This window comes from Pseudoalteromonas sp. SG43-5 (genome assembly GCF_014164345.1).
GTDB classification, from domain to species: Bacteria; Pseudomonadota; Gammaproteobacteria; order Enterobacterales; family Alteromonadaceae; genus Pseudoalteromonas; species Pseudoalteromonas distincta.
Genome location: NZ_JACJFA010000022.1, coordinates 1 through 52,772 on the forward strand (window position 1 = coordinate 1; position 52,772 = coordinate 52,772).

Annotated in this window: 48 protein-coding genes, 2 tRNA genes and 1 pseudogene; 25 read left to right on the forward strand and 26 right to left on the reverse strand. The window is 39.2% G+C overall.

The window, feature by feature from the left end:
* Positions 1-182 precede the first annotated feature (182 nt).
* The 4 genes from H5161_RS17390 to H5161_RS17405 form a co-directional block, all read right to left on the reverse strand.
* Complete coding sequence (locus H5161_RS17390) at positions 183-1,430, reverse strand: amidohydrolase family protein (protein ID WP_182694075.1); 1,248 nt, start codon at positions 1,428-1,430, stop codon at positions 183-185.
* Between the two features lie 12 nt (positions 1,431-1,442).
* Entirely contained in the window at positions 1,443-2,825 is a 1,383-nt protein-coding gene (locus H5161_RS17395; protein WP_002962503.1) for an amidohydrolase, read from the reverse strand.
* 100 nt (positions 2,826-2,925) lie between these two features.
* Positions 2,926-3,711 (reverse strand): hypothetical protein, encoded by a 786-nt coding sequence (locus H5161_RS17400; protein WP_002962505.1) that lies wholly within the window; start codon positions 3,709-3,711, stop codon positions 2,926-2,928.
* A 226-nt stretch (positions 3,712-3,937) separates the two neighbouring features.
* A complete protein-coding gene (locus H5161_RS17405; protein ID WP_024603971.1) occupies positions 3,938-4,630 on the reverse strand; it encodes a hypothetical protein in 693 nt (230 codons plus the stop codon).
* Positions 4,631-4,754: 124 nt separating this feature from the next.
* Here H5161_RS17405 and H5161_RS17410 point away from each other — a divergent pair, with 124 nt between their 5' ends.
* Both H5161_RS17410 and H5161_RS17415 read left to right on the forward strand, forming a co-directional pair.
* Positions 4,755-5,627 (forward strand): fructosamine kinase family protein, encoded by an 873-nt coding sequence (locus tag H5161_RS17410; protein WP_182734016.1) that lies wholly within the window; start codon positions 4,755-4,757, stop codon positions 5,625-5,627.
* Positions 5,628-5,730: 103 nt separating this feature from the next.
* Entirely contained in the window at positions 5,731-5,934 is a 204-nt protein-coding gene (locus H5161_RS17415; protein WP_002962509.1) for a CPXCG motif-containing cysteine-rich protein, read from the forward strand.
* A 1-nt stretch (position 5,935) separates the two neighbouring features.
* Here the strand turns inward: H5161_RS17415 and H5161_RS17420 are convergent, their stop codons facing one another.
* Positions 5,936-6,562, reverse strand: coding sequence for a riboflavin synthase subunit alpha (locus tag H5161_RS17420; RefSeq protein ID WP_182673399.1), 627 nt, complete (start codon positions 6,560-6,562; stop codon positions 5,936-5,938).
* A gap of 128 nt (positions 6,563-6,690) precedes the next feature.
* Here H5161_RS17420 and H5161_RS17425 point away from each other — a divergent pair, with 128 nt between their 5' ends.
* The 4 genes from H5161_RS17425 (at position 6,691) to H5161_RS17440 (ending at position 9,568) form a co-directional block, all read left to right on the forward strand.
* Positions 6,691-8,061 (forward strand): MATE family efflux transporter, encoded by a 1,371-nt coding sequence (locus tag H5161_RS17425; protein ID WP_182769749.1) that lies wholly within the window; start codon positions 6,691-6,693, stop codon positions 8,059-8,061.
* A complete protein-coding gene (locus tag H5161_RS17430) occupies positions 8,024-9,088 on the forward strand; it encodes a DUF3080 family protein (protein ID WP_182769750.1) in 1,065 nt (354 codons plus the stop codon). The genes H5161_RS17425 and H5161_RS17430 overlap by 38 nt, the downstream gene beginning before the upstream one ends.
* A 113-nt stretch (positions 9,089-9,201) precedes the next feature.
* Positions 9,202-9,278 (forward strand) — tRNA-Val (locus H5161_RS17435).
* A gap of 213 nt (positions 9,279-9,491) precedes the next feature.
* Positions 9,492-9,568 (forward strand) — tRNA-Val (locus tag H5161_RS17440).
* A gap of 613 nt (positions 9,569-10,181) precedes the next feature.
* On the opposite strand, the gene H5161_RS17445 is transcribed toward H5161_RS17440, so the two are convergent.
* Positions 10,182-10,685: a MarR family winged helix-turn-helix transcriptional regulator gene (locus H5161_RS17445; RefSeq protein WP_220486909.1), complete on the reverse strand. Its 504-nt coding sequence runs from the start codon at positions 10,683-10,685 to the stop codon at positions 10,182-10,184.
* Positions 10,686-10,875: 190 nt separating this feature from the next.
* Here H5161_RS17445 and H5161_RS17450 point away from each other — a divergent pair, with 190 nt between their 5' ends.
* The 3 genes from H5161_RS17450 to H5161_RS17460 all read left to right on the forward strand — a co-directional run bounded on the left by H5161_RS17450 (position 10,876) and on the right by H5161_RS17460 (position 14,511).
* Positions 10,876-11,823, forward strand: a complete 948-nt coding sequence (locus H5161_RS17450; protein ID WP_182769751.1) for a PDR/VanB family oxidoreductase — start codon at positions 10,876-10,878, stop codon at positions 11,821-11,823.
* Between the two features lie 36 nt (positions 11,824-11,859).
* Positions 11,860-12,912 (forward strand): aromatic ring-hydroxylating dioxygenase subunit alpha, encoded by a 1,053-nt coding sequence (locus H5161_RS17455; protein ID WP_058429815.1) that lies wholly within the window; start codon positions 11,860-11,862, stop codon positions 12,910-12,912.
* Between the two features lie 246 nt (positions 12,913-13,158).
* Positions 13,159-14,511: an MFS transporter gene (locus tag H5161_RS17460; RefSeq protein WP_404936168.1), complete on the forward strand. Its 1,353-nt coding sequence runs from the start codon at positions 13,159-13,161 to the stop codon at positions 14,509-14,511.
* Positions 14,512-14,580: 69 nt separating this feature from the next.
* Here H5161_RS17460 and H5161_RS17465 read toward each other — a convergent pair whose 3' ends face one another.
* Together H5161_RS17465 and H5161_RS17470 are read right to left on the reverse strand one after the other, a co-directional pair.
* Positions 14,581-15,537, reverse strand: coding sequence for a PDR/VanB family oxidoreductase (locus tag H5161_RS17465; protein ID WP_182769752.1), 957 nt, complete (start codon positions 15,535-15,537; stop codon positions 14,581-14,583).
* A 14-nt stretch (positions 15,538-15,551) separates the two neighbouring features.
* A complete protein-coding gene (locus H5161_RS17470; RefSeq protein ID WP_058429818.1) occupies positions 15,552-16,643 on the reverse strand; it encodes an aromatic ring-hydroxylating dioxygenase subunit alpha in 1,092 nt (363 codons plus the stop codon).
* A gap of 214 nt (positions 16,644-16,857) precedes the next feature.
* On the opposite strand from H5161_RS17470, the gene H5161_RS17475 reads away from it, so the two are divergent.
* On the forward strand, positions 16,858-17,574 hold the full coding sequence (locus tag H5161_RS17475) for a GntR family transcriptional regulator (protein WP_182695750.1): 717 nt from the start codon (positions 16,858-16,860) through the stop codon (positions 17,572-17,574).
* A gap of 99 nt (positions 17,575-17,673) precedes the next feature.
* Here H5161_RS17475 and H5161_RS17480 read toward each other — a convergent pair whose 3' ends face one another.
* The 3 genes from H5161_RS17480 to H5161_RS17490 are packed head-to-tail and all read right to left on the reverse strand — an operon-like array spanning position 17,674 to position 20,251.
* The gene (locus H5161_RS17480) at positions 17,674-18,864 is read right to left on the reverse strand and encodes an acetyl-CoA C-acetyltransferase (RefSeq protein WP_182716395.1); all 1,191 of its coding nucleotides are present in this window, start codon (positions 18,862-18,864) and stop codon (positions 17,674-17,676) included.
* A complete protein-coding gene (locus H5161_RS17485; protein ID WP_182769753.1) occupies positions 18,861-19,532 on the reverse strand; it encodes a 3-oxoacid CoA-transferase subunit B in 672 nt (223 codons plus the stop codon). Before H5161_RS17485 ends, H5161_RS17480 begins: the two co-directional genes overlap by 4 nt.
* Before the next feature lie 2 nt (positions 19,533-19,534).
* A complete protein-coding gene (locus tag H5161_RS17490) occupies positions 19,535-20,251 on the reverse strand; it encodes a CoA transferase subunit A (protein WP_182769754.1) in 717 nt (238 codons plus the stop codon).
* 98 nt (positions 20,252-20,349) lie between these two features.
* Here H5161_RS17490 and H5161_RS17495 point away from each other — a divergent pair, with 98 nt between their 5' ends.
* A complete protein-coding gene (locus H5161_RS17495; RefSeq protein WP_182769755.1) occupies positions 20,350-21,243 on the forward strand; it encodes a LysR family transcriptional regulator in 894 nt (297 codons plus the stop codon).
* Between the two features lie 19 nt (positions 21,244-21,262).
* On the opposite strand, the gene H5161_RS17500 is transcribed toward H5161_RS17495, so the two are convergent.
* The gene (locus H5161_RS17500; protein WP_182769756.1) at positions 21,263-22,465 is read right to left on the reverse strand and encodes an MFS transporter; all 1,203 of its coding nucleotides are present in this window, start codon (positions 22,463-22,465) and stop codon (positions 21,263-21,265) included.
* Between the two features lie 361 nt (positions 22,466-22,826).
* Between H5161_RS17500 and H5161_RS17505 the strand changes: the two genes are divergently transcribed.
* Positions 22,827-25,343 carry a TonB-dependent receptor gene (locus tag H5161_RS17505; RefSeq protein ID WP_154902994.1) on the forward strand — a complete coding sequence of 839 codons (2,517 nt, stop codon included), beginning with the start codon at positions 22,827-22,829 and terminating at the stop codon, positions 25,341-25,343.
* Positions 25,344-25,356: 13 nt separating this feature from the next.
* Positions 25,357-26,346 (forward strand): MBL fold metallo-hydrolase, encoded by a 990-nt coding sequence (locus H5161_RS17510; protein WP_182695754.1) that lies wholly within the window; start codon positions 25,357-25,359, stop codon positions 26,344-26,346.
* Positions 26,347-26,389: 43 nt separating this feature from the next.
* On the opposite strand, the gene H5161_RS17515 is transcribed toward H5161_RS17510, so the two are convergent.
* Positions 26,390-27,298 carry a LysR family transcriptional regulator gene (locus tag H5161_RS17515; RefSeq protein WP_154902992.1) on the reverse strand — a complete coding sequence of 303 codons (909 nt, stop codon included), beginning with the start codon at positions 27,296-27,298 and terminating at the stop codon, positions 26,390-26,392.
* Positions 27,299-27,447: 149 nt separating this feature from the next.
* Here H5161_RS17515 and H5161_RS17520 point away from each other — a divergent pair, with 149 nt between their 5' ends.
* The 6 genes from H5161_RS17520 to H5161_RS17545 are packed head-to-tail and all read left to right on the forward strand — an operon-like array spanning position 27,448 to position 32,851.
* Complete coding sequence (locus tag H5161_RS17520) at positions 27,448-28,437, forward strand: fumarylacetoacetate hydrolase family protein (RefSeq protein WP_154902991.1); 990 nt, start codon at positions 27,448-27,450, stop codon at positions 28,435-28,437.
* On the forward strand, positions 28,430-29,218 hold the full coding sequence (locus H5161_RS17525) for a cyclase family protein (protein ID WP_154902990.1): 789 nt from the start codon (positions 28,430-28,432) through the stop codon (positions 29,216-29,218). Before H5161_RS17520 ends, H5161_RS17525 begins: the two co-directional genes overlap by 8 nt.
* A gap of 35 nt (positions 29,219-29,253) precedes the next feature.
* Positions 29,254-30,414, forward strand: coding sequence for a S9 family peptidase (locus tag H5161_RS17530; protein WP_154902989.1), 1,161 nt, complete (start codon positions 29,254-29,256; stop codon positions 30,412-30,414).
* Between the two features lie 10 nt (positions 30,415-30,424).
* Positions 30,425-31,360 carry a VOC family protein gene (locus tag H5161_RS17535; RefSeq protein WP_154902988.1) on the forward strand — a complete coding sequence of 312 codons (936 nt, stop codon included), beginning with the start codon at positions 30,425-30,427 and terminating at the stop codon, positions 31,358-31,360.
* A 2-nt stretch (positions 31,361-31,362) separates the two neighbouring features.
* Complete coding sequence (locus H5161_RS17540; RefSeq protein WP_182695759.1) at positions 31,363-31,719, forward strand: Rieske (2Fe-2S) protein; 357 nt, start codon at positions 31,363-31,365, stop codon at positions 31,717-31,719.
* Position 31,720: 1 nt separating this feature from the next.
* On the forward strand, positions 31,721-32,851 hold the full coding sequence (locus tag H5161_RS17545; protein WP_182681167.1) for an FAD-dependent oxidoreductase: 1,131 nt from the start codon (positions 31,721-31,723) through the stop codon (positions 32,849-32,851).
* Positions 32,852-32,938: 87 nt separating this feature from the next.
* Here H5161_RS17545 and H5161_RS17550 read toward each other — a convergent pair whose 3' ends face one another.
* From H5161_RS17550 to H5161_RS17590, 9 genes are read right to left on the reverse strand one after another with little or no spacing between them, the layout of a single operon-like run.
* The gene (locus H5161_RS17550; RefSeq protein ID WP_182769757.1) at positions 32,939-33,697 is read right to left on the reverse strand and encodes a sulfite exporter TauE/SafE family protein; all 759 of its coding nucleotides are present in this window, start codon (positions 33,695-33,697) and stop codon (positions 32,939-32,941) included.
* A gap of 24 nt (positions 33,698-33,721) precedes the next feature.
* Complete coding sequence (locus H5161_RS17555; protein ID WP_182769758.1) at positions 33,722-34,708, reverse strand: aldo/keto reductase; 987 nt, start codon at positions 34,706-34,708, stop codon at positions 33,722-33,724.
* Between the two features lie 20 nt (positions 34,709-34,728).
* Entirely contained in the window at positions 34,729-35,673 is a 945-nt protein-coding gene (locus H5161_RS17560; RefSeq protein WP_182681164.1) for a Gfo/Idh/MocA family oxidoreductase, read from the reverse strand.
* 14 nt (positions 35,674-35,687) lie between these two features.
* Entirely contained in the window at positions 35,688-36,527 is an 840-nt protein-coding gene (locus H5161_RS17565) for a class III extradiol dioxygenase subunit beta (RefSeq protein ID WP_182769759.1), read from the reverse strand.
* A gap of 2 nt (positions 36,528-36,529) precedes the next feature.
* Complete coding sequence (ligA, locus tag H5161_RS17570) at positions 36,530-36,919, reverse strand: protocatechuate 4,5-dioxygenase subunit alpha (RefSeq protein WP_058429838.1); 390 nt, start codon at positions 36,917-36,919, stop codon at positions 36,530-36,532.
* A gap of 9 nt (positions 36,920-36,928) precedes the next feature.
* Entirely contained in the window at positions 36,929-37,822 is an 894-nt protein-coding gene (locus H5161_RS17575) for an amidohydrolase family protein (RefSeq protein ID WP_182769760.1), read from the reverse strand.
* Positions 37,819-38,838 (reverse strand): amidohydrolase family protein, encoded by a 1,020-nt coding sequence (locus tag H5161_RS17580; RefSeq protein ID WP_182769761.1) that lies wholly within the window; start codon positions 38,836-38,838, stop codon positions 37,819-37,821. The genes H5161_RS17575 and H5161_RS17580 overlap by 4 nt, the downstream gene beginning before the upstream one ends.
* 49 nt (positions 38,839-38,887) lie before the next feature.
* Positions 38,888-39,961 carry a 4-oxalomesaconate tautomerase gene (locus tag H5161_RS17585; RefSeq protein WP_182769762.1) on the reverse strand — a complete coding sequence of 358 codons (1,074 nt, stop codon included), beginning with the start codon at positions 39,959-39,961 and terminating at the stop codon, positions 38,888-38,890.
* Positions 39,962-40,651, reverse strand: coding sequence for a 4-carboxy-4-hydroxy-2-oxoadipate aldolase/oxaloacetate decarboxylase (locus H5161_RS17590; protein WP_182769763.1), 690 nt, complete (start codon positions 40,649-40,651; stop codon positions 39,962-39,964).
* A 197-nt stretch (positions 40,652-40,848) separates the two neighbouring features.
* On the opposite strand from H5161_RS17590, the gene H5161_RS17595 reads away from it, so the two are divergent.
* Positions 40,849-41,988, forward strand: coding sequence for a LysR family transcriptional regulator (locus H5161_RS17595; protein ID WP_259395096.1), 1,140 nt, complete (start codon positions 40,849-40,851; stop codon positions 41,986-41,988).
* Positions 41,989-41,993: 5 nt separating this feature from the next.
* On the opposite strand, the gene H5161_RS17600 is transcribed toward H5161_RS17595, so the two are convergent.
* Entirely contained in the window at positions 41,994-42,866 is an 873-nt protein-coding gene (locus H5161_RS17600; RefSeq protein WP_182711652.1) for a helix-turn-helix domain-containing protein, read from the reverse strand.
* A gap of 121 nt (positions 42,867-42,987) precedes the next feature.
* Between H5161_RS17600 and pobA the strand changes: the two genes are divergently transcribed.
* Positions 42,988-44,196 (forward strand): 4-hydroxybenzoate 3-monooxygenase, encoded by a 1,209-nt coding sequence (gene pobA / locus H5161_RS17605; RefSeq protein ID WP_182724886.1) that lies wholly within the window; start codon positions 42,988-42,990, stop codon positions 44,194-44,196.
* 762 nt (positions 44,197-44,958) lie between these two features.
* Here the strand turns inward: pobA and H5161_RS17610 are convergent.
* A complete protein-coding gene (locus H5161_RS17610) occupies positions 44,959-46,608 on the reverse strand; it encodes a carboxylesterase/lipase family protein (protein ID WP_182769764.1) in 1,650 nt (549 codons plus the stop codon).
* A gap of 317 nt (positions 46,609-46,925) precedes the next feature.
* Between H5161_RS17610 and H5161_RS17615 the strand changes: the two genes are divergently transcribed.
* Positions 46,926-47,162 (forward strand): MFS transporter, encoded by a 237-nt coding sequence (locus H5161_RS17615; RefSeq protein ID WP_404936169.1) that lies wholly within the window; start codon positions 46,926-46,928, stop codon positions 47,160-47,162.
* Positions 47,163-47,209: 47 nt separating this feature from the next.
* Here H5161_RS17615 and H5161_RS17620 read toward each other — a convergent pair whose 3' ends face one another.
* Positions 47,210-47,878 carry a response regulator gene (locus H5161_RS17620; RefSeq protein WP_154903778.1) on the reverse strand — a complete coding sequence of 223 codons (669 nt, stop codon included), beginning with the start codon at positions 47,876-47,878 and terminating at the stop codon, positions 47,210-47,212.
* Complete coding sequence (locus tag H5161_RS17625) at positions 47,871-49,175, reverse strand: DUF4118 domain-containing protein (RefSeq protein WP_182738662.1); 1,305 nt, start codon at positions 49,173-49,175, stop codon at positions 47,871-47,873. The genes H5161_RS17620 and H5161_RS17625 overlap by 8 nt, the downstream gene beginning before the upstream one ends.
* Before the next feature lie 182 nt (positions 49,176-49,357).
* On the opposite strand from H5161_RS17625, the gene H5161_RS17630 reads away from it, so the two are divergent.
* From H5161_RS17630 to xylA, 3 genes and pseudogenes are all read left to right on the forward strand, one after another.
* On the forward strand, positions 49,358-50,017 hold the full coding sequence (locus H5161_RS17630) for a TrkA family potassium uptake protein (RefSeq protein WP_024596486.1): 660 nt from the start codon (positions 49,358-49,360) through the stop codon (positions 50,015-50,017).
* Entirely contained in the window at positions 50,014-51,381 is a 1,368-nt protein-coding gene (locus H5161_RS17635; protein ID WP_101163049.1) for a TrkH family potassium uptake protein, read from the forward strand. Before H5161_RS17630 ends, H5161_RS17635 begins: the two co-directional genes overlap by 4 nt.
* Positions 51,382-51,663: 282 nt before the next feature.
* Positions 51,664-52,680, forward strand: a pseudogene (xylA, locus tag H5161_RS17640) (xylose isomerase); the annotation flags it as partial.
* Positions 52,681-52,772: the final 92 nt, after the last annotated feature.

The following is a 52,772-nucleotide window of genomic DNA, read 5'->3' on the forward strand; positions in this document are numbered from 1 at the left end:
ATTATTTAATTATTTAATTATTTAATTATTTAGTATCATACCAATTCGCTTAATTAAGTGATCAACTTTGAGGCAAGAAAATCTTGTCGATAACAAGGCAAAAATTTCGTTATTTAGTTGCTCTATATCAGAAATTTTTAACGCAGTTACCGTCAGATTTAATCCCTCAAATTGATTAAGTATTATTGCGGGTTGGTATAAGCACGTGGCATTTTTGAATCTGTCGTATAGCGGTCACGCAGTTTATCTTGACGAGATTGTGTAGATACCTCAACGCCATTTATAAACATTTTGCTTACATGGCTGCTTAACTCAAACGGGTCATTACTCCATATTACTACATCAGCAGCTTTGCCAACTTCAAGGCTACCTGCATTAATGCCAAATACATCAGCAACGTTTGATGTTAGCGCTTTTAACGCACCTTCTTGGCTCATACCATAAGACACAGCATTACCAGCATCAAAACGCAGCTGATAAATATTGTGACTTGCATCGCCACCTACCGTTAATAATACTTTAACGCCTGCTTTTTCAAGCACACTAGCATTATCTAAACTCGCATGAAGCGAATCAAAGCTTCCTGGTAAGCTATCCATTGCACTAATAATCACTGGAATATTTGCTTTAGCAACGCGCTCTTTTACTACAACAGCATCTTGCGCACCGTTAAGTACTAGGTTAATACCAAATTGCTCTTTTACTTTAATTAGCTCAATAATATCCGCCGCACGCGAAACGCCAACCACTAATGGCATTTCACCACTGAGTACTTTAGCCATTACTTTATCTTCAGTACTTGGCTTGTCGTCATCTTTTTTCGCTTTTTTACCAGCTTTATTTTTGTGCTCATCAAGCTTATTAATAAGTGTTTGCAAAGTAAAAGCACGTGAGCCTTTACTACGCTCACCTAAGTAAACAATTAAAGCCGCTTGTTTTTGCATGTCACTGTCAAAACTACCACTTAAATCAACAACACTCGCAAGGCCTGAAAAAATGCTATCGCCGCCATGAGGAGTAATTACATCGCGTGTTACGCCGCCTTTACGAGCGTAAGGAATTAAGCTTGAATGTGCGTTGTAAGCAAGGCTTACATCAAAATCAATACCGGCTTTTTCCTCACCTGCATCGCGAGAGCCTGCAACTGCACTTACTTCAACTAAACCAAGTTGATTAATACTTGCTATAAAGCCAGGAGTTACAATTTGCCCTTTTGCATCAATAATTTGATCTACTTTAATTTCAGTTGGGTTAATCGCTGTGATTTTACCATCTGTCATTACTATGCTTGCCGCTTCTAATACACCTTGATCAGAAGACGTATGCAATGTTGCATTAATAATTGCTAGCGATTGTGCGCTTACAGCACCAGATGCTAATAATCCTGCAGCAACCAGAGAAAGCGAAAACGAACGTGATAAATTTTTCATTCTGGGTGCTCCTTATTGTTGACCTAACATAAAATCACTTGTTGCTTGGTACGCGCTGTCGTTTCTATCGTAAACCTTTGCACCATCAACAAACACTTGTTCAGCTTTAGCATAGACACTAAATGGGCTTTGATTCCAAATAACAACATCGCCCTGCTTACCCGCTTCTAGTGAACCTGTTTTGTCATCAATACCTAGCGATTTAGCAGCGTTAGACGTGATCCATTTAATAGCGTGTTGCTCAGAAATATCAAAACCATTTTCGTTAGCTCGGTACATCACCTTGCCCGCTTCTTGGTTTAAACGCTGAATAGTAGTATCTGAATCTGAGTGAACAACTGCACACGAGTTTTTAACCGCATCAACAATAGCTACGTTTTCTTGAACCATGTCGTAGGCTTCCATTTTAAAGCCCCACCAGTCTGGCCAAAGTGCAGCACACGAACCATTTTGCGCAAGTAAGTCAGCAATTTTATATGCTTCTACACCGTGATGAAAAGTACCTGCGTGGTAACCAAATTCTTTTGACAGGTCAATCATCATTGCCATTTCTTCAGCTTTATAACAATGATTATGAATACGTACTTCGCCTTCAAGCACACCGCGAAGCGTATCGTGTTTAATATCACGTACTGGCGCTTCTGGGTTTAAACCGGCTTCATAATCGGCATCGTATTTATCCCATGCACGTTTGTACTCAGCGGCTTCAGCCCATGCCATACGGTAACCAGCCATATTACCCATACGGGTTGAAGGCAATACACCTTGACGACCATAAACACGTTTAGGGTTTTCACCACACGCCATTTTTAAACCATACGGCGCCTCTGGAAATTTCATCCCTTGCATAGTGTGCGCTGGTACGTTTTTAAGCGTAACGCCGCGTCCACCAAATAAGTTAGCTGAGCCTGGTAAAATTTGTAGAGAAGTAATGCCGCCTTCGCGTGCACGATTAAAGCCTGGATCTTGTGGCCAAACAGAATGCTCGACCCACACTTCTGCAGTGTTAGGGCTGGTCATTTCGTTACCATCTTGATGCGACTCGACCGACGGACTTGGGTATGCGCCTAAATGTGAATGTACATCAATAATACCCGGTGTTACCCATTTTCCTTGTGCATCAATTGTAATATCAGCAGTGGCTGTTAAGTCTTTACCGACTTGTTGTACTTTACCATCAACAAGTAATACATCAGCCTCATCTAAACGCTCACCAGTACCGGTAAGTACTGTTGCATTTGTAATAAGAGTGCTTGATGTAGAAAGTGGCTGATAAGTACTTGGGTAAGGATTTTTGTTAATTGTTATTTTATCGTCTTGTGGGCCGTTTTCTTGGCAGCCTACAAGTGCAGCAGCTAAGCCAACCGCTAATAAAGAAGGTGCAAATTTTTGCATGTTGTTTGGATCTCCTGTTTTTTTGCTACTTTAGCGAAAGCTAAGGAATAAAGCCAAAAAAACAGGTGAAAACGCAGTTAATTAAGATGAATTTCTGTAATTATTTCTTTATATAATTGTTATATAGCTTTTCAAGCGCACCTTCGGTGGTAAGCGAAGGATCTTTACTAATAAAGTGCTTAACCGTACGCGTTACAAAATCAGAGTTTTGCTTATGTAGCTTAGAAAAATCTTTAATAAGTGTATTACCATCTTTAGCCGCAGTTACTTTGTCATGACGATGACGATACTGGCTCAATGCTTTATTAAAATCGCCTTGATAGTCTTCAACCAAAATTTTATAAAAGTCGCTTTTTTGAACATTTAAATCGTTAATGCAGTAATTTAACGCCTCTTTAAAGTCGGTAAATATCATGCCTTCTACATCAAACTCTTTTGTTTTTTCGCGCACTGCTACTTTGGCATCTTCTGTGGCATAGCTAAAACCCGTAAAGGCTAAACGCTCAGCGGCTTCTTTTCCTAATTTCATACCCGCTTGAATACTATGGGCAAACTCGTCGCTCATGTCGCCAAGTTCGCTTTCTTCCCACATGTTATAAACGCGCAGTGGTTTAGCATATTTATTTGAGAGCTTTTTTTTAAGCTTGGTAAAGCGCTCATCAATCGTCATCAGTCTTTCGTTATGTAAAAGTGCGTGGCACTCATAACACGCAGGGATAGAGATAAAGTCAGCCTCTTCACCTAAATCAACGATACTTTGTAGCATATGTAGTGGCGGACAATGATCGCGCTCTGTCGCTTCACAGCCACAATAAAAACACTGATTAAAATGCTGCTGATCGCACGCGTATGCTTGCTGATAATAACTGGCTAACGTTTTGCTCACCGTTGCTCCTAAAAAAACACGACTAAATTATGGGGGCGATAATAACAGCCTGAAAAAATAAGTTATACCAATTGCATTAAATTAGTGCTCTATTATTTCACTAAGAAAATAGTGCAATAACAGGCACAAATAACAACGTGTAGTTATTCTATACAAATAATTTTTAACGCAGTAAGTACACTATTTAATGCTATCGAATGATTAAGTTTTTTATTAGTCGCTAGATTTAAATAACGGCCGCTATTAAACCAAATAAACCACCAAACACACCGCCCCATACTACAAGCCAGCCTAGGTGCTCGCGGATCATGGTCTGAATAATCTCTTTAACCATTTTAGGAGTAAGCTCATCTAAGCGCTCATCAACTAGTTTAAGCACCGTTTTATGTAGGCTTTCTGCGCTATTACCTTGTGAAAGTGTTTGGCTTACTAATGCTTTAAAGTCGTCAGTTTGAGAAATCTCACTAAGCGACAATTGCATTTTTTCAATAAACTTTTCACGCATCGGCTCTATTGCCGCTGTACCGCCAAACATTCCTAGCATACTACCAAACTGAGACTGCTCTATTACCTCTAACAAATTGTCGAATGCAGGGTTTAGATCAACATTGCTAATTATTGGCTCAAAGTCGATATTGGGCTGCGCTTTATTGAGTAAATTATTAATTTTTTGCTCTGAAAAAAACTCCGTTAATATCAGGTTTCGTATAGCGACTTTAAAGCTTTCAAACTTAAGCGCTATAACACCAGAACCATATAAAAACGGGACTTTTTCGAATAACATATGAATAGCTAATAAATTAGTTACCGCGCCAGAAAGTGCAAATAAACCAACAGACAACACAATTGCTTGGTTAAACATAAAACCTACAACAACACATAAACCCGCTAGCAAATTGGTTATTAAACTTTTGTTCATTTTAACTCCACTACAGTAAGTGTAATTTTATTCAATATAGCCGTTAATTTTACAACGTTTAGATTGTTAAATTAATACCTTTTTGCCATAGTTTAAGTATCTGTTTAAAAGGCGAGCAATTGTTATGTGGAAAACAGTAAATGAGCACATCAGCCGAGCCATCAATTTTGACTTTAAGCACACCTACAAACGCCAGTTACAAAGTACAAACACCGACAAACTATTTCATATTACCAATGGTACGCATAACTACCTCGTTAAAATAGCACTAAAAAGCGAGCTCGAGCGTTTAGAAAGTGAATTTATTGGCTTAAAGCTTTTGGCGCAAAATAGTAATTTTAAAGTACCTGAATGTATTACAACTGGTGCAAATATAGAGTTTTCGTTTATTGTTTTACAATGGCTCGTTTTAGATAAACAACCCCACGACACGTGGACTAATATGGGGCGTAACCTCGCTAAAATGCATCAAAAACATGACCAAGCTATGTTTGGTTTTGATGTAGATAATTATCTAGCCACAACCATACAGCCAAACCGCTGGCACAAAAAGTGGGATGTATTTTACGCCGAAGAGCGTATAGGGTGGCAATTACAACTACTCGCTGAAAAAGGCATTAACTTTATTGAGCCCGAACGCTTAATTAATACCGTAAAAGAGCAACTACATAGCCATCAAGTACAACCTTCATTACTGCATGGCGATTTTTGGCGTGGCAATATGGGATTTTTAAAAGCAGAACCAACAATATTTAACCCGGCTTGTTATTATGGTGATCGGGAAGTGGATATTGCAATGAGCGAACTATTTGCCCCACTGCCTAAAGACTTTTATAGCGCCTATAACGCGCACTACCCGCTTTCTCAAAATTACGAAAAACGTAAGTTAATATACCAGCTATACCCCATTTTAAATCATGCCAACATCTTTGCCGGTCACTATCTTACTGAAGCTAAACAACATATAGAAAAGCTGGTATTTGAAGGTATAAAATAAATGTCATAAGCTGCATTTGAGCACTATATTTAATGAGTAAGTAGACGTTCATCTGTAAGCGATTAAGTTGAACCTAACTTAATTATTTATAACTGGAGTGATTATGAAAGATTTTTTATCACAACGAATAACGTGCCCACACTGCGGACACCACATACATCTAGACTTAGACGCAAGCAGCGGCGATCAAGACTATATAGAAGATTGCACTGCCTGCTGTAACCCAATTCATTTAAATATGCATATAGACCATGCTAATAATAAATTGGAGCTACACGTAGACAGTGACGACGAACAAATATTTTAACTTAAGCCTGATGGCGTAAGTAGTTCTCTACCGTATTTACAATAGTGTAAGTTTGCTGATCAACTTCAATATTAAACTTGTCACCCACTTGCGCTGCACCAATGTTTGTAATGGCGAGCGTTTCGGGAATTAGGTGTATCCAAAAACCTTGTTCATCAACTTCGCCTACGGTTAAGCTTGCGCCATTTATAGCAACAAAGCCTTTATATAACACATACTTTTTCCACTCTTTTGGCAAGCTTAATTGTATTTTACAGTTATTCTCAAGTTTCACTATTTGAGAGATTTGTGACGTACAATGAATATGCCCAGACACTATATGCCCACCTAGCTCAGTACCAAACGTAACAGAGCGTTCGTAATTTACTAAACTACCTAGCTCAAGCAAGCCTAAATTAGTTAACTTTAGAGTTTCGTCAATCACATCAAAATGCACTTGCGCCACCACATCATGATTACTTAGCTCAACTTGCACAACCGTTAAACAACAGCCATTAATAGCAATACTTGCGCCTAAATCTAAATGCTTAACGTACTCATCGCTCACCGATACAACTAAGCGTAACACACCATCAGCTTGAGTTTTAGAGACCACTGTTGCTTGTGTTTGCACTATTCCTGTAAACATAAAATCACTTAAAATTATTACAAAGTGCTAGTTTAACGTATCAACTCATAAAATCATTCACTACTGTGATTTTTATTTGAAACGCAATAGATTACAATTGCCGCCTGTTTTATTTAATAGCTTTTTTTATGACCTTTTGCAATTGGGAAGCCAAGCGTTTACTTTCCCTAGCCTTACCCGTTTTTTTAGCACAAGTTACACTTATTTTAATGTCGGTAGTCGACACAATTATGGCCGGCCAAGTTAGCCCTACTGACTTAGCTGCACTTTCTATTGCAACAGGAATATGGAACCCATTATTACTTGCTCTGCAAGGTATTTTATTAGCGCTTACTGGTATTATTGCGCAGTTTTCGGGCAGCGATGACCGCAAAGGCATTAGCCACTATTTTCAACAAGCGCTTTATTTAACCGCTATTTTAAGCTTTACAGGTTTTGGTATTGCCCATTTAGCAGATGCCATTATTTTAAAGCTCGATACAACGCCTGCTATTGCAAACCTTGCCATTGACTACATCCATTTTGTGAAATGGGGTGTGTTTGGATTTTTAATTTTTACAGTATACAGAAACGTTACCGAGGGCATGGGGATGACCAAACCCGCCTTTTATATAAGCCTATTAGGTTTAGCCGTTAATATTCCAGTAAATTATATTTTCATAAATGGCTTATTTGGTTTTCCTGCTTATGGCGGCGCAGGCTGTGGCATTGCCACAGCAATTGTTTTAACTGTTATGGCAATAGCACAAGTCACTTACTGCCGAATGAGTAAAAAGGTAGATGCTAGAGGCCTTCTTTCATCATTCGAAAAACCTAATTTCACTACCATTGGTATTATTACTAAGCTAGGTATACCAATTTCACTTGCCACCTTTTTTGAAGTCACTTTATTTGCGTGTATACCGCTATTTATTGCGCATTTAGGAGCAGTGGCAGTATCGGGGCACCAAATAGCAGCGAGTGTAACTACATTGCTGTTTATGATGCCACTGAGCCTCTCTATCGCTATAAGTATTCGTATTGGTAATCTATATGGTCAAAATAATTTACAGCAGTTAAAAGTTGCCGTATCGACTAGTTACATATTAGCTATTGTAATTGCACTATTTTTGGCACTTATGACTTTTACAGGTCGTGATTTAATTAGCCAACTTTATACCGACAGTCCCGCAGTAATGGCTCTGGCTTCATCAATTATGATACTAGCGTGTGTCTACCAGTTACCCGATGCATTACAGGTTGCTGCAAATGGCATGCTTCGTGGGTTAAAATACACCACGCCTATATCGTATATTACGTTTATATCGTATTGGTTAATCGGCTTTTGTTTAGGTTACGTATTGGCAAGAACAGACATAATTGTGCCAGCTATGGGGCCGCATGGCTTTTGGGTTGGAATAATAGTAGGCCTTAGTGTCGCTGCTATTTTATTAATGCTAACAGTAAGAAAGCGTCTAAAATATGAATTTGTTAACAGTGATTCACTCAATCAAAACTAATAAACTCAGCCTTAAAACATTACCAGCTGCTTTGCTGGTAATGTGTTTTTTAATGCTTACAGGCTGCAACAAACCACAAAGTACTGTAAACGCTACTTATATTGAACGCTTAAGTAGCACAGTTAATGCAAGCACCACAGAGCCTGCGCCACTCAAGCAACTCCCTTTACTGCAGCCTCCCCCAATAGCACAAAGTGACTTAACACTGAGTATTGTGGAGCTTGCAGGCATTAGCCAATGTAAGCTTAACGTGCTTATAAGTGAGCACAATAACCAATTAGGAAAAACAGCCAGCGCTGCTGGGCAATTTAAATATCAAATAAACTTTATTAAAAGTGCGCAGGTTTGCTTAAATACGCTTGATAAAAATAGCCCTAGTTACACAAAAATACTCGCAGCCAAAAACTATAAAGAAACACACCTAATGTACTTTTTTAATACCATGTTATTTAAAGAACCTGAGTTAAATCGTACCTGGCAACTCACCTCAAACGAGCTAACTACTGAACCCGCTGGTTTTCGCGATACCATATTTGCGCTAAAGCAACTTGCACTCATTAAGCAGCAAATTAAGGCTAAAGAATTTAGTACAATTAATAGCGACTCTATTTTTAGCGCACTCGAGCAGCTTAATAAATTTCAATTTAACCAAGCACTCATTCAATCAGTCCGTAGGCAGGTCGTGTTAAATAACAACGCTACACAGTTTGTACAAACACTAAACTTTAATACGCTATGTCCAGAGGGTAAAAATAATAAAAACGCAAAAATCATAAGCAACATATTTCAAAAGTTTTACCTAAAAGAAATTCAGCCCTATCAAGCGCAATTAACTGGTTATCTAGAGGTACTACAACCGCTTTATAAAGAGCTTTGGTTTAACGAAAGTATCTCAAGCCCTCAAATTAATAACTTAGTAAAAACGGGCTCAACAAGTAACTTACTGAACTTACTTAAAAGCTCAGCTAAAAAACATGTGGTTTGGTGGCAAGGTTTTTATAAAACGTGTGAAATAAGCCCAATATGAATAAAAAAACGGCAAATAAACTTAAAAACAACAAACTTGCTTGATTCACCAACCGCCACGCTATATATTAGCCGCCGTTGTTAAGCAATTAACACTTACTTAAATAAAGTAATACGACTGTAGCTCAGTTGGTTAGAGCACTACCTTGACATGGTAGGGGTCGGTGGTTCGAATCCACTCAGTCGTACCAACGTTTAAAAAAGTATAATTGAAGGAAAAAGCACTACCTACTCTTGATCACCCGGTCCAAAGGTCAGTAGTTCGAATCCACTCAGTCGTACCAACATTTAAAAAAGTATAATTGAAGGAAAAAGCACTACCTACTCTTGATCACCCGGTCCAAAGGTCAGTAGTTCTAATCCACTCAGTCGTACCAACATTTAAGTAAAACCTCAAAAATTGTACGACTGTAGCTCAGTTGGTTAGAGCACTACCTTGACATGGTAGGGGTCGGTGGTTCGAATCCACTCAGTCGTACCACTTCAAAGTAATAAAAAAAAACTAAAAATACCGAAGAATAAGCACTACCTACTCTTGATCACCCGGTCCAAAGGTCAGCAGTTCGAATCCACTCAGTCGTACCAACATTTAAGTAAAATAAATAAATAAATAAAAGTATATCTGAAGGAAAAAGCACTACCTACTCTTGATCACCCGGTCCAAGGGTCAGTAACTCGAATCCATTCAGTCGTACCAACATTAATAAACGTATAATTGAAGGAAAGAGCACTACCTAATCTTGACCACCGGTCCAAGGGGCAGTAACTCGAATCCACTCAGTCGTACCAATTAAACTATACATTTTAAACGGTTAAAAACCTAAATAATCTATCTATATAATTTTTAAGCTGAATTTAAATTCTAAGTTTTTATTATTTTGTATTCAAAATTTAGAACTAACTAGAGCCAAATCCAAAAAACCGTCCTAAATATTATGCTTTTCATCGAGTTGTTCCTAAAACAATATCTGAACGCCTAAAGCTATTTTCAGTTAAAATAGACCACTTCTTAGCAAGTGTATAACTTTACAGTAGTTTAGATTGAGCAACAAAAAATTTAAACAATTACCTTTCAACAGTTTGAGGAAGAATCCCTATGTGGTATTACTTACCTTAAACTCATTTACTTGCTTAATGTTTTTATTTAGTTTTAACAATACCTCAATAAGTGTATCAAGCTCTTTTTGTGAAACCCCTTGTAATAACAATCTTTCTCGCTCTAAAGCTACATAGAGAATTTTATCATGTAACTTTTCACCTTTTTCCGTCAGCTTTGCTAATGATGAACGACCATCTTTAGCATTTTTTATAAAGCTAATATGGCCTAACGTTTGTAATTGTTTTAAAGCTCGACTCACAGCGGCTTTATCTAAACCAATGACCTGACAGATGCGATTTGCAGAAATATTTGATTCCACCTTGAGCATTGCTAATACACGCCACTCAATAACGCCTACATTAAAGTTTTTTCGATAGCATACAGATGCACCACTTGAGAGTTTATTAGAAAGAAAATTTACAAGCGCAGGTATATATCGTTCAAGATCTAGCTGCTTAGCACTAGGTTCTTTGGGTTTAGAAGGCATTGGTTTTTCCAATTTTTAGGTATAAATAAATTTTACTAGGTAAATCTTGAGATTAAAACTATTTATGATCATTGCTTATTACGAGCAAAGAGTTTTACATTCATAACGTTAACACTAAGTTAATCTCTACACCCAAATTATAGTTGACACCTCAACTATAATTCAACATTATAAACATAAAGTAACAAACATTAGGAACTTTATGTTTTCAGTAAACGTACGCAGTAAAAAGGTTGAAACACCTAATATTGTCAGTTTTGAGCTAATACCTATAAATGGGCAAGCTTTACCTAAATTTGATGCGGGTAGCCACATTGATGTGGTGCTTAATGATAAAATAACTCGTCAGTACTCACTTATCAGCCATCCTCAATCCGATGAGTTTTATAAAATAGCTGTATTAAAAGATGCCAATTCACGAGGAGGCTCAATTGCACTTCACTCTGATGTGCAAGTCGGTGATACATTATCAATTTCTGATCCTCGCAACCTCTTTGCACTCAATTCAACTCATAATAAAGCACTATTATTCGCAGGCGGTATAGGCATTACTCCGATAATCTCAATGGCAAGAGAGCTTGATATTAACGGCGTTGATTTTGAGCTTCATTATCATGCTAAATCCCCCGTAGAGGCTGCTTTTTATCAAGAATTGCTAGAGTGTTCATTTTCTGAAAAGGTATTTTTTCACTTTTCAACCCAGCCAAAAAAAGATGCCAAAGAACTTATTGGTGAATTTAAAACGAATACGCATTTATACACTTGTGGCCCAGCAGCTTATATGGAATATATTTTTGACAGTGCAAAATCAAATAACTGGAAAGACGAGTACTTACACAAAGAAAATTTTAAAGCTGAACCTAAAGCAGAAGGTACTGAAGATATTCCGTTTAAGCTCATTTTGAGCCGTTCAGGCTTAGAAATTGATGTTTCTGCAGAGCAAACCGCATTAGAAGCAATGGAAGATGCGGGTATTGAGTTAGACGTATCATGCGAAATGGGAATTTGCGGGACATGCGTTACCTCTGTGACATGCGGTATACCCGACCACAGAGATGAATTCTTTACTGCTGATGAAAAGGCAAAAAACGATAGGTTCACACCCTGTTGTTCAAGAGCGTTAAGCGACTCTCTAACGCTAGATTTATAGAGAAAATTTTAACACTAGACTTTACACGAGACACTTATGACCACACATACACAAACTAATTCGGACACTAAAACCCCCTTTCCTCTTAACATGTGGTACTTAGCAGCACTAAGCAAAGAGTTAACCGACAAGCCACTAGCTCGCACTTTATTAAACACCCCTATAGTTTTATTTAGAGATGCACAAGGCCATGCTAGCGCACTTGAAGATCGTTGTTGCCATCGCCAACTACCTTTATCGATGGGAACACTTGAAAAAGAAGGATTAAGATGCGGTTATCATGGTCTATTATTTAATGGCCAAGGCCAATGTCTTGAAGTACCAGGGCAAAAAAAAGTTCCAAGAAAAGCAAAAGTAACGCCTTTTACACTTAAAGAGCAAGATGATTTAATTTGGATTTGGTTTGGTTCAGAGCAAGGCTCAACCCCTGATCAAGACCCACCTCGCTATCTTTATCATTCTGACGAAAAATATGTTTACGATGGTGATGTATATCACTACCAAGCACCATTTCAACTCATACATGACAATTTACTTGATCTTAGCCACTTAGGTTACGTACACCTTAAAACGATTGGTGGTGACGCTAAAACGCATATGCATGCACAAATGGATGTAGAAGCTATAGGTGATAAAGTGACCGTAAAACGTTACATGCCAAATTCAACCCCGCCACCAACATATACAGCTGCTTATCCATTTAAAGATAAAATAGATCGCTGGCAAGAAATTGAATTCTATCCATCACATTTAAGGATATGGACTGGCGGTATTGACGCAAACAGTGAATCGGTAACTAACCCTAACCGTGGCGGCTTTCATATGCGTGGCTTACATTGCATAACTCCAGAGACAGAAGAAACATGTCATTATTTTTGGACTATATCAACAAACCCAACAACTGATATTGAAAACGTAAAACAAAAAGTAGTAGAACAAACTCGTTACACGTTCAATGAAGACAAAGTGGTTATTGAAGCGCAACACAAATCAATGAAGCACTTTAAAGGGCAACCTATGATTGATATCCATGTTGATACCGGTGCAAATCACGCTAGGCGAATAATTAAGCGCTTATGTGAAGCTTAAAGGCTTGTTTTAATTATATTAACTCAAACTGAGGTATTACTTTTTCAATGGCCTACAAAGTAATACCTCATCATATTGGACCAAAAATACGCTAATTAAAAATTACGTAGATACTTAGTAGACCAGCTTGCTACCTCTGTTGCTATTAGCAATAATAAACGCATTAAAAAACCCATGTTCTCAAACACCACCTTTTATTATTTTTATAGTCTATGCGTTTAAGGATCATATTTGTTTAAACTCCCTATTACTAACATCGCGCTTATAATTGTATGCAGCGGATCTATTATCGGACCTCTCGGCATGGCCGGCGTCAACATAGCTATTCCAAATCTTGCCGAGGATTTACAAGCAAGCGCTAAAATGATTGGTTGGATGCCGACCCTTTACTTACTTAGTAGCGTGATATTTATGCTGCCTTGCGGGAAAATAGCCGATAACTATGGTCGAAAACGAGTATATGCATTTGGTTTAGGCCTAAATGCACTAGCATCACTGATGTGTGCTATTGCGTCATCAATTGAATGGGTACTTTTTTGGCGTTTTGTACAAGGCGCTGCAGGTGCCATGATTTTTGGTATTGGTGTTGCAATTATTACTTCTATTACGCCAAATAATAAAAGAGGCATGGCACTGGGCACCTCTGCAGCGTGTGTGTATATAGGCTTAAGTGCAGCCCCTGCAATAGGCGGTTGGCTCACCGAAATATGGGGATGGCGGGCTGTATTTTACTCTCAAATTCCGCTTGTCCTTCTGCTACTACTTGCTATTAAACTTTTTTTACATGGTGAGTGGAAAAACGATAAAAAATCCTCGTTTGACTGGTGGGGTACTGCGCTTTTCTCACTCTTTGCAATATGTTTAGTATTAGGACTCAGTGATTTACCCACTATGACTGGATGGGGTTTAACATTACTTTCGGTAATAAGCTTAGGATTATTTATTATTCACCAAAGTAAAAGCAGGCGACCACTAATCAGAGTACAAATGTTCTTAGAAAGCAGAGTATTTAGCTTATCGCTGTCTACATCGTTTTTAATGTACGCCAGTAATTTTTCATTGGCTTTTTTGTTAAGCTTATATCTGCAGTATATTAAAGGGTTAAGTCCTTCTCATGCTGGCCAAATCGTGTTACTGCAAGCGGTTTCTATGGCCATTATGGCACCATTGTCCGGTAAACTTTCAGATAAATTACAGCCACGCATAATAGCTACATTTGGCTGTATAATTGTTATGGTCAGCTTTTTTTTACTATCACTGTTATCTATGGACTCAAGTATCACATACATTAGTGGCTCACTGTTATTGTTAGGTATTGGCTTTGGCTTATTCTCAACGCCTAACAATAATGCAATTATGGGTGCTGTAGATAAGAATGAGTTAGGCGTAGCCTCTTCTTCCATGAATTTATCACGAACAATTGGTAATTTATTTGGAATGAGCTTGGTAAATTTAATTGTGCATTATTACTTAGGGGACAGCACGTTTTCAGCGCAACATAGTCATGCTTTAATGAGTACAATTTCACTCGCGTTTAACGTGTCTTTAGGCTTTGTAATTCTAGCAAGCTGTATCTCGGCATTTCGTGGGAAAGCCTAAATTATGCGTTGCTGATACGGGTTACACGTATAAAAGTAATTATAAATCGTTTTATACGTGTAAGTGTATTTATAAATCGAGTGTTATGGACCCTGTTTTTGCTCTTGAACAACACGGCATAATCAACTTGCCTTGTGCTTTTTCTTTGTCTGTTAAAAAAACATCGCGATGTTCCGGATTGCCTTCCACTACACCAGTTTGGCAAGTGCCACAAACTCCTGATTCACACGCAACTGGTATAAATATCCCATTAACCTCTAGCACTTGAGAGATAGACTGCCCTTCGCCTACAGTAAACTGTTTACCTGAGCTAGCAATTTTTATAGTGAATGACGTGTCTTCTGAAATATTTTCAGCAACCACTGGTGCGGCGAAGTACTCTCGATGCAATCTCTCCTCAGACCAACCCAGCAAACAAGCATGATTTAATACATATGTTATAAACTCAGCAGGGCCACATATATACAAGTCAGTATCATGAATATGCTCACTTAGCACCTGTTCTACATCCATACGACCCGATTGCAATTCTTGGCTAAAGTGAAACGCTATTTTATCGCTAAACGACCCTAATTTTAATGCTTCAACAAATGCTGCAGTTTCAGAAGATTTAGCGCAATAGTGAAATGCGAAAGGTGTCCCTAAACTATGTAATGTTTGAGCCATCGTTAATAATGGCGTAACCCCTATTCCACCTGCAATCAGTAATGTATTTTTCTTTGGATTCAGCAATGAAAAGTGATTTTTAGGTTCACTTACTTCGACTCTATCGCCTATTTGTAGGCTATGTATCTCTGCTGATCCACCACGAGATTGAGGATCTTTTAATACTGCAATTTCGTAGTAACGTGGGTCGCACTGTAACCGACATAGAGAATATTGACGAAGCAAACCATTTGGTAGCTTTATATCAATATGTGCACCTGCCTCAAATGGGGGCAAATCCTCATTGTCAGCGCATCCAAGTACGAGCCTAACAACCGCCTTTGCTTCAACGACCACATTTTTAACAATAACTGAAATCATCCTAATTCCCTTTGTTAAAATGTTACTGATTGGAGCGGTAGCTCGTCTGTAGATATATTTTTCGCATTTATTTCTTTATCGATTAAACGCTCAATGATACGTCGCGACTGAACACCACCGGCATCTATATCAAGCTTTAAAAGATCAAATTGCGGGAAACTCTTCAGATTTTGCTGCTGACGTTCTAATACCTCTAAATCTTCTTGGAAAATACTGCCTTGCCCTTCTCTAATTTTATCAGTTAATGTAACGTCTTGAGCATTAAAGTTACGTGCCATCCCCCAAAAGTACCACATCGTATTTTCAGTCTCAGGAGTAATAAAATCAACCACTGTACTGCTCGCTTTTTTATTCTTTGGTGCATCAAAACCACCATAACCAGCATGTGCTACACCCACATCAATCATTACATGTGATGGCGGCATAAAGCGACAAATTTGCCAACGGTCTACTGGTGTATCCGATGCAAGCCCATTACCCTCCAGAGCAGTTCGCCAAAATGGCGGTGCCATAATATTTTCCATATAACGGCGACAAAAAACTTTATCGCCTTCTACTTCAGTTTGCACCGGAGACTCATCAATTTCTTTTTGGCCTATACTACTAGCATGAACGTAGGTTTCATGTGTTAAGTCCATTAGATTATCGATCATTAAACGATAGTCGCATTTTATATGATACAACCCCCCCCCATAGGCCCAAGTATCATCTTCAGCCCAAGGTAAGTGTGGGATAAGATCTGTATTTGCAGCCTCTTTATCACCAGGCCAAACCCAGATAAAGCCAAAGCGCTCCTCAACTGCAAATGACTTCATACACGGAAATCTCTGCACACGTTGCAGCGGCATTTCTTTTGTTTTACCGTCCTCACCCATTTTTAGACCATGATAGCCGCATACAAGCAAGCCGTCCTCAACATACCCTAAAGATAAAGCTGCGCCACGGTGTGGACAAAAATCTAGCACCGCAGCTACTTTTCCATCCGCCTGACGATAAAAAGCAATACTTTGATCACACACTTTTCGGCCGAGTGGTTTATTGTGATTGATTTCATCACTCATTGCCGCCACATACCATGTATTTTTAATAAAGGTCTGCTTAGCCATACCTTGATCTCCTGTTGTGTTTTTGTTGTCATTGGATCCAATATAAACTAATAATCCAGATAAATAAAACAAAAATGCGTAAATTGGATCCATATAATTTTCTTTTTTGCACTTTTAGTCACGCTTTAGTTGTAAATTCACACTATTTCAATGACTATATGCAGTGTAGATTCCTAATTGGATCCAGTTTAAAAAGTAATTGAGGTAATTTTTTATGACTAAGTCAGGCCAAAATGCAGTAACCACATTGCGACAAATGATTTTAACTGGAGCACTAAAAACCGGAGAAAGGCTCGTTGAAATTGCTACTTCTGAACGTCTAGGTGTTTCAAGAACGCCTGTAAGAATTGCATTTAGAACACTTGAACAAGAAGGTTTGTTGACCAAACTTCCTAGGCGTGGCTACGAAGTCCGCTCAGTTTCACCAATTGAAATTGAAGGCGCTATTGAAGTAAGAGGAGTATTAGAGGGCCTAGCTGCTCGACAAGCTGCTGAAAACGGCCTTAACGAAGAACAAAAACATGAAATACAATCCCTTCTTGCTTGTGGTGATTTATTATTTGAAGGGGCCGAACTAACTGAAGATGACTTAGCAACCTACCATGATATGAACCGCCGTTTTCATCTACTAATTATTGAAGCGTCGGGTAACTTGGCTATCCAGGCTGCACTATCTAAAAATGAGCACCTACCATTTGCCTCGGTAAGCGCGCTTGCCATCGACAAAAATAATATGCAAAAAGAGTTTAAACGCTTTGCATTTGCACATCAGCAACATCACCACGTATTTCATGCAATGCTTTCTCGCCAAGGTGCTCGTGCTGAAGGAATTATGCGTGAGCATGCACAAGCAACACTCGGTTACGATCGAAACTATCACCGAACAGAGCTTAAAAACAAACTCACAGTTATTTCGCACGCAAATAAATAACATGCACAGAAGTGTTACTCACTCTTACATATTGAGGGAGCCATATTCTATAAGATATAAAGCTTGCTAATGAAGGAGGCCTTTAAATATTAAAACTTATTAAGCCTTTGTGCGCTCACGCGAGACCAACATAGCAATGCCCATACCACCACCAATACAAAGTGTTGCTAACCCTTTTGTTTTATTAGCTCGCTGCATTTGATATATCAGCGAGACTAAAATACGACAACCTGAAGCTCCAATTGGATGACCAAGTGCAACCGCCCCTCCGTTAACATTTACTTTATTGCTATCTAGCCCCAGCGCAGTATTTACATACAAAGCTTGAGCCGAAAATGCCTCATTAGCTTCAATTAAATCAATCTCATGCACTTGCCAGCCCGCTTTTTTACACACAGCCTGCGTGGCCGCTATTGGGCCAGTGCCCATGTAAAGCGGCTCAACACCTTCGCAAGCGGTAGCTTCAATCACAGCTAAAATAGGTAAGTTTAACTTTTTTGCATACTCGTCTGTAGTAACCACCACCATCGCTGCGCCGTCGTTAATAGTCGAACTATTTCCAGCAGTAACTGAACCGTCTTTTTTGAACGCAGGCCTAAGCTTACTAAGGTTTATAATTTGTGTATCAGCTTTTACTGATTCATCAACATCAAAACTCTTGATATCGCCTCCACGTTTTGCAATATAAATAGGGGCAATTTCATCTTTGAATAAACCACTGCTAATAGCATTTGCTGCTTTTTGCTGTGAATGAACTGCAAATTCATCTTGTTCCGCTCTAGAAACAGCAAATTTTTCAGCTATATTTTCAGCTGTAATTCCCATATGTATATTTTCGCGACTATCCCACAAACCATCTTTTATCAGGCTATCAACCAAAGATAAGTCACCTAATTTTTTAGGTACTCTATTATTGGGTAATACGTGCGCCGCCTGAGACATACTTTCTTGCCCACCAGCAACCACCATTTTAGCATCACCGCAAAGAACTGATTGCGCAGCCAATTGCACCGCTTTTAGTCCTGAGCCACATACGTGATTAATAGTAAAAGCAGACACATTAATAGGTAGTCCGGCATTAAGTGCTGTCTGCCTTGCTGGATTTTGGCCACAACCAGCTGTTAGCACCTGCCCTAAAATCACCTCCTCAATGTGTGGCTTTACTTGCGGTGTTTCATCAAGAACGGTTTTAAGTAACTGACTACCTATTTCAATAGCTGATAGGCTTGATAAACTTTGTCCAAAACCACCAATTGCGGTTCTTTTTGCAGCAACAATAACAGCCTTCATGCTACCACCTCGGGCAAGTCCATTTCGGGTACATGCTCAGGAATAACAAGCTCACCTGCTGTTAACCGTTGAATATCTTCTACCGAGACATTCGGCGCCCTTTCTAACAAATGAAATTTACCGTCTTTAATTTCTATAAAAGCTAAATCAGTTAATACTTTTTTAATACAGCCCTTACCAGTTAGTGGTAGTGTACAATTTGCTAATAACTTTGATTCACCATGCTTTGATGCATGGGTCATAGTGACAATAATGTTATCGGCACCCGCCACTAAGTCCATAGCACCTCCCATTCCTTTAATTAACTTCCCGGGGACCATGTAAGACGCAATATTACCATTCACATCTACTTCAAAGGCACCTAATACAGTTAAATCAACATGGCCACCACGGATCATGGCAAACGACTCTGCACTATCAAAAATTGAGGCGCCGGTTGCCATAGTCACCGTTTGTTTGCCTGCATTGATTAAATCAGCATCAAGTTCATCTTCTGTTGGAAATTGCCCCATACCTAACAATCCGTTTTCTGATTGAAGCATCACTTCAATGCCTTCAGGCACATAGTTAGCAACAAGCGTTGGAATACCAATACCTAAGTTTACGTAGTATCCATCTTGTAGTTCTTGCGCAACACGCATTGCTAATTGCTCTCGGGATAAAGCCATTTTTAAACTCCTAAAACTTGTGAAGCACGAGTTGTGCGTTGTTCTATACGTTTTTCAAATGAACCTTTAATAACCCGATCCACATATATCCCAGGGGTATGAATTTCATCGGGATCTAATTGCCCTGCTTCAACAATTTCTTCAACTTCAACAACCGTAACTGTGCCAGCTGTTGCAACTAAAGGATTAAAATTACGTGCTGTTTTTCGATAAACTAAATTACCATATGTATCAGCTTTCCAAGCTTTAACAATGGCAAAATCACCTTTAATCGACTCTTCTAAGATGTAAGTTTTACCATTAAAGTTACGTTCTTCTTTTCCTTGTGCAACCTGAGTTCCATAACCCGTTGCGGTGAAAAAGGCAGGAATACCGGCACCACCGGCACGCATTTTTTCGGCTAATGTACCTTGAGGTGTCAATTCAACATCCAGTTCACCAGACATCATTTGTCGCTCAAACTCTGCATTTTCACCAACATAAGACGCAATGATCTTTTTGATTTGTCGTTTTGCTAGCAGCAACCCTAAACCAAAGTCATCAACACCACAGTTATTCGACACAAGCGTTAACCCCTTAGTACCTTTTTTTTGTATTTCCTTAATTAAATTCTCTGGTATACCGCATAAGCCAAAGCCACCAGCTAAAACGGTCATACCGTCTTCAAGTCCTTCAAGCGCTTGAGAATACGTAATTACTACTTTATTAAATCCAGCCATTGTTTAAGTCCAAATTAAGAATGTGTTTATTAGTTTGACAACAAAGCAAGATATAGTTAATTTTATAATTATGTTTTATTAATTAGTTTTTCTTATAAATGAATATAAAACAATTGAAGGCATTTACGCAGGTGGCTTCCAGCCTAAGCTTTGTAGAAGCCGCAGCTAAATTACACTTATCGCAACCCGCGCTTAGTTTAAGTATCAAAAATTTAGAAGAGAGCTTGGGCGGTAAATTATTAACTCGCACAACACGTACATTAGTACTCACCCAAGAAGGTAAAGCATTTTTACCTGTCGCTAAAAACTTATTAAACCAAATAGACGCAGCAGAACGAGAGATGAAAAAGCGATTTACACTGGATCTTGGGCATACATCTATCGCAGCCATGCCCTCTTTTGCCAGTTCAATTTTGCCAAAAATAATTAAGCGTTTTCATACAAAGTACCCAAACATAAAACTCTCAGTGGACGATGTGTTATCTGATACGGTTATTGACTTGGTAAATGCTGACTTGGTGGAACTCGGTATTTCATTTGAGCCTAAACATAATGGTGACTTAGTATTTCATCCGCTGTATAAAGATCAATTTATTGTGGTTTTACCTCAATTTCATCCGCTTGCTAAGTGCCATAGTATTAGTTGGTCGGAGCTACTAAAGTTTGAGTTAATTACTCTGCAAAGTCCCTCTTCTGTCAGAGGGCTAATTGAAGACACTCTCTCGCAGCATAACATTGCACTCAACCCTGCATTTGATGCGCACCAGTTAGCGACTGTTATAAGGATGGTGAGTAATAATTTAGGAGTGGCTGTTGTACCTGCACTTTGCAAAGAGCAAGCATTAGAAGCAGGCGTAATATGCAGAGAAATAAATTCCCCTATTATTGCAAGACGTGTAGGCGTTATTTCTAAACCTATCACGTCTTTATCTATCGCGGCTAAATCAATGCTTGAAACAATTAAGCTCTATTCATTGGAGTTAAGAGATTGAATTTAGGCCCATTGAATGTTCAAACAGGTGCCCTATTTGTATCATCACACTTTAAATCTCTTGCACCTTTACTTTTTAGTGCAGCGACCAGCGATGCAATTGCACAACAAATAGCAATTAGCACAAGCACAGCACTCAAAGAGTCCAATGTTTTTTGAAGTAAAGTTACAACAATAGGTGCTGTAAACTGACCTAAAAAGAACATACCCGTCCACATCCCAGTTCCTTTACCACGTACATTTTCAGGGAGTAGCTTTAATACCCATGTTAAAGTCGTTGGTAATAAAGAGCCAAAACCCAAGCAACCAATAAAAATAGCTATTGATGAAATTACAATTGAAGAAGACACTGCTGTTGCAAAGTAACCAAAGGCACTTAAACCAAAACCAACACATAATAAAAGTGGCCCTGAGATATGCTTAATTTTTCCGTAACAAAATGCACCTAATGCAACACCTATATTTGCTAAAGCTCCTATTCCGCCAATAATAGCGGGCGTCACTGCCTGACTAATCGACAGTACTTCACCTAGTTTTACAATCATAGAATAAAAAATAATACCAACAAATAGTGTTATAAATAATAGAGGCAGTACTTTTTTTACAGGGAATCCCGTGAGTTGTTTGTCCTCATTTGCTCTTACTTTAGGTTCAAATAAGTTTAAAGCAACCAGCAAAGCAACAGGCAAGGCAAGTAAGTATAAAACAAATGGGCCTCTTGAACCCAATACTTCACCCAACATACCGCCAAGTGCAATGAGAAAAATAGCACTTAAGCTCACTGACGCTATTTGTATAGAAATCCATTTTTGTCTTTCTTTTCCTATGAAGTAGTCAGCAATTAATGCGGTAGCAATTGTCATAATAACCGCTTCTGTAATACCTAAAAAAATACGAGATACTATTATATGAGATAAACTTTCCAAGAAATAAGGTAATACCCCAACAGCGCTGTATATTAACAGAGCAAAAATAAGGAGCGACTTCCTGCCAAACTTATCAGAAAGAGAACCCGCAATTGGAGAGAATACAGCAACACAGAGTGCAGGAATAGTCATAGCAATAGGCACTAAAACCTCATAACCACTAATATGCTTAAACTCTTCAAGTAACATAGGCAGCACAGGAACAAGGGAGATGACTGCCATAACAGGCATAATAGCCGCTAAAATTAAAATAATACCGTGTTTAGTAGAAGCCACAGTGGGCGAGATAGTATTCATAAAAACTTCCTTTAATTATTGTGTGTTTTGCTTAGTGTGTTGTCGGGTCATTAAATACAAACCCGAAGGCTCCACTATGTGTTGAAAGTTTCCAATTGTAGAATTTAATATTTAGATAGAATGTATCACGTAAATAAATAGTTAATTGCAATTACCTTTTTTATCACCTTTCCTCGCTAGAGTGCCTAGTTCTCTCATGTATCTATGAAATAGGTAACTTCAATCATAAAAATCAATTAACTTGATATGCAGTTTTTACTTTATCTTTACTTTTGCGTTGCACACACATCGCAATCTCGTCACTTGTATTAACAAGTTATTAGTAAAACGCTTTTACACACACAATTATAAGGATAGAACTATGAACAAATCGTATTTACGTTCATGTATTCTGACTGCATGTTTAGCACCTTTAGCTATTTCGGCTCAAACTGCCGAAAAAACTACAGAACCTAAAGCAGATAGTGGTATTGAGTTAATAACGGTTACAGCACTTAGAAAAACAGAAAGTTTACAAGATGTGGCTGTACCTATTGATGCCGCAACAGGTAAAGAACTATCACGCATCGGTGTTACCGATGCAACAGGGCTTAATAAAATATCACCTGCACTCAATGTTGTCTCTGGTGGCGGCTCTAATACTGTATTTTTTGTCAGAGGCGTTGGTAACTTTGCTGTAAATGCATACACAGATGCTGCTTTAGCATTTAACGTAGACGGTGTATTTTTAGGGCGCCCAACAGCCACAACGGCATCATTTTTAGATGTAGAACGTATAGAGGTTTTAAAGGGACCTCAGGGCACTCTTTATGGCCGAAATGCAACAGCGGGTGCGATCAATGTTATTTCAACAAAACCTGAACTTGGTGAGACATTTGGCAATATTTCTATTGGTGCTGCTAACTATGGAACAATAACAGCTTCTGGTGCTGTCAATTTACCAATAAGCGATGACTGGGCAGCTCGTTTTGCGATTGGCAAAACTAAAAATGACGGCTACAACGATGATGGTACAGCGGCAACAGATGATACCGCATTCCGCGCACGTTTATTTGGTGAGTTTTCAGAAGATGTAAACCTTACCGTCACTGCAGATTACTCAACAACAAAAGGCAATGGTAATTCACCTTCATTTGAAGGTAGTTACGGATTCCCACTCCAAGGAAGTAATAACCACCCAAAAAATATTCCAGGTTACAACTTCAATCCTGCTCCAGATAACGTATCAGCTCCTCATACAGGCCCAGGTACACCAGCTGCAGTTGAATACTACACAGGCCAAATAACCTCGCCAGCATTTACTTCTATCACTCCCCTATATGACCCTTATATAGACAACGAGTATATGGGGGTGTCGGCAGAGTTAAACGTTGCAACATCATTGGGTGATCTAACAATTATTCCGGCTTATAGAGAGAATACGGTTGACGTTTTATTTAATAATCCCGCTTTCCAAGCAGCTATTAATCAAGAAAACCACCAGCAATCTAGTTTAGAAGCTCGTTTCTCTACAACCGTAGGGGCGCTTGATTTAATTATGGGTGGCTTTTACTTTGATGAAAAAGTTGATGGTCTAGCCTCATTTAACCAATACAGCTTGCAATCAACGCAAGATATTGAAAACTCCAGTACAAAGTCAACCGCGTTTTTTGTTCATGGTAAATATCACATCTCTGATGATCTTAGACTCGTTGGTGCTGTGCGTTGGACCAAAGATAAAAAAGAATTTAAGGGACAAGCGGATGTATTTCTAAATTTATGTATTAGAGATTTACCAGCCTACCCTGGCGGACCAGAAATCCCTAATTGTGACGGTGCGCCAGTTATTCCTGTTGGTGCAACTGTTGCAGAAACAATTGCATCTATTGATCCAGCGGATTTGCCAGAGGGAGCTCCTATAGCTAATCGAGGTCCTGTTCCGTATGGCCAAATTCCGTTGTTTCCTGGTGCGCCAGATAACCTGCGTGCAAACTTGCTTTTCATTAACCAAACACAAATTGACCGTGTTCAAGAAAATGACGAAATAACGTATCGAGCAGCAATAGAATACGATATTGCTGATAGTAATTTACTCTACACTAGTTACGAAACAGGCTATCGTTCAGGAGGGTTTAGTCCAACAGCAGGTCGTGAAGAGTTTTTACCTGAGTATATAAATGCATGGACATTTGGTTCTAAAAATAGATTTTTAGATAATTATTTACAAATCAATGCTGAGGCATTTATTTGGGATTATGAAGATCAACAGGCAAGTCACTTTGGTATTGATGGTAATGGTAATTCTGCATTCTTTACTGAAAATATAGGTCAATCAAGTATTAAAGGCGTTGAAGTTGATATTCTTTATCAACTGACTGAAGCAACACGAATCAAAGGTAATATTCAATACCTAAAAAATGAGATTGAAGAGTTTAGTTACCTTCAAAAAACGCCAGACGAAGCTGTAAATGTTGTGACTGGTTGTGACACAACGGTAATAAGCATGACTGATGGGGAGCCCACATATAATGTCAACTGTTCAGGTAAGGAAGGCAGAAACTCGCCATCACTTTCTTTAACTGCAAGTATTAACCATTACTTAGAGTTTAATAATGGTTATTCGGCATCGGTGTCTTTTGATGCTCGTTACCGCGACGAACGTTGGGTTGGCTTTGACTTCTTACCATCACAGCGTGCTGAAGATGTTATTACCTTAGACACTTCTATGCAATTATTTTCAGCAAATGATAAGTGGTCAATTCTCGCATATGTGAGAAACATAACTGACGAAGAGATAAAAGCAACATCACAGTTATTTGCAAATGGTGGCAACACCATGGTATCAACCTATGAAAAACCAAGAACATACGGCATTACATTTAAATATGACTTCTATTAAGAGAGCACACACAATGAAAAAAAGTAGTATTTTATTTAATTTATTTCTATCTATAGGCTGTTTAGCATTTACGTTTAACGGTAACGCAAGCGAAACAAAAAATGAGTGGATAACTCTAGGTACGATGGCAGGCCCTATTCCTAATGCAAAACACTCTCAACCAGCTAATGCGATGCTTGTTAATGGTAATACCTATTTAGTAGATGCGGGTGATGGAACTGCAGGGCAATTAGCAAAAGCAGGACTTAATATAAAGGATGTGGATGCTATATTTTTAAGTCACCTTCACTTTGATCACACAGGTGGTTTGCCTGCAATTATTAGCTTAAGGTGGCAAACAAGTGCTAATAATGAGCTTGTTATATATGGCCCGCCAGGTACTCAGCAAACCGTTGATGGTATTTTTAAATACATGACTTACGGTGCATTAGGTCATTATGGTGTTCCTGGTCAAGTTCCAGCTCCTGCAAATAACAATATTAAAGTAATTGAGGTTCAAGATGGCTCAGATATTAAATTTGATGACTTTACCCTAAATGTAATTAGAAACACTCATTATAGCTGGCCAAAAGGCAGTGACGAATGGAACAAGTTTCAAGCTTTATCGTTTAAGTTTACACTGGATGATGGTTATACTGCTGTTTACACTGGTGACACGGGCCCTAGTAAGGCCGTAGAAAAACTCGCAAACGGCGTTGATTTATTAGTTAGTGAGATGATGGATATTGATCATACCGTTAATCAAATTAAGAAAACGAATCCTCGTATGCCAGAGAAAAAATTTAAAGGTATTCATAGGCACCTTTCAAAGCATCACTTATCTCCTCAGCAGGTCGGTGAGCTGGCTAAAGCAGCAGACGTAAAAAAACTCGTCATTACTCATATGGCGCCAGGGTTAGATACTTCAGAGGAAATCGACTTTTATACCAAGCAAGTGCAAGGTGAATACAAAGGGACGATATCAATAGCTCAAGATTTGAATCGGTATGAATTAAAGCACTGACCTAATTATATAAAACTATAAGTCGCCTATTAAGGCGACTTTTTTATAAGTTTTGTGCAGTAGAAATTACTTTTTCTCTTAACCACCGGTGTATAGGGTCGTTATTAAGTGTAGGGTGCCACATCATTGATTCAACTAAAAGGGGTGTATCAAAGGGAAATGAAACGACCTTTAAACCATGCTTTTGTGCGTGTATATTGGCAAACTTTTTGGGTAAAATAGCTACGCGTTGAGTCCCCTTCAAAGTATAAATCATAGTAGAAAAGTCATTTGTAATAATATCAACTTTTCGACTTCCTCCCATCGTCTCCGTTAACCATGTTTCAATACTTAAATGACTTGTTCGTGCAAAACCTACCGACACATGCCCCATACTGCCAACTTGTTCAGCTGAAATTACATCACCAGCAACTAACTTGTTATCCATATCGACTACACATGCAAGTTCATCAACCATAAGTAATGAACTAGGGTAACCATCAAGCATTACCGATTCCGGTGCTATAAATAAATCGGCTCCTCCTTTGGTAAGTATATTAACTTCATGCGAAAACGGCGATAAAAACTCAAACGTCAATAATGGAGCTAACGTAGCAAGCTCGGTTAAAATACTAGAAAACAGAACTTGAATAACATAATCCGATGCAACAATTTTGAAATGACGTTCACTTTTTAATGGATCATTAAATCGCTTACCAATAATCCCGCCTCTAATGGTTGTCAGTACTTCAGTAATTGGTACTTGAACTTCAAGCGCAAAAGGGGTCGGTTGCATAGTTTTACCAACTTGCACCAACAAGTCATCCTCGAAAAAGGCACGTGCTCTACCCAAAATACTGCTCATAGCAGACTGCGATAAATGCAGTCTCTTAGCGCTTTTGGTTATGTTTTTTTCTTCTAGTAAAACATCTAATGCAACCAGTAAATTTAAATCTAAATGCTCAAATCTCATAACATTGGCCCACTGCTGATTTTTAAATTTTGATTATTTTTAAGTATTAAAATTATTGATACAACCTATCTAAACATTCAATTTCATCAATTGCAAATGAAGTATTAATATGACTTAAACCAAAGTTTAACAACATCTGCGGACACACAATGAAATTTGCAACAATTAATAATTCAAAACCAGATGGTCAGCTTGTATTAGTCTCAAAGGATCTAACTGACTACGTAGACATTAGCGACCTAGCCGGCACGCTCCAAGAGGCACTAGATTTATGGCCTGCTATACAAGATAAGCTTTTACTTCGCTACGAGGCACTTAACGCACTTGAGCTAACAGGCATTAATAAAGTGTGTAACACTCAATTAATGGCCCCTTTACCACGTAGTTGGCAATGGTTAGACGGTTCACTTTTTTTAAATCATGGCGTGTTGATGCAGCAAGCATTTCATCTGGACCCAATCGAAGATGCTGATATTTATCCACTTGTTTATCAAGGTGCTGGCGATAGCTTTCTTAGCGCTAATGATAAAATTGCAGCTCCAAGTAACGAAGTTGGTCTTGATTTTGAGGGCGAATTTGGCGTGATGGTCGGTGACATCCCAATGGGGAGTAGTCCAGAGTTTGCACTTGAGAAAATACGTCTAATAGTCATGCTTAACGACATCAGCTATCGCGCACTCGGGCCAAGAGAAATGAAAACAGGTTTTGGCTTTGTACAAGCTAAAGGCCCTACCAGCTTCGCACCATTTGCTATTACCCCTGATGAGCTTGGTGAAAACTGGCGTAATGGTCGTATTTCACTGCCACTAGAAGTTTACCGTAACGACAAATGGTTTGGTGCGCCTGATGGCATAGAGATGTTTTTTGGTTTTCATGAATTAATTGCCCATGTCGCTAAAACTCGCCCTATTAAAGCGGGCACCGTGTTTGGCTCAGGTACTGTTTCTAACGCAGATATTAGTAAAGGACAAGCCTGTATCTCAGAGCTACGTGCTAAGGAAATGATTGCCACAGGCAAACCACAAACAGACTTTTTACAATCTGGCGAAACAGTTCATATGCGAGTACTAGATTCGCAGGGCAAGTCAATATTTGGAGATATAAAACAAGAAGCCATAATGGAGAATACACATGTTTAATCCATCACAATACACATTAATCGATTTATCGGTAACGCTTGAGAATAACCCCTATACCGATCCACCGCCATTATTACCAAAAATCGAGTATACCGACCACCAACAAGGTTGGCCAGAAATGTCATCAATGTTCCCTGGTTTAAAAAAAGATCAACTCCCAGGGAATGAATCGTGGGCGGCTGAACGTTTAGAGATCACCACTCATAGTGGCACTCACATGGACGCACCATGGCACTATGCCTCTACCACAGATGGTGGAAAACCAGCCTTTGGTATTGATGAGTTGCCCTTGGAGTGGTGTTTTCAACGCGGTGTTAAATTAGATTTTAGAGATTTCCCTGATGGTTATGTAATTACTGCCCTAGACGTTGAAAAAGAGCTAGCCCGAATTAATCACACCTTATCGCCGTTAGACATCGTTTTAGTCAATACCCGTGCAGGCTCTGTTTACGGTAAGCCTGGTTACCTTGATGCTGGTGTTGGTATGGGCCGCGAAGCCACCTTGTATCTTTTAGAGCGCGGTATAAAAGTTGTGGGTACCGACGCTTGGAGCTGGGATGCTCCTTTTAAATTCACTAAACAACGTTTCGAAGAAAGCGGCGACCCATCAATCATTTGGGAAGGCCATAAAGCGGGTCGCGACATTGGTTATGGGCAAATGGAAAAGCTAGCAAACTTAGCATCACTACCAAGTAGTGGTTTTTTAGTTTCATGTTTTCCTTACAAAATTAAACATGCCTCAGCAGGTTTTGTCAGAGCTGTCGCATTTCTAGAAAAGTAGTTGAGCACAACACATTAATTTATTAAGAGGTTATTATGTTTAAGTATTTCCCGACGAATTATGTATGGAATTTATCAGTAAATTTAGCTATCGAAATGGGCGCTCGCATTGGCGAAATCGAAGAAATGTGTGGCCCTTTACAAGAGGCTGCAAAATCACCAGATAAAGAAGGCGTTCAAGCATTTAGAGACACGTGGGCTAAAATGGCCGATAAACTATGTGGTCTTGCTGAAGAAGATCTAGAACGTGGCAGACTGCTTTCTGCAGGGTACAAATATAATCGCGCTGCAACCTACCTTATAACCTGTGAACGCATTCAAGCACATGGCGCCTCGGGAAGAACAGAGCTGTATAAACGTTCACTTTCGCTTTTTCAAAAATCAATCGAACTGGGTCACGAAAACTGTGAACGCGTGGAAATTCCTTATGAAGGCAAACACCTTAGTGCTCTTTATGTCAAAGCCAAAGGCGTTAAAGGCCCTGCCCCTATTCTTATACAAATAAACGGCCTAGATTCATCAAAGGAAATGAAATATCGCGTTGGTTTACCACAATGGTTAGCAGAACGTGGCGTTTCATCACTTGTTTTAGATCAACCAGGTACAGGTGAAGCGTTAAAGCTACAAGACTTCCATGCTCGTTTTGACACTGAGCATTGGGCAAGTGTTGTTGTTGATTGGTTAGAACAACATGATGAAGTAGATAGCAAGCTAATTGGCATGGAAGGTGTCTCTTTAGGTGGCTATTACTGCCCTCGTGCGGTAGCGAATGAACCGAGACTTGCCCTAGGCTGTGTATGGGGTGCAAACCACGATTGGCGTGACGTTCAAAAACGTCGCTTAGAAAAAGAAGGTGACTTCCCCGTACCTCATTACTGGGCACATGTGCAATGGGTTTGGGGTGCAAAAAATATGGATGATTTCATGGAAATTGCTGAAAACGTCCACCTTGATGGTCAAATTGAAAAAATTAAAGTGCCATTTTTAGTCACTCACGGCGCTAAAGATTCGCAAATTCCACTTAAATGGGCCGAGCGCACCTTTGAGCAACTAGTCAATAGCCCTAAGCGTGAGCTAAAAATCTTTACAGAACGAGAAGGTGGTGTACAGCACTCTAGCTTCGACAACAGTTCAAACGCGGGTCAGTACATAGCTGATTGGGTAGCTGAAACATTTAACGAATTAAAAAAACAATAAGGATCACACCATGAATATTATTGGCCCCGATACGCTTGTTTTTGGTGTTGAAGACACCGAGAGTTGTAAGCAGTTCGCACTAGATTATGGCTTAACACAAAAAACTGAAACACGATTTGTTGCTCTTGATGGCACAGGTATTGAGATTAAAAAAGCAGATGACAGCTCATTACCGAATCCTCTTGCTACTGGTTCAATGCTGCGTAAAACAATTTACGGTGTAAAAGATCAGCATACAATAGATGCTTTAAAAACAGAGCTTGAAAAAGACCGAACAGTAACAACTTTAGACGATGGCAGTATCGAATCTGTTGACGATTTAGGGTTTGTTATTGGTTTTCAAGTGACCATACGGCAATCGCTCGAGAATCTACCAGCAGAAAAAGTCAACGCGCCAGGGTGTGAAAACAACCGTGCTGTAAACAATATTGGTATTAATACAGACTTCAAGGCAAAGCCTCGTAGCCTTTCTCATGTTGTGTATTTTGTACCGGATGCCGTTAAAGCTGAAGCTTTTTACGCACAGCGTTTAGGCTTTATTACTACGGATCGTTTTACCCATGTAGGTCCTTTTATGCGCCCTGCCGGTACCAACGATCACCACACATTATTTTTTATAAATACCCCGCCACACATGCAAGGTATTGAGCATTTCACTTTTCATATGAGCGGACCAACAGAAGTTTCTCAGGCAGGTACTGCCTTAGTTAATAAAGGCTATCAAAGCTTTTGGGGGCCAGGTCGTCATATATTCGGATCAAACTGGTTTTGGTACTTCAAAAGTCCGTTTGGCTGCAACATTGAATATGATGCTGATATGGATTTACACGATGATGAATGGACTGCACGAGAAGCAATGCCGGGTGCTGATAATTCGCAAGCTTTCTTGCTTCAGTACCGCGAAAAGTGGGCACCAATGGGCCCACCTCCCGGTAAACCAGAGTAATCATGAGTAAAGTATTTATCGCCTATAAAAGCGATATTACAGAGGGTCAAGCTAAAGGCTTTGACCCTCTTAATCAAGGGCGCGACAGCCTCTTTATAGTTCATAAAAATGGGGAGTATTATGGCTATAAAGATATCTGTCCTCACTACGGTGATACCACATTACCTTGGAAAAAAGATAAATACTTAGATTCAAAAAGTGATCAAATAGTCTGTGCTGCTCACGGCGCTTTATTCGAAATTAGCACTGGTATTTGCACACAAGGGCCATGTAAAAATCAGGCCTTAACAAACATTGAATTAGATATTCACCAACACAATGAAATTTGGGTGGATATAACAACAATAAAGGAGTTCTAAAATGAACCCGTGTATTTCTAATGTATTAATAATTGGTGGTGGCTTCTCTGGTATGTCGGCAGCCATCGAACTTGAGAAAAAAAATATTGCTGTCGATTTGGTAGAAATTGATCCTAACTGGCGAGCAGAAGGGGCTGGGATCAGTTTAGGTGGAGCTACAATTCGAGCTTTTCAACAACTTGGAATTTTAGAAGAGTTTTTAGCAAAAGGCAGTGCCCATGAAGGGTTAGATATATATGCCCCACATGGTTTGCACCTGGCCCATATACCAACGCCATTAATGGCTAATGCTAATATTCCAAAAGCGGGCGCTATAATGCGACCAGCACTTGCACAAATTTTGGCAAATAAAACGAAACAAACCAATGCCAATGTTAGGCTTGGCTGTACATTTTCATCTATTGAACAAGACGAAAATGGGGCAACAGTAACCTTTACCGATGGCACAACAAAAACATATGACCTAATTATTGGTGCTGATGGCTTGTACTCAAAAGTACGACAAGTCACATTCCCTGAAGCTGAAAAGCCTAAATTTGTAGGCCAAGGTGTATGGCGAGCCGTACTGCCTCGCCTTGAAGGCATTGATAACACGGTAATGTGGGTAGGCGAACATATTAAAGTAGGGGTTAACCCTATGTCGAAAAACGAAATGTATATGTTTGTTACAGAGGATAAAATTGAAAATAATTATATTGAACCAAAAGACTTTTTACCTTTATTAAAAGCACTTGTAGCCAAATTTCCAGCACCGGTAGTACAAGAAATACATGCTCACCTAAATGAAAACTCTAAAATTGATTACCGACCACTTGAAGGGCTATTAGTTAAAGAAGCATGGCATAAAAACCGAATCGTACTTATTGGCGATGCAGTACATGCAACGACACCTCATTTAGCGTCGGGTGCATGTATAGGTATTGAAGACGCTATTGTACTGGCTGATGAACTAACTAAGCATGCTCAGTTAGAACACGCACTAACCGCTTTTAAAGAGCGCCGTTGGGAGCGTTGTAAGCTTGTTGTTGAAAACTCAGGTCGACTTGCTCAAATTGAAATAGAAGGAGGCGACAAAGCTGAGCACTCTGCAATTATGCGCGACTCCCATATTGCTTTAGCTAAAGCAATATAACTGACCCGATTTTAGGTTAACTAGGTTGTTAATACCCCTTCGCTGAAAATGAGTGACAGCGAGGGGGTATTATTTACCTTATCCCAACTAATTATAAAAATAACGGACGCCTTGCCATATCAAATGCAGGGATAAAAAGCTCAAGATAAGTCGTAATACCTTTCTAAAGTTAGCTCCATGCGTTTTATTTAATACATGTAAACCTACAAACGTTCCGAACACACCACTAATAACCATACAAAAAATTAAAGGCAGCCAATCAAGAAAAGTAAATCCAACAACGCTAAAAACCGCCGCTTTTAATACATGCTGAAGTGCCATACAGCTTGAAAATGTTGCCGTAAATTTTAATTTTTCATACTCTTTTGTATACAAATAACTGCTTACAATTGGGCCGCTAGCGCCAACAAATACAGAGAGAAAGGCAGTACTCAACCCTGCAATAAGGCGCACGCTTGGTGATGTGCCACTAAATTTGGGCTTTGGACCCCACAACAAATAAATAATAAATATTGCCAACACAATTTTCATCGGCTCAAGTGCTATTTGTGTTAATACAGTAGTCGATAACAAAGCACCAAACAGCCCCCCTACTGAAAAATAAGCCAACATATCTAGGTCAATGTATCTATACGTTGCTATTGCACGAGTCGCATTAGATCCTAACTGAACAAGGCCATGAACAGGAATAACAATGGACATAGGCAGCATTGAGGCCATTGTAAGAAGTAGTAATAACCCGCCTCCTGCACCAAATGCGGCGGTAATAAATGATCCAAAAAAAGCGGATGCAATTAAAATCCCCGCATATAGCGGGGTGAGTAAATCATTTAGTAATAAGCTCAAAACGAAAAACCTTAATTGCTACATTTAAAACTCTTCGGTGTCTATTTCCGTTTGAGTTGCTTCAGGATAACGCGGACCACTAACTGAGAACGGTGAGAATAAAGCTGATAGTTGCGTTAACTGCTCTGCTGACAGTACAATTTTTTCAGCACTTACATTATCGGCTAAATGTGCATTATTCTGTGTGCCAGGGATAACATGAACATGCTCACCTTGATGAAGCACCCAGGCTAAACACAATTGAGCCAGTGTTAAATTTGTGCTTTGTGCGATAGATTTTAATGCACTTAACAATTGCTTGTTTTTGCTAAAATGAGGTTCATTAAAGCGTGGCATACCACGTCTAATATCACCTTCAACTAGTACCTCTAGACTGGTAACCTGCTCAGTTAAGAAGCCTCTCGCTAATGGTGAAAATGCAATAAAAGCAGCCCCTATATGCTTACATGTTTCGAGGACTGCAATTTCAGGATTACGCGTCCATAACGAATACTCTGTTTGCACTGCTGCAATCGAATGTACGCTATTTGCTCGCATTATTGACTCGGCTGATACCTCAGATAAGCCAATTGCTTTAATTTTTCCTTCACCAACTAAGCGCGAGAGCTCGCCAACACTCTCCTCAATCGGCACAGATTTATCCATACGATGTAAGTAATATAAATCTAGAACTTCTGTATTTAGACTAGTTAAAGACGCCTCTATTGTTGATCGAAGCGTTTGTGGACGCCCATCAATAACACGCTTGCCATTAACGCCCGCCATACCACATTTGCTCGCCAAAAAAATTTTATCTCGGTGTGGAGCTAAAGCTTTACCTAGTAGGGCTTCATTTTTACCAAATCCATACAAAGCGGCAGTATCAAAATGCTCAACACCTAAATCAATCGCTGCGTGTAATAAATTAATTGCAGCTTCATCTGAGGGAGGACTCCCATAGGCATGGCTCAAGTTCATACAGCCCAACCCAATTGGATTAACGCTATGACCATTAATTTTACGCTTATTCATACGCCCTCCTTTGCGATTAATTATTGATTATTTAATTGCTGCTCTAAGTCGTGAAGCACCCGATAACAATCAAGTACCTGCTCCACACTTGAATTAGGCTCGCGACCTTCTTTTATAGCAGTAAAAAACTCTCTATCTTGCAGCTCAATACCATTCATTGATACATCAACAGCGGAGACATCAATCGCATTTTCTTTGCCATCCACTAAATCATCATAGCGTGCTATGTATGTTCCTGTGTCACCAATATAGCGGAAAAATGTTCCTAAAGGCCCATCATTGTTAAACGATAATGATAAGGTACAAATTGCACCATTTTCAGCTAGTAATTGAATAGACATATCTAAAGCAATACCAAGCTCTGGGTGAATTGGTCCCTGAATAGCATTCGCTTTAACCACTTTAGCGCCTGCTTGATAAGCAAATAAATCAACAGTGTGCGCAGCGTGGTGCCATAAAAGGTGATCAGTCCACGACCGGGCCTCGCCTTTAGCATTGATATTTTTACGACGGAAAAAGTACGTTTGTACATCCATTTGCTGAATACTAAACTCATCAGCCGTTATTTTATTATTAACCCATTGATGTGATGGATTAAAGCGCCGAGTATGCCCAACCATACAAGTCAGCCCCGTGCGCTTTTGTACCTCAACTACCTTTAATGAATTCTCCCAGCTATCTGCTAATGGGATTTCAACTTGCACATGCTTACCCGCTTCCATACATTGGATAGATTGCGCAGCGTGTTGCTGAGTAGGTGTACATAAAATAACTGCATCTGCGTCAATTTTAAGCGCATCATTTAAGCTTGTAAAAACCTGTGGAATGCCATACTCATCAGCCACTTTTTGAGTTTTTTCTAGCGTACGACCAACAAGTGCTACCACTTCAACACCGTCGATATTTTTAATACCGTCAAGGTGCTTAATTCCAAATGCGCCTGGTCCAACAACAATTACTTTCATAAAATTTCTCCAGGTTATTTATTTTCTAAAACAAGATGACCAACAGCAGTATTAGATGCGGGTACATGATAATGACGCTTCTTTAATTCAACCTCATCATTGAGCGCACCACGCATTACGAGCCACATAATAAGCTCAATGCCTTCAGAGCCAGCTAGGTTAATGTATTCAAGATGTGGTTTTAGGGCTAAGTTTTCAGCATCATCAACAATGTCATCTAAAAAGGCATTATCGAATTCTTTATTAATTAAACCTGCACGTGGCCCCTGTAATTGATGGCTCATGCCGCCCGTCCCCCAAATTTGTACATTTAGGTCTTCATCAAAGCTTTCTACAGCTTTACGTAAGGCCTTACCTAAATTGTAACAACGCTGCCCAGATGGGGTTGGATAAAGTACTACATTGACAGCAATAGGAATAACTTTACACGGCCAATTTTCAGGCTGACCAAACATTAGCGATAACGGGACCGTTAAGCCATGATCAACATCTAGAGTATTAACAACAGTTAAGTCAAAGTCGTCTTGAATAACAGATTGAGCAATATGTGATGCAAATTCAGGATAGCCTTTTACATTGGGTACAGGACGTGGCCCCCATCCTTCATCGGCTGGTTTAAACTCTTCACCTGTTGCAATCGCAAAGGTAGGAACTAAATTAGAGTCAAACGCGGTTGCATGATCGTTGTATACCAATAATACAACGTCCGGCTTTTGCTCCTTTATCCATTCTTTAGCGTAAGCATACCCCTCGAATAATGGTTTCCAATACTCATTATCAGTTATGCCATTATCGATTGCGGCACCAATAGCCGGAACATGTGATGTTGCAACACCTGCTTTTATTTTGGCCATGATTAACTTCCTTTTTTTAATGTATTACTGCTGTCGGGTACACGACCCCCTGATAGCATCATTTGCGCGTATTCGTCTTGTGTCATACCCGTCATCGTTGATGCTGCGGCTTGAAAACTAATACCGTCGCTAGAAAAGATTTTTGCAAGGAAATAAATATTGCCGCCTAAGCTCATCATTTTGTTGTAATCACGTGCTATAACCGCTTCTTTTTGTGCTTCACTCATTGGCCACTCATCAAGGTAGGCTTTCTGACCTGCTTTAAACCTTTCACGATTTGGCGCCTTCATCAACGACATGCAAAATTGATTTAAGTGAAAACCTAAACGCGCCATATCGGCGTCAAATATAGTGGTACCTGGCACCTCTTTGTAAGGTTTATTAATCGCCATATGTATTCCTTATTTTGACCAATACAAACGCATTGGATTATCAATTAATAACTTTTGCTGTAATTCAGTAGTGGGGGCAAACAGCGGGATCATGTCCACTAATTTACCATCGTCAGGCATGTGGCTTTTCATATTTGGGTGAGGCCAATCTGTGCCCCATAAAACACGGTCAGGAAAACTTTCGACGACTTTGCGCGCAAAAGGAACAACATCTTGGTAGCCTTTATTTGGACCATCAATAGAAATTCGTTCAGGGCAGCTTACTTTAGACCATACATTTTCATTTTCGCGCATAAACTTTAAAAACAACGCAAAGTCTTCGCCTTCAACAGATTTAGTAACATCTGGGCGCCCCATATGATCAACAACTAATATCGTTGGTAAACTAGTGAAAAAATCATAAAGCTCGGGTAAATCTTGGCTTTCAAAATAAATAACAATGTGCCAATCACGTTTAACTATTCGTTCTGCAATGCGTTTTAACGAGTCAAATGGCAAAGCATCAACTAACCGCTTAACAAAATTAAAGCGTACACCTCTAACACCTGCAGCATGCAATCTATCAAGCTCAGCGTCGCTAATATCTTCTTTAATAGTTGCAACACCACGTGCTAAACCATTTGATGCCAAAAGCGCATCTACCATCGCATTGTTGTCAGCTCCATGACAGGTTGCTTGCACTATCACATTTCGACTAAACCCTAAGTAGTCGCGTAAATCCCAGAGCTGCTGTTTTGATGCATCGCATGGTGTGTATTTACGTTCGGGTGCAAAACCAAACTCATTGCCGGGGCCGAATACATGACAATGCGCATCAACAGCCCCTTTCGGTAACTCAAAGCTAGGTTTTGATGGCGATTGATGCCAATGAAGCCAATCGGCATCCATTACAAATTGACTCATAAACCCAACCCTTTTAATTTGGCGTCTAAACGTGGGTATACGCGACGCGCATTTTCTTCAAATATCGCTTTTTTGTCCGCTGCCGATATTTCTAATGTGTCAATGTAACGTTTAGTATCATCAAAATAGTGTCCGGTTTGCGGATCAATACCACGCACAGCCCCAATCATTTCAGAGCCAAATAAAATGTTTTTAGTATCAATAACGTCTACTAATAAATCTATGCCTGGTTGATGATAAACGCAGGTATCAAAATATACATTTTTCATAACATGCTCGTTAAGTGGTGGCTGCTTCATCATATCAGCCAATCCACGATAACGCCCCCAATGATAAGGCACCGCTCCACCACCATGAGGTATAATAAACCGTAAATCAGGAAACTCGTTAAACAAGTCACCTTGTAAAAATTGCATGAATGCGGTGGTATCAGCATTCATATAATGCGCACCCGTCGCATGAAAATTTGGATTACATGAGCCCGATACATGGATCATTGCAGGAACATCGAGCTCAACCATTTTTTCATAAAGTGGAAACCAACTCGGATCGGTTAACGGAGCTGAAGTCCAATGACCACCAGAAGGGTCAGGGTTTAAATTACAACCAACAAATCCTAATTCATTAACACAGCGCTCTAGCTCAGCAACTGAATTTTCAATTGGTACTCCCGGCGATTGTGGTAATTGGCACACTCCTATAAAACGCGTAGGGTATAAGTCAACAACTCGCGCTATTAAATCGTTACAGGCTGAGGTCCATTGTTTTGATACCTCCTCATTACCTACGTGATGAGCCATAGCCGATGCACGAGGTGAAAAAATAGTCATATCTAAGCCACGTTCATCGAGCAACTTTAACTGATTTTTTTCAATACTTTCGCGAATTTCATCGTCTGAAATATAGGGAACATCTGGGAGTGCTTTTCCCTCTTTAAATGCTTTAATTTGCGCTTCTCTAAAAAGCTGTAATGGCTCTGGCGCTGTTGTGTAATGTCCGTGGCAGTCTATTATCATTGTGTGTCTCCTGCTGAGAGTATTATTGAAACTATCTTTTAGTAGTCGATCAAGCCATTGCGGAGCCGACCATTAATAACCGCGCGGTTCTTAATAGCGCAGAGCGATGTATTTTATAAGTGCTCAGCTGTGTAACACCTGATACCTGCATTTCAACAGTAAACTGACCCGTTGGATGCTCAACAACGATATCAAACTCCCCATCACTAAAGTTTTGGTTAGCATACCTATGGGCTACAGTACCTTTTAAAACACATGCACTTGCTACGCTCACACTGCCTAACACCCCAATAGCCTCATGAACACGGTGGGGTATAAATGTTCGAGTGTTAATTACCCCACCATTTTTTGCAGGGCTTACTAAAGACATTTTTGGAATCGTTTTATTAGTTACATCCCCTAAATTCATCATCTTAGCCGCGATTAAACGAATAGCTTCAATCTTTTGCTTTAAATCGGTATTATCTTCGAGTGAATTAGGCGACTCATCACCCACTAAACTAAACTCGCTAGCATCTAAAATAACCACCGGCATGCCGTTATCAATACAGGTTATTGAATACCCATTAATTTCATCTATGGCATTACCCGTAGGAAAAAGTGCACCACAATTGGCACCCGCTATATCTAGAAAGTCGAGCGTGATAGGCGCTGCTGAACCTGGTACACCGTCGATTACGGCATCCCCTTTATAGCTTACTTTGCCATTAGGAGTTTGAACGCGTGCAACAGCTGAGGCTGCAGTATTTAGCATATGAATTCGTACATCGGTTGTTTTTTCTTTTGCATTCACTAAGCCCTGCTCAATTGCAAATGGCGCAACACCGGCGAGTAAATTGCCACAATTTTGTGTATCACTCACCACCGCTTTATCAACTACAACTTGTAAAAAAAGGTAATCCACATCAGTATTTGCTCGCATTGATTTTTCAACAATAGCCACTTTACTGGTGAGAGGATGCGCACCACCTAAACCATCAATTTGCCTTGTGTCAGGCGACCCCATTATGTGTAACAGTAATTCATCGCGCTTTGAGGAATCACTCGGAAGATCACTGGCTAAAAAATAAAGCCCTTTAGAGGTACCACCGCGCATAATTGAGCAAGGAATAGCCGCGTGCATTTACTTATCCTCACTTTGCTTTATATAAGTTAAGCCTTTAGCTGCTAAACGCTCGCGCATAGCATATATATCCAAACCTAACTCACCCGAAGCTAAACGCTTTCGCTTGTCTTCTTCGTTAGCAACACGTTTCAGGACTTTTTCATGAACCTCTTCACCACGACTTTGTTCAACAACAACAACGCCGTCATCATCAGCAACAATGATGTCTCCAGGTTTTATATAAGCCCCTGCGCACACAACTGGCACATTGACATTTGCAATGGTTTCTTTAACTGTACCTTGCGCATAAACATCTTTAGACCAAACTGGGAAGCCCATTTCAGTCAGTGTTGCGATATCGCGTACGCCACCATCAATAATTAAACCTTTAACGCCTCGCGCTTGTAATGAAGTTGCCAACAAGTCACCAAAAAAACCGTCAATACACCCGCTCGTAGGTGTAACAACAAGTACATCATCTGGCTGACATTGCTCTACAGCTACATGAATCATCCAGTTGTCGCCAGGAGCCACTTCACATGTTACTGCACTGCCAGCAATACGAGCAGAGCGATAAATAGGCTTCATATAGCTGGCTAATAAGCCAACGCGACCTTGTGCCTCATGTACCGTTGCAACTTCAGCATTTTGGTATTTTTCTAATATCTCTTTATTAGGGCGCGCTATATCTGTAATACACACAGCCATACTATTTACCTTATTTATAATTAAACGCTATTGATGCAATGAGTATATTGAAGTCAGCTATATAAAGAACTTTAAAAAGCTGTCAAAGGACATTAGTTTTTTCTATAGTGGTAGTAATAAAATATTAATGTGTGAGTTAAATAAAAATGAATTTTAACAATAGACATTTGTTAAGCGCCTTGTATATAAGGAACTTAATGTCGTTAAGCAAGGCAGCTAATACTGTTCACTTAACCCAGTCGGCACTCACCCAAGGCATTAAAAAACTTGAAAACGAACTTAATCAAGTCCTATTTATTCGGACCCACTCGGGGATGACACCGACGCCAAGCGGTATATTTTTTCTAAATCGGGTTGAACGTGCATTTGAGTATTTGGATGAATTTTCGAGGGTTATTTTTAATAATAAACATAAGCAAGATGCCTTTAATCGCTCTGTCACTTCAAAGCAATTAGTAGCACTCATACACTTAGTACAAATGAAAAACTACACCGCTGCAGCCAATAAACTTAATTTGTCGCAACCCACCTTACACCGCAGCATCAAAGATTTAGAGCAACTATGTAAAAAGGACCTCGCGGTACGTTCACCCGTGGGTATTGAACCTACTTGGACGGCAAACTTGCTAAATCGTTTTGCAAAGCTGTTTTTCTCTGAATTACGCCAAGGTATTTATGAAATGAGGGAGTTTAATGGACAAATGGATGGTGCTCTAAAAGTAGGTAGCTTACCATTGGCACGCTCAGCTATTGTGCCATTGAGTATTATTGCTTTAAATAATGAATTTCCTGATGCCCAGCTAAGTATTATAGATGGTCCATACCAAGAGCAGCTAGCTAACTTACTTCATGGTGAAATTGACATCATTGTCGGTGCATTACGCATCCCTGCTCAACATAATGATATTGAACAAATTCCATTATTTAAAGATCAACTTTGTGTTGTAGTAAATGCTCAACACCCTTTGGCAAGCCGCCAAACAATATCAACAAAAGAGCTCCAGCAACTTGATTGGGTAGCACCTAACAAAAGCACACCCGCGTGGCAGGTTTTTAGTAACATATTTGTTAGCCGAGGTTTACCACCACCAAGCCATGTAATAGAGTGCAGTTCGCAAGTTGCTGCGCGCGGTATTTTATTAAACAGTTCTCGAGCGGCCTTGTTACCAGCCAAGCAAGTTGAAATAGAAGTACAAACAGGAATATTAGCTATCTGCCCGATGACACTGCCCGATACTGACCGTAGTATAGGACTGACAATACGAAAAGACTGGCAGCCTACCCAAATGCAATCGCGTTTTTTAACAATAATTAAAAACAATACGCGCATGCTTTAATCGAGCTAGTTAATATTCGACTGTTGCTTGAATAATGTTGGGGTTGTATTAGTGGCTAACTTAAAAAAACGGCAAAAATACGCGCTATCTTTAAATCCTAAATGAAGCGCTATTTCGTCGATTGTTTGTGTAGTATAGATTAAACGTCGCTTTGCCTCAGTGATCAGACGTTGATGAGCAATTGCTTTGGGAGAATCATTTAATAAACTTTTACAAATACGGTTTAACTTTGAAGTAGATATATGTAGCTTCTCAGCGTAGTCAGGAATAGTCATATGTGAGGTATAATTTAGCTCAATTAAGCTTCTAAAATTAACGACTATTTCTGTTTCTCGACTGCGGGCGTTACTTGCCAAAAGAGTAGTGTTTTTTTGCCTAAAAATATTTAATAATATCAATTTTAGCAATTGCTCAACGGCAATAGGCGCACCTAATTCATTATAATTAATTTCATACATTAGCAGCTCTATGTAGTGCTTTAAATGCACTAAACGTGCTGCATTTTCAAACTCAACCGTTAATGGCTTTAATAACAATTGATTCAGGCTAGTCTCACCATAATTGCTTACTAAAAAACTGTCGTCTATTGAAATTACAAAGCCTTGTGTGCGTGGTTTAAAATGAAAGCCATGTACAACACCAGCCGGAATAATTACCCCCCAATCCCCATTCAGTTGATACTCTCTTTCATCTAACCTCGCAGCCCAAGAGTTATTAAAAACAATTACAATTTGAACTAACTTATTATGACGATGTGGTGATATCTCCCATTTAAGCTCACTGCTTCGATAAGCTATATCTTCAACATGAACAGCACCTGGCTCTTGGCGAATAAACGGCTCTCCGTATAGGTCATAAAATGGAATTTTTTTATTCATGTGCACGTGTACTCAAATTAACTTTGACTCAAAAGTACAACAGATGACATCAATTGTGAATGGTTTAAACATTAACTAATGAGCAATATAAAAGAACACGATGTTTTCAACGAGTATAAAAATGCAATCATTAAAAACTAAAATAGCAATCATTGGCGCTGGGCCCTCTGGATTGTTACTCGGTCAACTTCTAGCTAAAAAGGGGATCGATAACATAATTATAGAGCGCGCATCAGGCGAATATATTTTAGGTCGTATTCGTGCAGGTATTTTAGAACAAGGATTAGTGAGTCTACTAGCAGAAGCTGGTGTAGATGAGCGAATGAAAAAGGAAGGCCACATTCACGATGGCTTTGAAATAGCACATTATGGTCAACGTCATCGAATCGATATTAAGGCACTTACAAATGGCAGCACCGTTATGTGTTACGGGCAAACAGAAGTTACCCGTGATTTAATGCAAGCGCGCCAAAACATAGGGGCAACGACTTATTATGAGTCTAGTGATGTTGCCATTCATGAGCAAAGTTCAAACTCCCCATTTGTAACGTTTACACAAAATGGTATTGAATATAAATTAGACTGTGATTATATTGCTGGATGCGATGGCTTTCATGGCGTTTCTCGACAATCTATCCCTAAAGAAAAACGTAACGAATTTGAACGTATTTATCCTTTTGGCTGGCTTGGGTTACTTAGCGATACTCCCCCCGTTGCTGATGAGCTTATTTACTGTAAAACTAAACGAGGCTTTGCTTTAGCTAGTATGCGCTCTTCAACCCGTTCACGTTATTATTTACAGGTGCCATTAACTGATAAAATTGAAGATTGGTCTGATGATGAATTTTGGACTGAGCTTAAAAAACGCTTACCTGAAGACGTAGCTGAGATGCTGATTACCGGCCCCAGCATTGAAAAAAGTATTGCCCCTCTGCGTAGCTTTGTATGTGAACCAATGCAAGATGGACGCTTATTTTTAGTTGGCGATGCCGCTCACATTGTACCACCTACAGGCGCTAAAGGTCTTAATCTGGCAGCATCTGATGTATCCACCCTCAGCAAATTGCTAGATAAGACATACAATGGTGAGGAACCTGATGCGGTAGCCAAATACTCCGAAATAGCATTAAAAAGAGTATGGCACGCCGAGCGATTCTCATGGTGGATGTCAAACATGCTGCATGAATACGATGATGACAACATGAATGAAAACGAGACTAAAACGCTTGAACGATTCATGGCATCCGAACTTGATTTTCATCTAAATTATGAAGAAGGTAAAAAAGTAATAGCAATCCAATATGTGGGAATGCCATACGAGAAAATTTAAACAAGTTCCCTTAAAATAATAAGCTCATATGATATTAGTAACATGGGCTTTATTTATTAATATATACGATTAGTTAACTAACTTAGTTATATCGTTTAAAAGCTTAACTATCTGATCGTTTTTGACAGCTTACCAAAACTGATTAAATTCAATAATTTCATTCTTTATCGCTGAAAGTAGTGGCAAATTTTGAGTAAAATAAGGTGATGGGTTGCCATATGTAACAAATTTAACCCAAACAACATACATTTCAGTGGCAACATTTTATCTGGAGGTGATTTGCTGCTGAAATTTAACTTTCACAGAATCAAAACAATTGAATTCAAATTGTATAATATGCCTCCTAAACTTTTCCTTTTAAGCTATAAGCTATGTATTTGAATCGTTAAGGCCATGTCTGCTACCCAATAAATACGGCTTACCTAGCTACAATTTTACTGAATCAATGAAATTTTTCGTAATAATTAAAAAGTAAACAGCAACGCTTTGGTCAGGGTTTGCGCCTTGATTTAATGCTATTGTGTGGTATTTGAGTTTAATTTAAATGGCACATATGCAGCTTTAGCATACTGAATCAGCCTAACAGACGGACCAAATGGTTAATACATTAAAATCTAATATCATGCTTAAAATGCACTAAACATGCTTTGTTTAATTTTTTAATAAACACATATCAACACGCTCTAAAAATATAAATTTTAGTTATGAAAATTTAATATTTATGCCAATAAAAGCCCGTATATATACGGGCTCTATAAATGTTTATTGGCTAATTAGATTGGTTATCTCATTTAAGCGATTCTCAAGTGGGTCTTGTTTTACCTCACTTCCGTTTTCGTTAAATTCAATTATTCTATTATCTTTAGCATTGTAATTAGGCCAAGCAATGCCTTGCTTAGGTGACGGGTTGCTGTATTTAGCAAACCTTACCCATACAGCGTGCATTGCACTGGCAATTTTAAAATCGTTTTGCGATGTTAACGGATTTTGCGCAAGAGTATTAAATACAAAAGGTATTTCAGTGGCATGGTATGCGCCATCAACTTTGCCTTTTAAGTGGCTAGGAACGTAATTAAAACGATAAAGCCATGTAGGCTGTTCACTCATACTCGCTTTGCTTGCAATATAGCGCGCAGGTTCTACAAAACGCTTATCACCGAATATCATAGAGCCTAGCAGTGGGTAATTTAACTCCCCATTTTTAGCTAGCACAAATGGCGCATACGCTTTAGTAAACTGAGCTTTATTGTTCACTGATTCGAGCGTTTCTGTGGCTATTGCAATAGCACCTTTCGGATTGTAGTCTTTTAAAAATCCCCACTCAAAATCCGTACTGCCAATAAAAAGTGGAACTTTTGTTTGTAGAGCTTGAGCAAACCCCTCCTCGTCACTTGTTAATACAATAGATGAGTCAATCATAGGCCCGCTGTAAGTAGGCGTATTTGCGTTCATCATATTCAAACCGCTCAATACCTTTTCTGCAGGTAAAGCACGTAGTTTTACGAGTGCTTTTATATCATTGGTATTAATTCCCACACTTCTAGCAAATTGAATGCCAGCATCCTCAGCTGAAGGGTTACCTTTAGTGCCTTTTTTATTTAAGTATACGACCGTCTCTGTCGAATGACTTCTACCACCCCCTGATTGCACAATCGCTTTGTGAAAAAGCCCTTTAGATTGGGGCGATAACATATGAAAATTCACCGAGCGCCCACCAGCTGACTCACCAAAAAGTGTTACATTATCAGCGTCTCCACCAAAATGGGTAATGTTATTTTTAACCCATTTTAGGGCCGCGATTTGATCCATTAAGCCGTAATTTCCAAGCGGTGTATTTTTGCTTTGTTCACTCAACCCAGGATGAGCAAAGAAACCAAAACGCCCTAACCTGTAGTTAAAACTAACAAATACAACGCCCGATTCGGCAAACGACTGACCACTATAAATAGCCGCTGACGAACCGCCATTGACAAAGCCTCCACCGTGTATCCACACCATAACTGGGCGCTTTTGAGTGATATCTTGTGCTGGTGCCCATATATTTAAGTAAAGGCAGTCTTCACTCAATGAGCCTTTTAGGGGCGCCGAATCACCAGGAAATGTGGTTTGCATACAGTCAGGGGCATATTGAGTTGCATCAAGCACGTCTCGCCACTGAGTCGCACTTTTAGGTCCCTGCCAGCGTAAATTAGCAATAGGTGCTTGTGCATAAGGGATCCCCAAAAATTTATTAACTGGCATTTTTGTATCTAGTACAGACACCCCTTTAACAAGCCCTAATTGTGTTTTTGCAATCACATTATGTGTGGCTTTTGCTTGCTCATTAAGTTCAGCTGAGTCTTGCCCGTTCGCACAAATACTTATGCTCATAAACATTGCAATGATAAAGCGAATTCGTTTTAAGGTATTCATATTAAATTCCTGAATTAAGCAGGTTGCCTTATTAAGCAATTGCTTATTGATTAATGCAGCCACATGAAAAAGCCGCATTATATAAGTATTACTAACTTGGGTATCTCACACTGAAATAAAAAGAGCACTACTCTGTAGAGCAGGTTTAATTCGCTTTGTATTGGGTTAGCTGAATGTTCAGCTTTTATATCAACTTCGGCTATGTCCATGAGCGGTTATTACTAATTTTTTGTATGTAATCAAGATTTGGCTGCTTTGGTTTTCTTGTAAAGGCCAACTTATATGTATTCTTTTTTAACCTTTAATGGAGTCCCGTAATATGGGTAATGCTCGGCGAGATATTTCCAAATAGCATGAGAGGATTAGGCTTAGGGGTTGCAGGGCTTGCTCAATGGCTGGCTAATTTTTTAGTCACTATTACCTTTCCCATATTGCTAGCCGGTGGAGGGCTTGTACTCGCATATTCGCTCTATGGATTTTTCACATTTATATCGGTGCTTTTTGTTATTTATTTAGTAACAGAAACCAAAGGAACGAAACTAGAAAACGTGTAACTTTATCGTCCTAAATAGCTAAATTTAGGACGATAATTTTTTAGTGCCTACCCAACTAATCTATAACCTACCGCTGGCTCAGTTAAGATATGAATAGGGCTTGCAGGGTTTACCTCAAGCTTTTGTCTTAGTTGCGCTACATGTACACGAATATACTCAGGTCTATTAATGTATTGCTCCCCCCATACCTGACTTAAAATAGCATTATGAGTAAGCACTTTATCTTTATTTTGAAATAACATAAGCAAAATTTTATATTCTTTATTAGTGAGCTTTACATCGCTGCTGTTAAGCGTAACTGTGTGCTTATGCGGATCTATAATGATGCTACCGCATTGCAGTGCCAAACTCGGCTGTGTATTTACTCTTAGTAGCACACGCATTCTTGCCAGAAGTTCGTTTGCACTAAAAGGTTTGGTTATATAATCGTTTGCCCCATTATCAAGGGCTGTAACCTTTTCCACCTCGCCATCGCGAGCCGAAAGCACTAATATTGGTATTTGGCTCCATTGTCGTACTTCAAGTAACCAAGCTTGTCCATCCATATCAAGCAATCCCAAATCAAGTAACACTAAGTCAAAGCTTTGCTCACTCATTAATGAAAAACCATCAAGCCCTTTCGCACTAATTGATACGTTATAGCCACTGGCACCTAGTAATGTTTTTAAAAAACTTTGCAATGCAGGTGAGTCTTCTAGCACCAATACATTAATCATTCTTTGCACTCCAGCTAAGTATTGCTGTGGCTACTTGGGTCAGCTCATCAATAGCTAATACAAATTCGCCTTGATGAAACTGAGCAACTACATCGCAAATTACGCTACCAAGCCCAACTCCTTCATCCGAACTGCTTGGATGAGTAACTATGAGATTGCTTACGGCTATTTTATAGTGTGTTATATTAGCAATTCGCTCAGTATTAAAGTCCACTGTCGCCGCTCCATCACCGTAACGTGCCGCGTTTTCGAATATATTCGCAAGCGCGATTTCTAAAAGTGTTATATCACCTATACAACAAGTGGCTTTATCAAAGACTAACGCTAAGTTAAAACCACTTAATTGCTGCTGCCTGCGTGCTTTAGCCTCAGTAATAAGTGTATGTACGTTTATAGCTTGCCATGCTAGCTGCTCTCCTATTTTATTTACCCGGCTAAGCTCCATCACTTTATTAAAATGCTGATTTAAGATTTCACTTTGCTCATAAATATTTTTTGCTTGTTCTGTAATTGATGCCTTACTCAGCTCAATATTTTCGTCAGCTAACATGCTTGATGAGCCCATAATAGTAGCCAAAGGCGTGCGTAGATCATGAGATAAACTACGCAGCAATGCATTTTTAGCACGTTCTAACTCTGCTTGTACTTTCATCGATGCCGACTGGTTTCTAAGATTTGAGTTTTCGTGGACCTGAAACAACAAAGACAGTGCCGTATCTATAAATGCACGGTTTTCAGGACTAAGTTCGGCATCTGCAATAAAGCCGCCCCATTGTGTGTTTTGTTCGATATTAAAGTACTCTCCATTATCCATTGTATTATTGTTCCAACGAAGTGTAATACCTAGATGGTTTTTAATCGAGGTTGTAAATACTTGGCGCTGAGCGTTTATATCATCAAGCCCATTAAGCGCCTTAGCTAACTCATATAAACATCGTGTATTGCTGGCATGTAACTGGGTATCACGAACGTTTTTACTTAGCTCGCCCGCCAATTTGCTTATCATCAAGCCAACTATAAGCATGACAGTAAAAGTGACTAAGTATTCAATTTTTTCGATATGAAATGTAAAGTACGGCAGTACAAAAAACCAGTCGGTACATGCCACACTAACTAACGTTGTAATCCCCGCTAAGGCGGCATTTTGACGCACCGCAACCCATGCTACCCAAAGTAATTGCAACATCACAATGTCGGTGGTCGTTAGCCACTCTCGAACTGGAAAAATAGCCAGCACAATAAAAATAGGCGCAATTGTTGTTAATAAAAGCGGCTTAAGCCATTTATTAATACCCATTTGTGCACTCCCATAAAATTCTCTTTTTATAGGTTACTGCTTTTTAATACGTTGTGTATAAAGTTTTTATAAAGATTTTTGGCTGTAGTGTTAAATGTTTATAAAGCTTAATTGATATGGGGTGACTCTTTTTTAAAATTCCATAGTCTTTGCTATGTCGTATTTTTTAAATAGGAACGCACATGGCACAGTTTGCAGTAATTGGATTAGGTAGTTTTGGTGTTACCGCCTCGCTTGAGCTTGCTAATCAGGGGCATCACGTTTGCGCAGCCGATATAAGCGAAAGCACCATTAACACGTTTGCTAATCAGTTAAATTACACTGTCATTTTAGATGCTAGTGATGAAACACAGCTTGCTCGACTCGACTTAACCAGCTGCCAAGCTGTATTAGTTGCAATTGGTGAAAACATAGAAGCGAGTATTTTATGCGTGCTGCATTTAAAAAACCTTGGTGTTAAACAAATATGGGTTAAGGCGTGCTCTAAAAGTCACCATCAAATTTTAAGTAAACTTGGCGTATCTCGTATTATTCACCCCGAAGAAGAAATGGGGATCAGAGTAGCACATGCACTTAACTACCCTATGGTTAACCAGTACTTTGCGCTTACACAATCTACATTTATTGTTGAGCTTGCCATAGATTTACATTTATCAGGGCGCAATATTGGCTGGCTTCTAAAAGAGCGTAACTCAGATATAAAACCGCTCACCTTACGCCGAGATGATAATTTTAATACAGACCTAACACTCGACACCGAGTTACGCCATGGTGATAGCCTTGTATTACTGGGCTCTAAACATTACCTAACAAAACTCACCAAACGGTTTAAAGCTTTATGATTAACTGGCAAGCACACGTACTTCCAAAGCAATTTAATCGCCGTTTAAAAAATTTCAAAAGGCCTGTTAACCCCCCTTTAATTTTAACTGCTGGTTTTTTTGCTCTCATTATTTTAGGCACTTGCTTATTACTATTACCTTTTGCAAGTGTTGAATCGCTTAGCTTTATTCAAGCTTTTTTTACTGCATCCTCTGCGGTTACAGTTACAGGCTTAGTTGTTATTGATACAGGTACTGCGCTAACCACATTTGGGCAATGTGTTGTTATGGTACTTATTCAAATTGGAGGAATCGGCTTTATGACCGTAGCCGTTATTTCATTTTTAAGTATTGGTAAAAACTTAGGATTAAAACAACGTTTACTTGCAAGCCAAGCATTCGATACAAGCGATTTAAATGGAGTGATCCATGTAGCTAGATGTGTAATAACTTACTCGCTAATAATTCAGACTATAGCATTTTGCTTACTTTTTATTAGCTGGGTAGATGACTATGGTATTGCGGGTAGCGCCTATCAAAGTCTATTTTATACTATTTCGGCTTTTAACAATGCCGGGTTTGCACTCGACAGTAATAGCTTAATGGCTTTTAAAAGTGATGTATCTGTTAATCTTATTATCAGTGCATTATTTATAATCGGTGGCTTAGGGTTTACCGTTTTAATAGATATATATCAACAACGTCGCTGGCATAAATTAGCAACTAATACACGTATTGTATTAATTGCAAGTGCTGTAATAAATTGCAGTGCATTTTTGCTTATTTTTTTATTTGAATATTCAAATCCAGCCACACTTGCCAACCTACCTATTAACGAGCAAGTAATTGCTGCTTGGTTTCAAGCAGTTACACCACGTACTGCAGGCTTTAATACTTTACCTATTAGCCAGCTAAGTTCCGACTCGACATTGCTTACATTGTTATTAATGGTAATAGGTGGCGGTTCGGTAAGTACAGCAAGCGGCATTAAAATAGGAACTTTTGTTATTTTACTACTTGCTATGTATAGTTATTTACGCCAAAAACCACAGGTAACCATATTTAACAGAGAGCTAAGCGACAAACTTGTGATAAAAGCATTGAGTGTTGTAATTTTATACTTATTTACGGCTTTTTTAAGCATCATGATTATGAGTAAAATCGAGCAAGCGTCTCTTTTAGATATTACTTTTGAAGTAATTTCGGCATTGAGCACTGTAGGGCTATCTCGTGATTTTACTAGTAATTTAAGTATGCCAAGCCAGCTAATAATAATTTTACTTATGCTGATTGGCAGAGTAGGTCCACTGACATTTGCTTATTGTTTTGCAAAACCTAAATTACAACCTCTTAAATTTGCTAAAACAACCATACAAATAGGGTAACTATTATTCAGGCCACTTAGCCAGCATAATTTATGTAAGGTACTATTGCGGTGCAAGTTAGAAAATTAATGACTCCTAAATATAACTTTATCTATTAGGAGTCTTTTATAGAAAAATAAAGATGAATATAAGCACACTTTTTCATTGTAGATATGAAAATAAATAAAATAAGCGCCAAACTATTACAATAGTTTTGGCGCTTATTAAAGGGGTAATATTTACCCTTTCATTTGTTCAAGCTCTTTGCCTTTGGTTTCGTGTAAAAACTTAAATACAAATATTTTTCATGATGTTGATATTGCCCCTGAAGGCAAAGCACTATAAGAAAGCCTCGATAACGTAACGCACATAGCTAACATTATCTAAAAAGAAATGCAGCGCACTGGTGTAAAGCCACTGTGGGGTACTGCTAACTTGTTCTCAAACAAACGTTTTTGTGCCGGTGGTGCAACAAACCCTAATCCTAATACATATGCATATGCAGCAGCGCAAGTTAAACATGCAATGGAAATTACGCATCGTTTAGGCGGCGAAAACTATGTACTTTGGGGTGGTCGTGAAGGTTACGACACATTACTAAATACAGATCTTGCGCAAGAAAGCGAGCAGTACGCACGCTTTTTGAAAATGGTTGTAGAACACAAGAAAAAAATTGGTTTTAAAGGCACATTATTAATTGAGCCAAAACCACAAGAGCCAACTAAGCACCAGTACGATTACGATACAGCAACGGTTTCAGGCTTTTTACACAAGCACGGCTTACAAGACGAAATTAAAGTAAACATTGAAGCAAACCACGCAACACTTGCAGGTCATAGCTTCCACCACGAAATTGCCGTTGCTTGCGCTAAAGGTATTATGGGTAGTATTGATGCTAACCGTGGTGATATGCAAAACGGATGGGATACAGATCAATTCCCTAACGATGTAGCTGAGTGAACACTTGTCGTTTACGAAATTTTAAAGAATGGCGGTTTTACAACCGGTGGCTTTAACTTTGATACTAAACTTCGTCGTCAATCGTGTGAACGCGATGATTTATTCATCGGTCACATTGGTGGTATGGATACGATGGCAAAAGCATTACTCAATGCAGCAGCAATGATTGAAGGCGGCGAGCTTTCTGACTTTGTAGAAAAACGTTACGCAGGTTGGAAAGAAGACCTAGGCCAAAGCATTTTAAAAGGTGAACAATCACTTGAGAGCCTTGCTGCGTTAGTACACGAAAACGACATCTATCCTAAGCAAGTTTCTGGCCGACAAGAGCTGCTTGAGAATATTGTTAACCGCTACGTATAAGGACATCGCCTCGGTTTTAAAGCCGAGGCGTACATCATTATGAACTTGTTAGAACAACTCAAAAAAGTAACCACGGTCGTTGCCGACAGTGG

What these genes read in the sequence shown, in the direction of transcription:
- H5161_RS17390 (WP_182694075.1), bottom strand. Translation starts at nt 1,430, where the DNA reads ATGAAAAATTTATCACGTTCGTTTTCGCTTTCTCTGGTTGCTGCAGGA.
- H5161_RS17395 (WP_002962503.1), bottom strand. Translation starts at nt 2,825, where the DNA reads ATGCAAAAATTTGCACCTTCTTTATTAGCGGTTGGCTTAGCTGCTGCA.
- H5161_RS17405 (WP_024603971.1), bottom strand. Translation starts at nt 4,630, where the DNA reads ATGAACAAAAGTTTAATAACCAATTTGCTAGCGGGTTTATGTGTTGTT.
- H5161_RS17410 (WP_182734016.1), top strand. Translation starts at nt 4,755, where the DNA reads ATGTGGAAAACAGTAAATGAGCACATCAGCCGAGCCATCAATTTTGAC.
- H5161_RS17415 (WP_002962509.1), top strand. Translation starts at nt 5,731, where the DNA reads ATGAAAGATTTTTTATCACAACGAATAACGTGCCCACACTGCGGACAC.
- H5161_RS17420 (WP_182673399.1), bottom strand. Translation starts at nt 6,562, where the DNA reads ATGTTTACAGGAATAGTGCAAACACAAGCAACAGTGGTCTCTAAAACT.
- H5161_RS17425 (WP_182769749.1), top strand. Translation starts at nt 6,691, where the DNA reads ATGACCTTTTGCAATTGGGAAGCCAAGCGTTTACTTTCCCTAGCCTTA.
- H5161_RS17430 (WP_182769750.1), top strand. Translation starts at nt 8,024, where the DNA reads ATGAATTTGTTAACAGTGATTCACTCAATCAAAACTAATAAACTCAGC.
- H5161_RS17450 (WP_182769751.1), top strand. Translation starts at nt 10,876, where the DNA reads ATGTTTTCAGTAAACGTACGCAGTAAAAAGGTTGAAACACCTAATATT.
- H5161_RS17455 (WP_058429815.1), top strand. Translation starts at nt 11,860, where the DNA reads ATGACCACACATACACAAACTAATTCGGACACTAAAACCCCCTTTCCT.
- H5161_RS17465 (WP_182769752.1), bottom strand. Translation starts at nt 15,537, where the DNA reads ATGATTTCAGTTATTGTTAAAAATGTGGTCGTTGAAGCAAAGGCGGTT.
- H5161_RS17470 (WP_058429818.1), bottom strand. Translation starts at nt 16,643, where the DNA reads ATGGCTAAGCAGACCTTTATTAAAAATACATGGTATGTGGCGGCAATG.
- H5161_RS17475 (WP_182695750.1), top strand. Translation starts at nt 16,858, where the DNA reads ATGACTAAGTCAGGCCAAAATGCAGTAACCACATTGCGACAAATGATT.
- H5161_RS17480 (WP_182716395.1), bottom strand. Translation starts at nt 18,864, where the DNA reads ATGAAGGCTGTTATTGTTGCTGCAAAAAGAACCGCAATTGGTGGTTTT.
- H5161_RS17485 (WP_182769753.1), bottom strand. Translation starts at nt 19,532, where the DNA reads ATGGCTTTATCCCGAGAGCAATTAGCAATGCGTGTTGCGCAAGAACTA.
- H5161_RS17490 (WP_182769754.1), bottom strand. Translation starts at nt 20,251, where the DNA reads ATGGCTGGATTTAATAAAGTAGTAATTACGTATTCTCAAGCGCTTGAA.
- H5161_RS17495 (WP_182769755.1), top strand. Translation starts at nt 20,350, where the DNA reads ATGAATATAAAACAATTGAAGGCATTTACGCAGGTGGCTTCCAGCCTA.
- H5161_RS17500 (WP_182769756.1), bottom strand. Translation starts at nt 22,465, where the DNA reads ATGAATACTATCTCGCCCACTGTGGCTTCTACTAAACACGGTATTATT.
- H5161_RS17505 (WP_154902994.1), top strand. Translation starts at nt 22,827, where the DNA reads ATGAACAAATCGTATTTACGTTCATGTATTCTGACTGCATGTTTAGCA.
- H5161_RS17510 (WP_182695754.1), top strand. Translation starts at nt 25,357, where the DNA reads ATGAAAAAAAGTAGTATTTTATTTAATTTATTTCTATCTATAGGCTGT.
- H5161_RS17515 (WP_154902992.1), bottom strand. Translation starts at nt 27,298, where the DNA reads ATGAGATTTGAGCATTTAGATTTAAATTTACTGGTTGCATTAGATGTT.
- H5161_RS17520 (WP_154902991.1), top strand. Translation starts at nt 27,448, where the DNA reads ATGAAATTTGCAACAATTAATAATTCAAAACCAGATGGTCAGCTTGTA.
- H5161_RS17525 (WP_154902990.1), top strand. Translation starts at nt 28,430, where the DNA reads ATGTTTAATCCATCACAATACACATTAATCGATTTATCGGTAACGCTT.
- H5161_RS17530 (WP_154902989.1), top strand. Translation starts at nt 29,254, where the DNA reads ATGTTTAAGTATTTCCCGACGAATTATGTATGGAATTTATCAGTAAAT.
- H5161_RS17535 (WP_154902988.1), top strand. Translation starts at nt 30,425, where the DNA reads ATGAATATTATTGGCCCCGATACGCTTGTTTTTGGTGTTGAAGACACC.
- H5161_RS17540 (WP_182695759.1), top strand. Translation starts at nt 31,363, where the DNA reads ATGAGTAAAGTATTTATCGCCTATAAAAGCGATATTACAGAGGGTCAA.
- H5161_RS17545 (WP_182681167.1), top strand. Translation starts at nt 31,721, where the DNA reads ATGAACCCGTGTATTTCTAATGTATTAATAATTGGTGGTGGCTTCTCT.
- H5161_RS17555 (WP_182769758.1), bottom strand. Translation starts at nt 34,708, where the DNA reads ATGAATAAGCGTAAAATTAATGGTCATAGCGTTAATCCAATTGGGTTG.
- H5161_RS17560 (WP_182681164.1), bottom strand. Translation starts at nt 35,673, where the DNA reads ATGAAAGTAATTGTTGTTGGACCAGGCGCATTTGGAATTAAGCACCTT.
- H5161_RS17565 (WP_182769759.1), bottom strand. Translation starts at nt 36,527, where the DNA reads ATGGCCAAAATAAAAGCAGGTGTTGCAACATCACATGTTCCGGCTATT.
- ligA (WP_058429838.1), bottom strand. Translation starts at nt 36,919, where the DNA reads ATGGCGATTAATAAACCTTACAAAGAGGTGCCAGGTACCACTATATTT.
- H5161_RS17575 (WP_182769760.1), bottom strand. Translation starts at nt 37,822, where the DNA reads ATGAGTCAATTTGTAATGGATGCCGATTGGCTTCATTGGCATCAATCG.
- H5161_RS17580 (WP_182769761.1), bottom strand. Translation starts at nt 38,838, where the DNA reads ATGATAATAGACTGCCACGGACATTACACAACAGCGCCAGAGCCATTA.
- H5161_RS17585 (WP_182769762.1), bottom strand. Translation starts at nt 39,961, where the DNA reads ATGCACGCGGCTATTCCTTGCTCAATTATGCGCGGTGGTACCTCTAAA.
- H5161_RS17590 (WP_182769763.1), bottom strand. Translation starts at nt 40,651, where the DNA reads ATGGCTGTGTGTATTACAGATATAGCGCGCCCTAATAAAGAGATATTA.
- H5161_RS17595 (WP_259395096.1), top strand. Translation starts at nt 40,849, where the DNA reads ATGTCGTTAAGCAAGGCAGCTAATACTGTTCACTTAACCCAGTCGGCA.
- H5161_RS17600 (WP_182711652.1), bottom strand. Translation starts at nt 42,866, where the DNA reads ATGAATAAAAAAATTCCATTTTATGACCTATACGGAGAGCCGTTTATT.
- pobA (WP_182724886.1), top strand. Translation starts at nt 42,988, where the DNA reads ATGCAATCATTAAAAACTAAAATAGCAATCATTGGCGCTGGGCCCTCT.
- H5161_RS17610 (WP_182769764.1), bottom strand. Translation starts at nt 46,608, where the DNA reads ATGAATACCTTAAAACGAATTCGCTTTATCATTGCAATGTTTATGAGC.
- H5161_RS17620 (WP_154903778.1), bottom strand. Translation starts at nt 47,878, where the DNA reads ATGATTAATGTATTGGTGCTAGAAGACTCACCTGCATTGCAAAGTTTT.
- H5161_RS17625 (WP_182738662.1), bottom strand. Translation starts at nt 49,175, where the DNA reads ATGGGTATTAATAAATGGCTTAAGCCGCTTTTATTAACAACAATTGCG.
- H5161_RS17630 (WP_024596486.1), top strand. Translation starts at nt 49,358, where the DNA reads ATGGCACAGTTTGCAGTAATTGGATTAGGTAGTTTTGGTGTTACCGCC.
- H5161_RS17635 (WP_101163049.1), top strand. Translation starts at nt 50,014, where the DNA reads ATGATTAACTGGCAAGCACACGTACTTCCAAAGCAATTTAATCGCCGT.